Genomic DNA, 55,165 nt, shown 5'->3' with positions numbered 1-55,165 from the left:
GCCCTACCTCACCGGCTACCGCCTCGGGGACCTCGGCCTGTCCTGACCGGCCACCGCGAGAACGGGGGACAAAGGTCCGCTGCCGGCCTTGATGCGGGCCTGACCTGGCCTTTCCCTGCGGCCCGGGATGTTTCACGTGAAACATCCCGGGCCGTTCGCCCACCACGTGAGACCGGCGGGCTGGACCCTTGCGCGGAGTCTGGAAAGATAGGCGCGACGATGACGTCGCCCCCAGGTCAGGGCCCGCAATAAGCACACTCCCCGCACATCCAAGGAGCGGACAGATGCCCATCGCAACCCCCGAGGTCTACAACGAGATGCTCGACCGGGCGAAGGCAGGCAAGTTCGCCTACCCGGCCATCAACGTGACCTCGTCCCAGACCCTGCACGCCGCGCTGCGGGGCTTCGCGGAGGCCGAGAGCGACGGCATCATCCAGATCTCCACCGGTGGTGCGGAGTTCCTGGGTGGCCAGCACAACAAGGACATGGTCACGGGCGCCGTCGCCCTGGCCGAGTTCGCGCACATCGTCGCCGCCAAGTACGACATCACCGTCGCCCTGCACACGGACCACTGCCCCAAGGACAAGCTGGACGGCTACGTACGTCCGCTCCTGGACATCTCCGCCGAGCGCGTCGCCCGCGGTCTGAACCCGCTCTTCCAGTCGCACATGTGGGACGGCTCCGCCGAGACCCTGGCCGACAACCTGGCGATCGGCCAGGAGCTGCTCGCCAAGGCCGTCGCGGCGAAGATCATCCTTGAGGTCGAGATCACCCCGACCGGCGGCGAGGAGGACGGTGTCAGCCACGAGATCAACGACGAGCTGTACACCACCGTCGAGGACGCGATCCGTACCGCCGAGGCCCTGGGCCTGGGCGAGAAGGGCCGCTACCTGCTCGCCGCCTCCTTCGGCAACGTCCACGGTGTCTACAAGCCGGGCAACGTCGTGCTGCGCCCCGAGCTCCTCAAGGACCTCCAGGCCGGTGTCGCCGAGAAGTTCGGCAAGGCCTCGCCGTTCGACTTCGTCTTCCACGGCGGTTCGGGCTCCACGGCCGAGGAGATCGCCACCGCCCTGGAGAACGGCGTCGTGAAGATGAACCTCGACACCGACACCCAGTACGCCTTCACCCGCCCGGTCGTGGACCACATGTTCACCAACTACGCCGGGGTCCTGAAGGTTGACGGCGAGGTCGGCACCAAGTCGAAGTACGACCCGCGCACCTGGGGCAAGGCCGCCGAGGCGGGCATGGCCGCGCGTGTCGCCGAGGCGTGCGCGAACCTGCGCTCCAGCGGTACCAAGCTGAAGTAGCCGGCTGCGGCCGCCGCCGCTGCAGCAGTCGTACAGCAGGGCCCGGCCCCGTCCCAGGACGGAGGCCGGGCCCTCCTGCATGCGCGGGCAGGGACCGTGGTGTTCGAGGACGGGTCGGGGTACCGCCCCCCCGCCCCCACGAACCGACCCAACGGCCCGCAGGGCTGCGGCTCCCGCACCCGGCGGTGCAAGGGGGCGTGAGCCCGCGTACCCCGCACCCGGCGGTGACGCCAAGGGGACGTGAGCCCGCGTACCCCGCATCCGCGGGGCGGTGGTGCCGAGGGGGCGTGAGCCCGCGTACCCCGCATCCGGCGGGGCGGTGGTGCCGAGGGGACGGCGGGTTTTGCGGATCACCGCAACCGGCAGACTGGGGGCATGTCCATTCACCAGAACCTGCTCGGGGGCCCCGCCCCCACCCACCTCCCCGACGAGCCCGGCCGTGAGGCCATCGCCGCCGGCACCCCGGCCGTCGAGGTGGCCGCCGCGCACCCCACCTCCTCCCTCGCCTGGGCGGTCCTCGCCGACGAGGCCTTCGCCGCCGGCAACACGGTGGAGTCGTACGCCTACGCCCGTACGGGCTACCACCGCGGCCTCGACGCGCTGCGCCGCGCCGGGTGGAAGGGCCACGGCCCGGTCCCGTGGGAGCACGAGCCGAACCGCGGCTTCCTGCGCGCCCTGCACGCCCTGGCCCGCGCGGCCGGAGCGATCGGCGAGAAGGAGGAGTACGAGCGCTGCACGACCTTCCTGCGCGACTCGTCACCGACGGCCGCGGACACGCTGAGCGCCTGAGGCCGTACAGCGGGGAGTGGCGCGCGGGCATATTGTGTGGTCTGCATCACTCCCCGCTGGAGCGTCGGCGCGACGGCGTCCTATGATGCGGGCAGGGGACCGGGGCTCCACTCACCTCACGGAAGGAGCGGACCGCTACCCGGAAGCACGTGTCGAGGAGACAGCGATGTCGAACACCCTTGATGCCTCCGGAGTCGGCGGGGACACCCCGAACCTCGACTTCGACGGCACGACCCCCTACGAGGACTACGTCCAGGCGGACGTCCTCACCCACCTCCAGCACCTCCGCTCGGACGACCCGGGCGAGATGGTCTTCCTGGTCACGACCCAGGTCATGGAGCTGTGGTTCACGGTCATCGTCCACGAGTGGGAAACCGCCGCGAAGGCTCTGCGCGAGGACCGCATCCCGGTCGCGATGGACGCGCTGAAACGTTCCCTTCGTGAGCTGGAGGCCCTCAACGCCTCCTGGCGCCCGCTCGCCCAGCTCACCCCGGCGCAGTTCAACGCCTACCGCGGCGCCCTCGGTGAGGGTTCCGGTTTCCAGTCGGCGATGTACCGCCGGATGGAGTTCCTGCTCGGCGACAAGTCCGCCTCCATGCTCGTCCCGCACCGGGGCGCACCGCGCGTCCACGCGGAGCTGGAGAAGGCCCTCCAGGAGCCCAGCCTCTACGACGAGGTGCTGCGCCTCCTGGCCCGCCGCGGCCTGCCGGTCCCCGAAGCCGTCCTGAACCGCGACCTGTCGCTGCGCTACGAGGCCTCCCCCGAGGTCGAGGCCGTCTGGACCGGCCTGTACGCCGCCCCGGACGAGAACCTGGACCTCCACCGCCTCGGCGAGGTCCTCACCGATGTCGCCGAGCTCGTCTGGCGCTGGCGCAACGACCACCTGGTCGCCACCCGCCGCGCGATGGGCGCCAAGACCGGCACGGGCGGCTCCGCCGGCGTGGCCTGGCTGGAGAAGCGCGCGACGAAGAACGTCTTCCCGGAGCTCTGGACGGCGCGCAGCCATGTCTGAGGCCCCCACGGACCGCGCCACCGAACTGCGCGACCGCGCGGCCGCCCTGGACGCCGCCGACGAGCTCGGGAAGCTGCGCGAGCGCTTCACCCTGCCCGACGGCGTCGTCTACCTGGACGGCAACTCCCTCGGCGCCCTCCCGGCCGGTGTCGCCGCGACCACCGCGGACGTCGTCGCCCGGCAGTGGGGCGAGCTCCTCATCCGCTCGTGGGACGAGAGCGGCTGGTGGACCGCGCCCGAGCGGATAGGCGACAGGATCGCCCCGCTGATCGGCGCCGCCGCCGGCCAGGTGGTCGTCGGCGACTCCACCAGCGTCAACCTCTTCAAGGCCCTGGTCGGCGCCGCCCGCCTCGCGGCCCCCGGCCGGACCAGGATGCTGGTCGACTCCGCCACCTTCCCCACCGACGGCTACATCGCCCGGTCGGCGGCCCGGCTGACGGGGCTGAACGTCGTCCCGGTCGACCCCTCCCGGGCGGCGGAGGCGATGGACGCGGACACCGCCGTGGTGCTCCTCAACCACGTCGACTACCGCAGCGGCCGGCTCCACGACCTGCCGGCCCTCACGGCGGCGGCCCGCGCCGCCGGGGCGGTCGTGGTGTGGGACCTCTGCCACTCCGCGGGCGCCCTGCCCGTGGGGCTCGACGCGCACGACGTCGACCTGGCGGTCGGCTGCACGTACAAGTACCTCAACGGAGGCCCCGGCGCCCCCGCGTACCTGTACATAGCCGCCCGGCACCAGGACGCCTTCGACTCCCCCCTCCCCGGCTGGAACGGGCACGCGGACCCCTTCGCGATGACTCCGGCCTACGAGGCGGCGCCGGGCGCGACCCGCGGCCGCGTCGGCACCCCGGACATCCTGTCCATGCTGGCGCTGGAGGCGGCGCTCGACGCCTGGGACGGAGTCTCCGTCGAGGCGGTGCGCGCCAAGTCCCTCGCGCTGACCGACTTCTTCCTCGAATGCGTGGCGGCGTACGTCCCGCAGGGCCTGGTCGAATCGGTCACCCCGGCCGAGCACGAGCGCCGCGGCAGCCAGGTCTCGTTGCGCACCGAGAACGCCCGTGAGGTCATGGGGGAGCTCATCTCCCGGGGCGTCATCGGTGACTTCCGCGCACCCGACGTCCTGCGCTTCGGCTTCACCCCGCTCTACGTCGGATTCGCCGACGCGGAGCGCGCAGCGCGCACGCTGGGTCACATCTTCGGGTGACGCAGTAGCGAAACGTCACATCGCAGGGCGGGCGGGGCCACGGCTCCGTCCGCCCCTTCGTATTCCGGGCCCTGCACGGAACCACCTGTTCCAGACTGATACGGTCCCGCTCTGCCGGAACACCGGAACATCTGTCCCCGCTGTCCCACGCGTTACCGAGAGGTTGAGCCGATGACGGACCCCGCCGCCGTGGAACGGGACGCCGCCGAGGCCGCCTCGGCCTTCGCCCATCCGGCGGTCGCACCGGACGCGACGGCCGCGTACGGGCAACACCCCGACCACGTCGTCGACTTCTACGCCCCGCGCGGCGAGAGCGCGGGCCCGGTCCCGCTGGTGGTGGTCCTGCACGGCGGCGCGTGGCGGGCGCCCTACGACAGGCAGCACGTCACCCCCTTCGCGGCCTTCCTGGCCCGGCGCGGTTTCGCCGTCGCCAACGTCGAGTACCGGCGCGGCAGCTCGCTGCCCCACCAGAATTCCGACGGGCCGGTCGCCGGGCGCTGGCCGGAGACCTTCGACGACGTCGCGGCCGCGATGGACGCCCTTCCGGGCCTCGCCGCGACCACCCTGCCGCAGGCCGACGTCCGCCGCGTGGTCGTCACCGGCCACTCGGCGGGCGGCCACCTCGCGCTGTGGGCCGCGGCCCGGCACGTGCTGCCGTACGGATCCCCGTGGCGGCTGCCCGCCCCGCCGATGCTGCGGGGGGTGGTGGCGCTGGCGCCGATCGCGGACTTCGCGGTGGCGGAGGAGCTGGGCGTGTGCGGCGGGGCGAGCGCGCAGCTGCTGGGGGGCGCGGACCACTGGGACGAGCGGCTCCCGTCCGCCGACCCGGCGTCCCTGCTGCCGACGGGCATCGCCACGGCGGTCGTCCAGGGGCGGGACGACATCGTGGTCCCGCAGCAGGTGGCCGAGGCGTACGTGGCGGCAGCGGCGAAGGCGGGGGAGACGGTGGGGCTGACCCTGCTCGACGGGGTGGGGCACTTTCCGCTGATCGACCCGGGGGCGGACGCGTGCGCGGTGGTCGCGGAGGAGATCTCCCAGCTGGCCTGGTAGCGGACGCCGGACCTCCGCACACATCCCCGTGACCAGGGCGAAAACCCATGGCGGCGAGGGCCGGCACGCTGGGTACTCTGATCAAGATCTGATCAGGTCGCTTTGAAGACCGAACAAAATGGGGGGCCGGTGCGCAATCGCCGACTCGTAATGACCGCTGCCCTCGTGGCGGCGGGTCTCGGGCTCATCCCGAGCACGGCCTCGGCCACCGAGGGGCCGGCCAAGCCCGCCCAGCAGGGCCCGGGCGCCGCGCAGGCCGCGCAGGCCGTGAAGGGCACGCAGGGCATGCAGGCCACGAAGGCCTCGGGCGAGAAGTTCCACAGCCCCGCCGACCGGACGGTGCGCACGACGCTGCCGGGCGGGGGCAACAAGGCCGCCGAGGACCACCCGGGGCTGGCCGCGGAGATCACGGGTGAAAGCTACTCCGCTCACCGGCTGGAGCTCATCACCAAGATCACGGGGCCGGACGTCACGCTCGACGTGGTCGTCGACTGGGGTGACGGCAAGACGGAGAAGACGACCGCCAAGGGCACCGGCGAGGTCTACCACAGCCACGTCTACGCCGAGGTCGGCGAGTACGTGGTGAAGGTGACGGTCACCGACGTCGCCAACGGCATCCAGGCCGCCAACCAGATCGCCTTCGCGACCGCGGGCGCCGAGTTCACCCCGCACGCCCCGACCCGGCTGCTGGACACGCGCGACGGTACGGGCGCGAAGGCGGGCAAGGTCGTGGGGCGCGGCACGACCCGTGTACGGGTGGCGGGCAACTCCGGGATTCCCGCCGGAGCCACGGCGGTCGTCCTCAACGTCACCGTCACGAACACCACCGCCGACGGGCACGTCACGGCGTACGCGGGCGGAGGATCCCGGCCGGACACGTCGAACCTGAACCACACCGCCGGTCAGTCCGTCCCGAACCTGGTCATCGTGCCGGTGGGCGAGGACGGTCACGTGGAGTTCTTCAACGGCGGCTGGAGCCCGGTGGACCTGGTCGCCGACGTCACGGGCTACTTCACCCGTTCCGCGGCCGGCGGTTACACGGCGATGACCCCGGCCCGGTTCGTCGACACCCGTGAGGGCCTCGGCACCGCCAAGGGCCGGCTCGCCGGGCGCGGTACCTTCACCACCCAGATCGACGGCCTCAAGGGCGTGCCCAAGGGCATCACCGCCGTCGCCCTGAACGTCACGGTGACCAACCCCGGGGAGGCCGGTCACCTGTCGGTCTTCCCGGGCGGGGGCCAGACCCCCACGGCGTCCAACCTGAACTTCACGGCCGGCCAGACGGTCGCCAACTCGGTGATCGTACCCGTGAGCGCCGACGGCAGGATCAGCGTCTTCAACGGCTCATGGGCGGGCACCGACGTCGTCGTGGACGTCGTCGGCCACTACAGCAAGGACAGCAGGGCGGCGTACCGGGCGATCGACCCGTGGCGCGCGATCGACACCCGCGACACCGTGGCGTGGCCCGGGAGGCTGCCGGCCCGCGGGTACTTCTCGCAGTGGTTCGCGCCCGAGCCGGAGGGCGTCGAGGCCTTCACCTTCAACACGACGGTCACCAACACCACGGACTCCGGGTTCCTCTCGGTGGCACCCAGCCCGCTCCCGTGGGAGGAGAACACCGACCCCAACGCGCCGAAGCCGCCGCGTCCCGGCTCCTCCACCCTGAACTGGGCGAAGGGCGCCACCGTCCCGAACCTGGTGCAGACGGGCGTCGGCGAGTACGGGATCATCAACTTCTGGAACCAGGGCTGGCAGGACGCCGACCTGATCGTCGACGTCTTCGGCATCTACGAGACGAACTGATCCGCAGCTCCGCGCACAACGGCGAGGGTCCCGCCCGATCTCACGACCGGGCGGGCCCTCGCTCGTTCTCATCCCTTCCGTCGGGTCCGTCCCGACGGACATTGGGATCAGTTCGGGACAGAAATGCGCCAACTCCACGCGGCCGCACCGGTATTGGCGATTTCGTTGGCGAGGATCTATGTACTCTGAAGCCCAGACCTGAGCACGTTCAAAAATGGGGGGACCGGTGCGCAGTCGCCGTCTCGTAGTTTCCGTCGCCGTCATCGCGGCAACCGTCGGTCTCGCGCCGGGCATCGCCCAGGCCGCGGAGCCGGTCACGCCGGGGGTGAGCGCGCCCGCCGTGGACCTGGCCAAGGCCGCGGCACCGAACCTGAACACCTTCAAGAGCCCCGCCGAGCGTTCCGTCCGCAAGGCCCTGCCGGGCGCCAAGGGCGGGGTCTCCGCCCAGCAGGCCTCCGGCAACCCCGACCTGGCCCTCGTCCTGAACGCCGCGGCCACCACGGCCCACGCGTTCGACCTGGAGACCACCGTCATCAGTGCCGACTCCGCGCTGAAGGTCACCGTCGACTGGGGCGACGGCAGCAGTCCGGACGGCGTAGACGCGTACGGCTCGACCGTCCTGAAGAACAGCCACACGTACGCGAAGCTCGGCCAGTACACCGTCAAGGTCACCGTGGCGGACCCGGCCAACCAGGCCGAGGTCGTCAACGAGTTCGAGGTGATGACCGCCGGCTCGGACTTCGTCGCGCACACCCCGACCCGACTGCTGGACACCCGCGACGGGACCGGCGCGGCCCAGGGCAAGGTCCCCGCGTACGGCTCGACCCGCGTGAAGGTCGGCGGCAACGGCGCGATACCGGAGGGGGTCACCGCCGTCGCCCTCAACGTGACCGTCACCAACACCACCAGCGGCGGGCACATCACGGCCTTCGCCGAGGGCACCGAGCGGCCGACGACCTCGAACGTGAACTTCGAGGCCGGCCGGTCCGTCCCCAACCTGGTCATCGTGCCCGTCGGCAAGAACGGCTACGTCGAGCTTGCCAACCGCGGCTCGGAGTCCGTCGACCTGATCGCGGACGTGACCGGCTACTTCACGCGCACCGACGCCGCCGGCTACACGCCGATGACGCCCGTCCGGTTCGTCGACACCCGTGAGGGCCTGGGCACCACCCGGGGCCAGCTGGCCGGGCAGAAGACCTTCGGTACGCGGATCAGCGGCCTGCGCGGAGTGCCGGAAGGCGTCACGGCCGTGGCGCTGAACGTGACGGCGACCAACCCGAAGGAGGCCGGCCACCTGTCCGTCTTCCCGAGCGGCGGCAGCGTCCCGATCACGTCCAACGTGAACTTCACCGCGGGCCAGACCATCGCCAATGCGGTGATCGTGCCCGTCGGCCCCGACGGCAGCATCAACGTCCGCAACGGCGCCTGGGCCGGCACGGACGTGATCGTCGACGTCGTCGGCTTCTACAGCCGCGACAGCAAGGCCGCCTACATGCCGATCACGTCGGTCCGGCTGATCGACACCCGCGACCCGCGCTGGCCGCACGGTCCGATGCAGGGCCGCGGCTACATCTGGCACCCGCTGTCGGTGGGCGAGCCCGGCATCGCCGGGTTCGTGCTGAACACCACGGTCACGAACACCGTCGGCGCGGGCTTCCTGTCAGTCGCTCCGGATTCGAACACGCGGGAGCAGTACCGGGACGGCAAGCAGGTGTTCCCGGAGCGTCCCACCGCCTCGACCCTGAACTGGACGGCCGGCAAGACCGTTCCGAACCTGGTCCAGGCGGGCTCCGGGAAGAACGGCATCGTCGACTACTGGAACCAGGGCTGGGACAACACCGACCTCGTCGTCGACATCTTCGGCTACTACGAGACCAACTGACCCACCGCCGAGCGCCCCGGGGACGGCCTCCCCGGGGCGCTCAGTGCTCCGGGGGCCCCGGTCTGCCGCCCGGAGCCAGGTGCTCCACCAGGTCGGCCAGGTCCTCGCAGACCTGCTCGATCCTCAGCCGTACGTTGTTCTGCTCGGTCACGAGCGCGGACAGCAGCAGCCCGGTGAGGGCGGCCGCGCCGTTGAGGGCCTGGAGGTTGACCATGAGCTCCAGGAGGCTGTACCCGACGAACGGCCCGACGTGATCGTGCGCCGCCGAGATCGCCAGGACCGAGATCAGCAGGGTGCACGGCGCGCTCGCGGCGAACTGGAAGCGTACGGCCGCCCAGATCAGCAGCGGGAAGACGAGGAAGAGCACGGACAGGTGGCTGCGGGTGGCCACGAGGGTGACGATCACGGACGTGACCGCCAGGGCCGACACCTCGGCCAGCCGGTAGTCGTCCCGTGGCAGCCGGGCCCGGCGCAGGACCAGCAGCAGCGGGGTCAGTACGAGCACCCCCATGGCGTCCCCCACCCACCAGGCCGCCCACACCGGCCAGAATCCGCCCCGGGGCAGATCGCCGGTGAGTACGAGGGTCCAGGTCCCGGCCGTCGCGCTGATCAGCATCGGCAGCAGACCGCCCAGGAAGACGAGCGCCAGCGCGTCCCTCAGCCGGTCCATCTGCGTGCGGAAGTCCACCCGGCGCAGCATCAGGTACGCGCACACCGGCGCGATGGTGTTCCCCGCGAGGATGCCGAGGTCGCTGAGGTCGAACTCGCTGATCCGTTCGATGGCGAAGTAGGTGCCGAGCGGGATCCCCGGCCAGACCCGCGGGCCCAGCCAGAGCAGGGCGGCCAGCGCGATGCCGGTGGGCAGCCACAGCGGGGTGACCTGGGCGCCGTCGACGGTCACGCTCTGGCGCAGGCCGATCCGCCCGCTGATGTAGTACGCGACGGCGACGGCGAGGATCAGTAGGAGCAGTTCGGCCGGACGTCGCCATCCCTCGGTGCGCACCACATCATCAGACAACAGCCCGCGGGCCGGGTGGGGCGTGACACGCGCTACGCCGTCCCACGGGGTTGCGGGTCGCGGTCCTCGCCCGAGCCCGCTTGCGAGTCGGCTCCTGCCGCGTCGTGGCTGAGGACGAGCACCGCGGCGTCGTCCGCGTGGCCCGTCGAATCGGCCACCTTCATCACCTCGGCGGCCAGCTCGGCGGGGTCGGTGCCCGCCGCCTCCCGGACCACCCTGAGCACGCGTTCCAGCCCCACCTCCAGCGGGAACCGCGGTCCCTCGACCACGCCGTCGGTGAGCAGGACGATCGATCCCGCCTGTGTGAGGCGCCGCCGGGTCACCGCGTACGCCGCCCCGGGCACCAGGTTCAGCGGCAGCCCTCCGTTGTCCTCGGCTATGCCGTACCGGCCGTCGACCGTGGCCCACACCGCGGGGACGTGACCGGCCCGGGCGCTCTCCAGCTCCCAGGTGTCCGGGTCGAAGCGGAGCAGGCTGCACGTCGCGAAGAGGTCGCGGTTCATCGAGAGCAGCACCTCATTGGCCCGGCTCAGCACCTCGCCGGGATCGACGACCACGGCCGCCACGGCCCGCAGGCAGATCCTGACCTGCCCCATGAAGGCGGCCGCGTCGACGTCGTGCCCCTGCACGTCGCCGATGCAGAGGGCAAGGGCGCCCTCCGGCAGCCGGAAGCCGTCGTACCAGTCGCCGCCGATGTCCAGGCCGTGCCGGGCGGGCGAGTACCGGGCCGCCGTACGCAGCCCCGGCAGGCTGGGCAGCGTGGTGGGCAGCATCTCGCGCTGCAGGGCCTCGGCCAGTTCCACGCGGGCCTGCTGGAGCTCCACGCCCTGCCGCGCCTGCGCGGTCAGCCGGCCGAGCATGCTCAGCAGGTCGGCGCTGGCCACCCGAGGGGGACGGCGCCGGCTCATCGAAGGCTCCGACGATCGTGCATCCGTCCCTGCTTCCGCCGTGGAAAGGACCTGCCCATCATATTTCCGCCGACCCGGACCCCGCCCCCCGAGCCCCGTCTCGGCGAGTCCGCGGGGAGGGCTTGCTGGGAACACCGGTGTCCGCATGATCTTGCAACCGGATCGGGCTCGTACTCGTGTTCCAGGAAGACCATGGTGTGACCACTGATGGAAAAGAGGGGGATCGGTGCGCAATCGCCGACTCGTGACTTCCGCCGCCCTGGTGGCGGCGGGTATGGGCCTCGTGCCCGGGATCGCCCAGGCGGCGCCCGGGGCGGGGCCGGACGCGACGCTGGGGACGGGGGGCACGACGTACAGCAGCCCCGCCGAGCGTACGGTCGTCACCAAGGGCGCTCAGGGCGCTCAGGGCGCCGCTCCGGGTGCCAAGGGGGCTCAGGGCACGCAGGGGAAGCAGGGTGCGCAGGATTCGTCCACGTCGATCTACCTGACCGCGCACACCGACGGTGCGCGCTCGGTCGAGCTGCGGACCCACGTCATCGACTTCGACGCGCCCGCCCTCGACGTCACCGTCTCCTGGGGCGACGGCACGACGGACACCTACTCCCTGCCCGCCGGCGGCGCGTCCGACGCGCGGGACCTCAAGCACAAGTACGCCGTGCTCGGCACGTACGACGTCAGGGTCACGGCGAAGAACGCCGCCGACGGCACCGAGGCCGTGAACGAGCTGAAGTTCACCACCCGGGGCGCCGAGTTCACCGCGCACGAGCCCACCCGGCTGCTCGACACCCGCACGGGCACCGGCGCCGCGAAGGCCCAGGTCGGCCCGCGCAGCTCGGTGGCGCTGAAGGTCGCGGGCGCGGCGCAGGTCCCCGCCGGGGCCACCGCGGTCGCCCTCAACGTCACCGTCACCAACGCCACGGGCGCGGGCCACGTCTCGGTGCAGTCAACGAAGGACCGCGCCGAGGGCGCAGAGACGTCGAACGTGAACTTCGCCGCGGGCCAGACCGTCCCGAACCTGGTGATCGAGGCGATCGGCGAGGACGGGTACATCCACCTGTTCAACGGCGGCTGGGAGGCGGTCGACATCATCGCCGATGTCACCGGCTACTTCGCCCCGGCGCACGCCAACGGCTGGGGCGCGCTGAACCCGACCCGCGTCGTCGACACCCGCGAGGGCCTCGGCGCGGCCAAGGGCCAGGTCCCCGGCCAGGGCGCCGTCGGCGTGGAGATCGCCGGGCGCGCGGGCGTGCCGAAGGGCGCCACCGCGGTGGCGGTCAACCTCACCGCCACCAACCCGCGGTCGGCCGGCCACCTGACCGCCTACCCCAGCGGGAAGGCCGCCCCGGCGACCTCGAACGTGAACTTCACCGCCGGGCAGACGGTCGCCAACTCGGCCGTCGTGCCGATCGGCCCCGACGGAAAGATCAACGTGCGCAACGGCGGCTGGGACCCGGCCGACGTGGTGGTCGACGTCGTCGGCTACTACACCCCCGAGAGCCGGTCCGCCCTGGTGGCCCACGGGATCCCGTACCGGCTGCTGGACACCCGCAAGGACAGCTGGGGCGGCTGGAAGGCCGGCCCGCTGAAAGCCCGTACGCACTTCCCCATGCGGCTGGAGGGCGACACGACGACCCCGGACGTCGACGGCTGGGTGCTGAACACCACCGTCACCGACACCCGCGGGAACGGCTTCCTGTCCGTGACACCGGACCCGAACTTCTGGTCCGACTACGCGAACGGCACGGCGGTGACGCCGCAGCGGCCCGTCTCCTCGGTCCTGAACTGGACGAAGGGCGCGACCGTCGCGAACGTCGCGCAGACGCCCGGCGGCAAGGGCGGCATGATCGACCTGTGGAACCAGGGCTGGGAGGACACCCACCTGCTCGTCGACCTGCTCGCCTACTACCAGACGGACTGACCCGGCGGCCTGTAGACCGAAGGGGCGGTGCGCCGTACGGCGCACCGCCCCTTCGTGCCGCTGCGGCCAGGGTCGTGCCGTCAAAGTCCCGCCTGGCTGGCGGGGCCGGCCTGGTCGACACTCCCTAGAGGAACGAGTTGATCTCGATCGTCTCGGTGCGGCCGGGGCCGACGCCGATCGCGGAGATCGGGGCGCCCGACATCTCCTCCAGGGCCTTGACGTAGTCCTGCGCGTTCTTCGGCAGGTCGTCGAAGGTCTTGGCCTTGGTGATGTCCTCGGACCAGCCGGGGAGGTATTCGTAGATCGGCTTCGCGTGGTGGAAGTCGGTCTGCGAGTAGGGGAGCTCCTCGACGCGCTTGCCGTCGATCTCGTACGCGACGCAGACCGGGATCTGCTCCCAGCCGGTCAGCACGTCCAGCTTGGTGAGGAAGAAGTCGGTGAGGCCGTTCACGCGGGTGGCGTAACGTGCGATCGGCGCGTCGAACCAGCCGCAGCGACGGTCACGGCCGGTGGTCACACCGCGCTCGCCGCCGATGCGGCGCAGGTCCTCGCCGTCCTGGTCGAACAGCTCGGTCGGGAACGGGCCCGCGCCGACGCGGGTCGTGTAGGCCTTGAGGATGCCGATGACACGGCTGATCTTCGTCGGGCCCACGCCGGTACCGGTGCAGGCGCCGCCCGCGGTCGGGTTCGACGAGGTGACGAAGGGGTAGGTGCCGTGGTCGACGTCGAGCAGGGTGCCCTGGCCGCCCTCGAAGAGCACGACCTTGTCCTCGTCCAGCGCGTTGTTGAGGATCAGGGTGGTGTCGGCGACGTACGGCTTGATCTGCTCCGCGTACTGGAGCATCTCCTCGACGATCTGGCCGGCCTCGATCGCGCGGCGGTTGTAGAGCTTCGCGAGGAGCTGGTTCTTGCCCTCCAGCGCCGCCTCGACCTTCTGGGTGAGGATCGACTCGTCGTAGAGGTCCTGGACCCGGATGCCGATGCGGTTGATCTTGTCCGCGTACGTCGGGCCGATGCCGCGACCGGTGGTGCCGATCTTGCGCTTGCCGAGGAAGCGCTCGCCGACCTTGTCGAGGGTGACGTTGTACGGCGTGATCAGGTGCGCGTTGCCGCTGATGAGCAGCTTGGAGGTGTCGATGCCGCGCTCGTTCAGGCCGCGCAGCTCGGAGAGCAGGACGGCCGGGTCGACGACGACGCCGTTACCGATGACCGGGGTGCATCCGGGGGAGAGGATGCCGGAAGGGAGAAGGTGCAGCGCGTACTTCTGGTCGCCGACGACGACCGTGTGGCCGGCGTTGTTGCCGCCCTGGTAGCGCACTACATAGTCAACGGATCCACCGAGCAGGTCGGTGGCCTTTCCCTTGCCCTCGTCACCCCACTGAGCTCCGAGCAGCACAAGAGCGGGCACAGGCGTACACCTCTTCCGGATGGGGCATGTCCAAGGTCAGGGGGCGTACGACGATGTACGCGGGCTGAGCCGTCGGACGGGTTGCCCCGGAATAGACGAAGGCCCTGGCGCAATAGCGCAAGGGCCTCTTGCACAAAGATGCTACCCGAGGAAGGACCGAGGTGTCGGCTCCAGAGCCCACCATGAGCGAAGCGGGCGCGCCGGTAGGCGGTCTGCTGGTGCTCGTCGACCCGGTCGCCCGCCGTCTTGACGGCGAGTCCGTGCGGATCGCGAAAGATGTGTTGTCAGCGGGCGCGGCAGCGAAGATCTGCCTCCCGGACTCGCAGGAGGAATTCGCGCGGGCCCTCGCCCGCCGGGGTCATCGACAGCCGGTGATCGTGGGCGACGACCGGGCCCTGGTGCGGGCCGTGGGACTGCTGCACCGGGAGCGGGGGCTGGGCGAGGGCGCGCTGGCGCTGGTTCCGGTGGGGCCGGCGGGGTCCCTGGCGCTGGCGAGGTCCCTGGGTGTGCCCGAGTCCGCCGTCGCGGCGGCGCGGGCGGTGCTGGACGGTTCGGTGCGGATGTGCGACCTGCTGGTCGACGACAGTGACGGGGTGGTGCTGGGCGCGCTGCGGATCCCGCCGCTGCGCGGGCCGGAGCGGGGGGTGCCCAGGCCGGCCGGGCCGTCGGTGTGGAGCGCGTACCGCTCGCTGGTGCGGACGCTGGTCCGCCCGGTCGCGGCGGCGGGCGGGGCGGGCGGCGGGCACCACCGGCTGCGGGTGGAGGCCGACGGGGTGCTGCTGGCCGATGTGGACCAGCCCGTGGCGGACGTCTCGGTGCGCACGCGGGGCGACGGAGAACCGGCGGAGGTCGCGGTGCGCACGGGTGGTGGGTTCGGCGGCTCGACGGTGACGGCTCGGGCGAAGAAGGTCACGGTGTCGGGCGCGGACTTCCGCTACCGCGCCGACGGCGCGATGGCCGGCCCGGTCCGCCGTCGTACGTGGACGCTGCGCCCGGGGGCATGGACGCTCACCGTGCCCCGCTGACGGCGGGGGAGGCGACCCCGCCTGCGGTGACGTCGCGGGAGGGCACGGGAGGCGCTGGGTGACTGGCGGCGGGACGCGCTGCTGCTCTGCCTGGTGCCGGTGTTCTGCTGGCCTGCGCCGGTCGCGGCGGTGCTCACGCGCCCTGGTGGTGCTGGTGGGGTGCTGCTGGGCCCGGTGTGTGCTCGAAATGCGCGAGCTGCGCGCCGTCCGCCAGGGTGCGGCGCCTGCTGCGGGACCCGGCGGCGCTGGGTGCCGTACGACGCCGAGGTGGTGCGCATGCCGTGGCGGCCGCCGGTGCTGGCCCAGACCGCCCTGGCGGCGGCCGCCCCGCCGCCCTGCCCCGCCGCCCTGCGCCGCCGCGACCTGACGGCCTCACCGGCAGACGCCCCTAGAACTCCACGAGCAGGCGTTCCAGCCCGCGGATGACGTACCCGTCCCGCCACCGCGGCTCCTCCACGAGCCGCAAGGGCGGGATCCCCTCCGCCAGCAGCGCCCCGAACGAGGCCTCCAGCTCCCGCCGCGCCAGCGGCGCCCCCAGGCAGTAGTGGATCCCGGCCCCGAAGGTCAGGTGGGGGTTGTCCGCCCGTACGACGTCCAGCGTGTCGGGGTCGTCGAAGCGCGCGGGATCCCGGTTCGCAGAACCGAACAACAGTGCGACCTCGGCTCCGCGGGGGATCTCGTTGTCACCCACGCGGATGTCGTCGAGCACCCAGCGTTCGAACATCTGCAGAGGAGTGTCGTACCGCATGAGTTCATCCACAGCTGTGGACAACTTTTCGGGATCGTGGCCGTCGCGGAGCGCGGCGAGCTGATCGGGGTTGCGGAACAGCGCCCACCACCCGTTGACCGTGGTGTTGACGGTGGCCTCGTGCCCGGCGTTCAGCAGGAGGACGCAAGTGGAGATCATCTCCTGCTCGCTGAGCCGCCCCTCCTCATCGTGGGCGGCGATCAGTCCGGAGATCAAATCCTCCCCGGGGCGGGTACGCCGCTCGGCGATCAGCTCCCGCAGGTACGCGCTGAAGTCGATGCTGGCCCGCACCGCCCGCCGCGCCGTCTCCTCGTCCGGCCGGAGTTCGAACATCCCGCAGATGTCCGCCGACCAGGGCCGCAGCAGCCCCCGGTCCGCCTCCGGCACGCCCAGCAGCTCCGCGATCACGGCCACCGGCAGCGGCTCGGCGACGGTGGTGAGCAGGTCACCGCCCCCGTCCGCGAGCAACCGCCCCACCAGTTCCCCGGCCACCCGCTGCACGGCGGGCACGAGCCGCTCCACCGTCCGCGGGGTGAAGGCCTTCGCCACCAGCCTGCGCACCCGCGCGTGCGCGGGATCCTCCAGGTCCAGCAGCCCGTTGCCGTTGAGGACATGGAAGGGCTCGTGCTCCGGCGGCGGCGCCTCCCGCCCGAACTCCTCGTGCGAGAACCGGTGGAGGTAGGTCCGCCCCAGCCGCCGGTCCCTCAGCAGCGCACTGACATCGGCGTAGTGCGGCACCAGCCACTGCCCGGTGGCCTCCCACCAGATGGCCCGCCCCTGCTCCCGCAACTCCCGGTACGCCGGGTACGGATCGGCGACGAACGCGGCATCCCACGGATCAAAGCCCATCCCCGCAGACTAGGGGGTGTCCTGTCGACCAGGCCGGGCCCGCGGCGCGATCGGCGAGCCACCTCCTGGGGCTCTCCCCGGCTCTCCCCCCGGGTCAGGCCGGCGTGACCAGGCGGGTCTCGTAGGCGAACACCGCCGCCTGCGTCCGGTCCCGCAGGCCCAGCTTGACCAGGATCCGGCTGACATGGGTCTTGATCGTGGACTCCGCGACGATCAGCCGGTCGGCTATCTCCGCGTTGGACAAGCCCTGCGCGATCAGGATCAGCACCTCTGTCTCACGCTCCGTCAGCTCACCCACCCCGGCCGGATCCGCCAGCCTGCGCGCCTCGGAGATCTTCGAGAACTCCGCTATCAGCCGCTTGGTCACCGAAGGCGCCAGCAGGGCCTCACCGGCCGCCACCACCCTCACCCCGTCCGCCAGCTGGCGGGCTGAAGCGTCCTTCAGCAGGAACCCGGAAGCCCCCGCCCGCAGCGCCTGGTACACGTACTCGTCGAGGTCGAAGGTCGTCAGGACCAGCACCTTCGCGTCCGTGTCCGCGGCCACGATCTCCCGTGTCGCCTCCAGGCCGTTCATCTGCGGCATCCGTATGTCCATCAGCACCACGTCCGGCCGCAGCGCCGCCACCTGCGCGACGGCCTCCCGGCCGTCGACCGCCTCGCCCACCACCTCGATGCCGTCCATGGCGTTCAGCAGAACGGAGAACCCCTCGCGGACCATCATCTGGTCGTCGACGATCAGCACCTTGATCGTCATGCCGGTCCTTCCTGCGACTCCGGCACCGGCTCGGCCCGGTTGCGCACCGGAATGAACACCGCGACCTCGTACCCGCCCGATGCCGTCCGCGCGGCCGTCATCTGCCCCTCCAGCATGGCGACCCGCTCCCGCATCCCGGTGATCCCGTGGCCGGCCCCCGCCGAGGGCCGAACATCCCCGGTCGGCGCCTCGTTGACGACCCGTATCCCCAGACCGCCCAGCACGTACGACACCTCCACCCCGGCCGCCGCGCCCGGCGCGTGTCGCAGGGTGTTGCTCAGGGCCTCCTGGATGATCCGGTACGCCGACAGCTCCACGCCCTGCGGCAGCTCCCGTACCGCACCCGTGACCGTCTTCTCCACGCTGAGCCCCGCCTCGCGCACATTCGCCAACAGCCCGTCCAGCGAGGCCAGCGTCGGCTGCGGGGCGTCCGGAGCCTCGTAGTCCGCGGAGCGCACCACACCCAGCACCCGCCGCAGCTCCGTCAGGGCCGCCACCGCGTTCTCCCGGATGGTGACGAACGCCGCCTCCAGCTCCGGCGGCGGATTCTTCACCCGGTACGGGGCGGCCTCCGCCTGGATCGCCACCACCGACATGTGGTGCGCCACCACGTCGTGCAACTCCCGCGCAATCGTGGTCCGCTCCTCCAGCAGCGTCCGCTTGTCCCGCTCGACGGCCGTGACCTCCTGCTGCGCGCTCACCTCCGCTTTGGCGTGCCTGCGTATCTGGATGCTGCCGGCGATCACCAGAGCGAACGCCGAGGTCACCGCCATCTCCGGCATGTTCGAGCCCCACTGGCCGTTGAACACCACGGAGAACGCGGTGCCCAGCGCGAGGGTGAGCGCCCACATCCAGGCCGCCACCCGCGGGCCGGTTCGCAGCGTGACGAGGACCATGACCGCGATGTAGGAGAAGAAGGCGCCCGGGGTCCAGGGCCAGTTGGCGCCGCCGCCGAGGGCGGCCAGCACCACCGTCATCGCGACGGCCGCCCACCACGCGCCCACCGGCCGTACAAGCGTCATCAGGACCGGAGCCGCGGCTATCAGCCCCATGACGAGCTGACCCAGATCGCCCAAGTAGCTCGACTGCCCTTCCGTCGTGAACAGCACGGCGAAGAACGCCAGCACGCCCACCGCCGCATGCCGCCGCCACGGCGCATACCGTCGTATCCCCTCGGGGAGCCGCCGCGAGAAGCGTCCCGGTGCCCCCGCCAGGGGCAGCGGCCGGTAGGCGAAGGCATCGGTGACGAGGTCCTGGCGCAGGGTCGCGATCACCTCCGATGCCAGTCGGAATTCAGGCGTCCGGGCTGTCCCCCCGGTGGTCGTCTCGGTCATGCACACAACCGTAGGTCTGTACCGCCTTCGTCCGCGTCGCCGCTGATGGGGATTTCCCCGGGTCCCTCTCAAGTACTACACGGGTCCGTCAGTAGCCCGTCGGACGGATCAGACCGCTCTCGTACGCGAACACCGCCGCCTGCGTCCGGTCCCGCAGCCCCAACTTCACCAGGATCCGACTCACGTGGGTCTTCACCGTCTGCTCGGCCAGGACCAGGTGCTCGGAGATCTCCGCGTTCGACAGGCCTTGGGCGATCAGCGACAGCACCTCGGTCTCCCGCTCGGTCAGCACGTCGATCCGGGCCCGCGACGGCGCGCGGGGAGCGCCCAGCCGGGAGAACTCCGTGATCAGCCGCTTCGTGATGTTCGGCGAGAGCAGCGCCTCACCGGCCGCCACCACCCGTACCGCCTCCGCGAGCTGATCGGCCGAGGCGTCCTTCAGCAGGAACCCGGAAGCCCCGGCCCGCAGCGCCTCGTACACGTACTCGTCGAGGTCGAAGGTGGTCAGCACGAGAACCTTCACCGCGGCGTCGGGAACACGGGTGATCACGGACGTGGCCTCGATACCGCCCATGCCGGGCATGCGGATGTCCATCAGCACCACGTCCGGGGCCAGCTCGGCGACTTTCGCGACGGCGTCCGCCCCGTCCACCGCCTGCCCCACGACCTCTATGTCGGGCTGGGCGTTGAGAAGCACGGTGAAGCCCTGCCGCACCATCATCTGGTCGTCGGCGATCATCACCTTGATCGGGGTGCTCATGGGGCCTTCTTCGTCTCGGGGCCGGTACCGGGGCCGGCGGGCGGGTCCTGGGCGTCCATCGGGAGCACGGCGCTGACCTCGTACCCGCCGTCGGGGCGTGGTCCCGCGACCAGTTCGCCCCCCAGCATGCCCGCCCGCTCCCGCATCCCCAGCAGCCCGTGCCCCGCTCCCTGCGAGGGCGCGGCCGGCCGGGTCGGCGCACTGTTGGCGACGCACAGGTGCAGCTCGCGAGGCCCGTACGCGACGCCGACCTCCACCTGTGAACCGGGCGCGTGGCGCAGGCAGTTGCTCAAGGCCTCCTGCACGATCCGGTACGCGGTGAGTTCCACGCCCGGCGTCAGCGGCCGGCGGATGCCCGCGACCGCGGTGGTGACGTCCAGCCCCGCACCCCTTACGTTGTCCACGAGGCCGTCCAACTCGGCCAGGGTCGGCTGCGGATGCTGCGGGGCAGCGGGATCCCCGGGCTGTTCGGAGCGCAGCACTCCCAGTACCCGCCGCAACTCCGTGAGGGCCTCCAGCGCGTTCTCCCGGATGCCGGTCAGGTTCTCCTTGAGTTCCTCGGACGGGTTGTCCACGAGGTGTGGGGCGACCTGCGCCTGGATGGAGATCACCGACATGTGGTGCGCGACGACGTCGTGCAGTTCACGGGCGATGCGGCTGCGCTCCTCCAGCACGGTGCGCCGTGCGCGCTCCTCCGCGGTGAGGGTCTCCTGCTCGACCAGTTCGCCACGGGCCAGCCGCAGGGCGCGCAGCGCGTACCCGAGGAGCCCGACGAAGCCGAAGAGGACGGTCGCCGCCATGGAGGAGAACTGGCTCCCGTCCGGACGGAGCGTCAGCTCGGCCGCCCCGGTGAGGGCGATGGAGATGCCGACGACCCATATGGTCACCCGAGGCGGCACCCGGAGGGCGACCAGCAGCAGCACGGGGGCGAACGCGAACATCCCGCCGGGCGTCCAGGGCCAGGTCTGGCCCTGCCCGACGTTGTCGTGGATCATCCAGGCGATCCAGCCCGCGGCGAGCAGAGCGAGCCACCAGGCGGCGACAGGGCGGAACATCGCCAGCCAGATGGACAGCGCGGTCAGCAGCGCGACGGCCAGCGGCGGGCCGCCCTTGACGTGGTAGTGGTCCATGAGCTGCTCGGTGGTGAGGAACCCGAAGAACACCGCGGCATAGGCGACGAATACGTGCGGCAGCCGGGCGAGCCACCGCGGCCCGCCCATCCTGGGGAGCGGATCACTTCGCAGCGTGAACAGGTCCAGGGCCAACGACAGACGGGGCCCGGCTCCCGCGGCGGCTTCTGAGGTTCTCGGCCCGGGCGGGGGCACGCGCTGATCGTTCACATCGGCCAGCCTAGGCATGGGTGGTCTCCTTGGCGGAAGGGCTCGGGACGCGGCAGGCGGCGGTGACCGTGGCCGGGCGGGGGCGCCCCGCCTGTTCGTGGACGCGGAACGCCGCCCAACAAAGCCCCAGCACGGCAGCGAACACCGGCAGCCACAACACCCGGGCCGCTATCCAGCCGACCGAGTCGGGCGCGGTGTGCAGGCCGGGCAGGTCGGCCGAGACCAACAGCCCGAGGGCGGTGACGGCCATCATGGCGGTCTGGTGCCACAGGAAGATCGTCATGGCGGACAGGTTCACCAGCGTCACCTTCGCCCAGGCCGCCGGCCGCCGCATGAGCCGGGCCAGCCGGTCGCGGACCAGCAGGGCCAGCCCGCACTGGGCCAGTCCGAAGGCGACCGCGGCGAGGGTCGGCGGGTTCAGGTTCGAGATCGCCGCTCCCGGCACGCCCACCATGGACGCCGGGTATCCGCCCCACAGGATCAGCGCGGCGGTGGCCGCGGCGCCGGCGCCGGCCAGGAGCCGGAGCCGAGCCCGCCGGGCGAGGGCTCCGCGTGCCCACGCGGCGCCCAGCGTGAAGGGCACGAGCCAGCCCGCGGCCACATTGACCCAGCCGATCCACTCGGGCCCGCCCGGCCCGAAACGCCACAGGTCGACACCGGCCACCACGGCGGCAGGCCAGAGCGGGCTGAGCCGTGCCACGAGTGGGGTCGCGGCGGTGAGCGCGGCGAACACCAGCAGGAACCACAGCGGCGACAGGACCAGCTTGACCAGCGTCCGTACGGTGTCGAGCTCCGCGCCGCCGATGAGCAGCCCGCCCGCCACGACCGTCCACAGGACGAGCACCGCGGCGACCGGCCGGAACAGCCGGCCCAGCCGCTGCCCGATCCAAGCCCCGTACGAGACTCCCCGCTCGCGCGCCGAGGCGTACCCAACAGCGGCGACATGGCCGCCGACCAGGAAGAAGACGGCCAGCGTCTGGAACACCCAGGACACCGGCGCCAGCCAGGGCAGGCGGGCCAGCGGGCTGGTGCCGTGCAGACCGCCGTCGGCCGCGGTCAGGGAGGTGACCAGCCAGTGGCCGAGCACCACTCCGAGGATCGCCAGGGCCCGGAGCGCGTCCACGGCCCGGTCCCGGCCGGCCGGCGTGGCCGCGTCGATGCCCGCCGCCAGAGCGGACCAGCGGCCGCGGAGTTCATGCACGGGAGGCCTCCTGCGCGGGAGCGGTACCGAGGACGATGGCGGCCAGGGCGTCGAGGGAACGGGTGCCCGGCTTGAGGTAGTCGCTGTGGCCCCCGGCGCCGGCGTCGAAGGCCCGCGCCCCGAAGGCGGGGTCGACCGGGTCGGTGCCGAAGCCGATCCCGCCGAGCCGGACGTGCGGCACACCGGCTATCCAGTCGGCGCCGCCCCGCCCGGCCCAGACCCGGGCGGAGGTCTGCAGCTCCCGGACGGAAGCGGCCCCGGTCCCCGGGCTGCCGAAGAACACCATGTCGCCGACCGCCGGCCCCGTCGGGGTCCGGGCGCAGACGACGGAGCCGTAGGAGTGGCAGAGCAGCGACAGCCGTGAGCCGGGCGCGGCCATGTCCCGCAACCGGTCCAGAAACGGCCCCAGTTCGGCCGCCGCATCCTCGGCCCGGCCGGCGGTCAGCACGGTCGTACTGACCGTGCCCGGGGTGTCGTACCCGAGCCAGGCGACCACGGCGGAACGGGGACCGCCCGCCTGCAGGCGCTGCTGGAGGGCCACCGCCCCGGACCGGAACCTCTCGTACGTATCGAGGGTGGTGTCGGAGCCGGGCACCAGGACGGCGATCCGTTCGGCGGTCTCCAGCTCGCCGAACACCTCGACGGCCCGGCCCCGTCCGCTGCCGTCGAAGGCGAGGAACTGCGCCGTGCCGCCCGCCGCCATGGCCCGAAGTCGGCCGGCCCGGCCGGAGCGGTCGGCGTCCTGGGCCATCCGGACCGCATCGGCGAGATTGTCACGGTTGGCGGCATAACGGCTTTGGGGCGAGGCGTCCTCGGCGAACACGACGGGTGCCGGGGCGGGGGCCTTGGCGGAGGCGGCGGCCGACACGGGGACGACGACGGCCGTCGCGACCAGCGAGGCCAGCAGCGTGCGGCGCAGCCGCCCACCACGCACCCTCGCCCTCCCGGTGCTGAACACCGCCCCGCCCGCGCCGACCCCGCCAGCGCTGACCCCGCCCGTGCCGACCCCGTCCGCCGCCCCCGCGGCCCCTGCCGTGCCCGTCGCCATGATGTGCTTCCTTCGGTCGCCCGGAAGGGCCGTCAGCGCCCCCCTGTCCCACCGAAGTTAGAAACCGGGACCCCTCGTCGGCGTCCCGCCGCAGAGCCGTGTTCGCACGTAGCTCCCGGGTATGACGGGGGATACTTCAGAGGCACAGCGCGCGCCTCACCGTGCGCCACACCATCGCCCAACACCACGGTGACATGAGCCACTTGGAGTTCACCAATGAGCGACGACGACTGGCGCAGCGACCGCATCGGCAGCGCGCACCGCGGCGTGAACCCCACCGTCCTGCGCCGCCTCACCGCCGGCTTCGCGGTCATCGGGGACCGGCAGTTCCTCCCCGGCTACTCGGTACTCCTGACCGACGACCCGGCCGCGACCCGGCTCTCGGACCTGCCCCGGCGCCGCAGGGGCGCGTACCTCGCGGACACCGAGCGGCTGGCCGAGGCCGTCGAGCGGGCCTGCGTACGGCTCGACCCGGCCTTCCGCAGGGTCAACATCGAGATCCTCGGCAACACCGACCCCTACCTCCACGCCCATGTCTGGCCCCGCTACGACTGGGAACCCGAGGACCGCGTCAGGCGGCCCGTGTGGCTCTACGAGGAGGAGTGCTGGCGCGGCGAGCGGCACGCGCTGGGTCCGCGCCACGACGCCCTGAGGGCCGCGATCGGCGAGGAGCTGGACCGGCTCGGAGCGGCGGGGCCCACGGCCTGAACGGCTACTGGCGGGCCGTCACGTCGTCGCGACCCGCACGCCGAAGCGGATCAGGACGCCCCCCGTCGCCCGTCGCCCCGCCGTCACCCGCCCCGGGCATGCGCCCCGTCGGCGGCGCCGCGAGCCCGGCCTGATCGGCGGGACACCGCCTGCGACCCGGTCGCGCCGAGGAGGGCGCAGAGCACGCGGCTCAGTCCGCCACCAGGGGTTCGACGTATCCCGCCCGCCAGCTGGGGGCGGGGTCCTGGCCGGGGCTGGTCCAGTACTCCCGCGCTTCCACGATCTCCCCCTCGTGCACGGTCCACAGGGAGACGGCCCGGTAGACGACGTGGTCCTGGGGCATCTCCACCTCGGTGACCACGTGGTTCCCGTCGGCCAGGATGCGCAGCACTCGCACGGGCTTCTCGTCCGAGTAGCCGTCGTCGCTGTTCACGGCGATGAAGTTGGCGCGCCCGACGATGCGCTCACCGCTCACGGGCCATTCGATGACGGCGTCCTCGGCGATGAGCCCGGCCACGCCGTCCCAGTCGCGTGCCTCGATCCGCTCCCACAGTCGTGCCACTACCCTCAACGGCTCCATGTGCCGCAGTGTCCGGCAGCCGGGTCACAGCCAACAAGCTTTGCCTGCAGGCTTATTGACCTCGACACAAACGGCGCCGGTCACTGCCTGCGGTAGTCGAGCGGGGGACTGCCCATGCCCGCGAGCTCTCTGCGCAGGGCGCCGTCGGGCAGCAGCCGGAGCCGGCTCCGCCCGCCCGACGTGCAGGTCGGAGGCGTGCCCGAGGTGACGGTGGAGGCATCCAGGTCCACGGGATCGGGCGCGCTGCGCAGGGGTGCGGTCCAGGCGCAGGCGAATCCGGGGTCCTGGACGGCCAGGGACATCACCTGTTCCCCGACGCCGCCGGGCGCGAGGGTGAGCCGCCAGGTCTGGCTGCCGCGGACGGCCTGCCAGGTGCCGACGTAGGCCTCGGGCAGGCTGCCGGCCGCCGGGGACGGCGCCGACCCCATGGCCGAGGCGGAAGCAGAAGCAGAAGTCGAAGCAGAAGCAGAAGTCGAAGTGGAACCCGAAGCGGAGGCCGGGCCCGGGCCGGTCGTCGCCGGCGTACGGGGGCTCGTGACGGGCGGTCGCGGGTCCTCGGCCCCGCTCATGACGGCGTACACGGTGCCGGCCGACAGGGCCGCGACGACCGCGGCGACCGCGAGGAGCAGGGCGGTGGACGCCGTCCAGGGCCGGGGCGGAGGTTCCGGTTCCAGCGGCGGGTACGCGGAGTAGGAGGGCGGCAGCGGAGGCGGCGCCGGCTCCGCACGGTCCGGCCCGGCGTCCTCACGGTCCAGCAGCTGTACGGCGTGCCGCCCGAGCCGGGCCACCAGCGGGGCCGGCAGCCAGGGCTCCAGGGCCCTCCCGTCGGCCACGGTGTCGCCGGCGCCGACCCGGGCCAGCACCTCGGCGGGCCCGGGCCGCGCGCCGGGATCCCGGTGCAGGCAGTCCCGTACGAGGCCGAGCAGCTCGGCCGGTACGCCGGACAGGTCAGGTTCCGCCTCGGTGCTGCGCAGCAGGAGTGCCGGAAGGCCGCCGGGCTGCTCCGCGTCCCCGAAGGGCAGCCGCCCGGTAGCCGCGTACGCGAGGACCGCGCCGAGGCAGAACACGTCGCACGCGGCGGTCACCGGCTCGCCGCGGATCTGCTCGGGGGCCATGAAGCCGGGGGAGCCGATGATTTCGCCGGCCCGCGTCAGGCCGGCGTCGTACCCGGTGGGGGCGCGGGCGATGCCGAAGTCGATGACGCGGGGCCCGTCGAGGGTGATCAGCACGTTCGAGGGCTTCAGGTCGCGGTGGACGATGCCGGCGCGGTGGATGTCCAGGAGTGCGTGCGCGAGGCCGGCGGCCAGGATCCGCAGCGATCGGTCCGGCAGCGGCCCGAAGTCGTGGGCCACGACCCGGCGCAGGCTCGGCCCCGCGACGTAGCCGGTGGCGAACCAGGGGGTCGGCGCCTCGGTGTCGGCGTCGAGGACCGGGGCGGTCCACTCGCCGCCGACCCGGCGGGCAGCCGAGACCTCTTGGCGGAACCGGATGCGGAACTCCTCGCGGGCGGCGAGCCCGTGGTGGACGAGCTTGACGGCGACGGTGCGGCCGCGGTCGGAGCGGGCGAGGTAGACCTGGCCCATCCCTCCGGCGCTGAGCCGTGAGAGCAGGCGGTAGGGGCCGATGCGGTGCGGGTCGTGCGGATGCAGTTGTTCCATGGCCGGGTGGTCCTCCCCCTGCTGGCCGAACAGCCTCCGCTGGGAAGGACGGCCGCGGGCGCCCGCCGGTTGCCTCCCCGCGGCCCCCGCCGGCGGCCCGAACCCCGGAAAGGCTCAGACCCCGCAAGCTCCGGCCCCTGAAGCTCGGCCCCTGAAGGCTCGGGCCGGGCAGGATCCGAAAAGCCGTGCCCCAGGCCGGATCGGCCCGACCCTACGGATCGGCGGGATCGGCGGGATCGGCGGGATCGGCGGGATCTGCCGGATCGGCCGGATTCGACGAATCGCGCGGTGCGGGCAGGGTGTCCAGCGCCGCGGCGAGGCGCTCCAGGACCCGGACCGTCTCCGCGAAGGCGGTGTCACCCAGCTCCGCCGCGAGGCGGGCGGCCATCGCCGAGTGGCCCGGGCCGATCCGGTCCACCGCCGCGCGGCCCTCCTCCGTCGGACGCAGCAGCTTCGCCCGCCGGTGCGCGGGGTTCGGCGCGTACTGCGCGAGGCCCTTGGCGACGAGCAGGTCCGCGATGCGCTGCACGCTCTGCCGGGTGATCCCCATGCTCCGGGCGATGCCCGCGACGGGCAGCGGCTCCCGCAGCACCGCTCCCAGCACCTGCCACCAGGCGGCGGTCAGCCCGGCGGGCCGTGCCAGCTCCTCGGAGAGGGAGAGGAACTGGCCGTTCAGCCGGAACACCCCGAGCGCGGTGCGGCTCAGCAGGTCCTGCCGGGTCCGGGTCGACCCGGGCGGCGACAGGGGCTCAAGCATCGCCCGCCGCCGATGCCGCCATGAGGACCGGGTAGGCGCTCGCGTCCGAGTCGTGGAAGAGCCCGTACCAGGCGTCCAGGACGTCAGGCTTGTAGACGTCCAGGCGGGCGAAGACCTCGCGGGCGAAGGCGACCGGCTCGGTCGGGCCCGCCGTGATGAGGTCCCCGTCGGTCACCGCGTCGGCCTCGACGTAGTTCTCGGCGCCGCCGTAGCCCGGCTGTTCCGCCAGGTAGAAGGAGACCCCGCTGGTGTGGGCGCGGTCGTCCAGCAGCCCCTCGCGGGCGAGGCCGGCGGTGGCCCCGCAGATCGCCGCGACCGGTACCCCGGCAGCCAGGAACTCCCGGGCCTTCGCCGCGAAGGGCGCCAGTTCGTCGCCCGTGTCCCACAAGGAGGCGCCGGTGAGGATCAGCAGCGAGGAGTCCTCCGGTCGCAGATCGGCGAGCCCCAGGTCAGGCTGGATGCGGATGCCGCCCATGGTGGTGACGGGCGCTCCGGCGGTGAAGCCGACCGTCCGCACCACGTGGCCGCGCTGGGTGAGGTGTGCGGTGGTGTGGCCGGTCTCCCAGTCCGCGTACGTGTCGTAGACCGCGAGGTGGACGGGCTTGCGTGCTGCGGTCTCGCTCATGGTGTGTCGCCTCCAGCGTCGGTGGTGCCAGGTGCCTGCGGCGCTCGCGGTGGGCCCGGCGCGGGCCCGGGCGGGGCCCAAACGGTCGGCGGCGGCCGAGTGGCCGCGGGTGCTCGCGGTGCGTGGCGCGAGACCGTCCGTACCGGCCCTTCCACGAAAAGCGCCTATGACAAGAGACTGTCATGTCGACAGGATGCTGTCAATACTGGGAGCGGGTCCTCCAGAGGTGCAGACAGACTGCCGAGACCGGCCCGCCACCCCCATACAGTCCGCCGATATCCCTCCCCACCTGCGCACTTCTAGCGTGTCGCCATGACCCCTCATGTCACCCCGCACACCCTTGCCGCCGTGAAGGACGCAGACCGGAAGCACGTCTTCCATTCCTGGTCCGCCCAGGCCCTGATCGACCCGCTCGCCGTCGCGGGGGCCGAGGGCTCCTACTTCTGGGACTACGAGGGCAAGCGCTACCTGGACTTCTCCTCCCAGCTGGTGAACACCAACATCGGTCACCAGCACCCCAAGGTCGTCGCCGCGATCCAGGAGCAGGCCGCCCGGCTCTGCACCCTCGCGCCCGGCTTCGCCGTCGACGTCCGCTCCGAGGCCGCGCGCCTCATCGCCGAGCGGACCCCCGGAGACCTGGACAAGGTCTTCTTCACCAACGGCGGCGCCGAGGCCGTGGAGAACGCCGTCCGCATGGCCCGTCTGCACACGGGCCGCGCCAAGGTGCTCTCCACCTACCGCTCGTACCACGGCGCCACCGCCGCCGCGATCAACCTGACCGGCGACCCGCGCCGCTGGCCGTCCGACACGGCCGCCGCCGGCGTCGTGCACTTCTGGGGCCCGTACCTCTACCGCTCCGCCTTCCACGCGACCACCGAGGCCGAGGAGTGCGAGCGCGCCCTCGCCCACCTCGCCGACACCATCGCCTTCGAGGGCCCGCAGTCGATCGCGGCGATCATCCTGGAGACCGTCCCCGGGACCGCCGGCATCATGGTCCCGCCCGCCGGCTACCTCGCGGGCGTCCGCGAGCTCTGCGACCGCCACGGCATCGTCTTCGTCCTCGACGAGGTCATGGCCGGCTTCGGCCGGACCGGCAAGTGGTTCGCGGCCGACCACTGGGACGTCACCCCCGACCTGATCACCTTCGCCAAGGGCGTCAACAGCGGCTACGTGCCGCTCGGCGGCGTCGCCATCTCGGCCGCCATCGCCGAGACCTTCGCCACCCGCCCCTACCCCGGCGGACTGACGTACTCCGGCCACCCCCTGGCCTGCGCCGCCGCGGTCGCGACGATCACCGCGATGGAGGAGGACGGCGTCGTCGCGCACGCCGCACACCTCGGCGAGAACGTGATCGGCCCGGCGCTCGCCGAGCTCGCCGAGCGCCATCCCTCGGTCGGCGAGGTCCGCGGCCTCGGTGCCTTCTGGGCGCTGGAGCTCGTACGGGACAAGGAGACGCGCGAGCCGCTCGTCCCGTACAACGCGGCCGGTGCGGACAACGCCCCGATGGCCGAGTTCGCGGCGGCCTGCAAGGCGTCCGGCCTGTGGCCCTTCGTCAACATGAACCGCACTCACGTGGTCCCCCCCTGCACCGTCACGGAGGCGGAGGCGAAGGAGGGCCTGGCCCTGCTGGACGAGGCGCTGACGGTCGCCGACCGCCACACCACCGCGTAACCGGAGGGCGGTGGTGTGGCGGTGGCCGGTTCGCGCCGGTGTGATTCTCGTCTTCACAGCGGGTCGGATCCACACATAACCACCACCAACCGCCCGGTTTCGGCCTCGCTGTCTGGCCTATGGTGTCCGGAGCTCTACGACAGGAGACGGACCCCTATGCCAGGCAGCGGCGCTGTCACCCGCAACACACTTCGCCAGCAGATCGCGGACGCGCTGCGTGACGAGGTGCTCGCGGGACGCCTGCCTCCGGGGACCGAGTTCACCGTCAAGCAGATAGCCGAGCAGTACGAGGTCTCCGCCACCCCGGTGCGCGAGGCGCTCGTGGACCTCTCCGCCCAGGGGCTCCTCGAACTGGTCCAGCACCGGGGCTTCCGTGTGCGGATCCTCACGGTCGACGACTTCCGCGGAATGATCGAGGCCCGTGCACTGGTCGTGGACGGCATCTTCCGCCGGCTCGCGGAGCGGGGCACCGCCCCCGGCTCCGGCGAGATGCTGGTGTCGGTGCGCCGCCGGGGCGAGGAGGCGCGCAGGGCGGCCGAGAGCGGCTCCCTGGAAGTGCTGATCGGCTACGACCTGCGCTTCTGGCGGGAACTGAGCGGGCTGGTGGCCAACCCCTACATCACCGAGTTCCTGCACCGCATCCGCGTGCAGTGCTGGGTCTTCGCCGTCCCCCACCTCCAGCGCGAGGAGCAGCTGCGGGAAGCGCTCTGGGACGGGCACAGCGCTCTGGTGGACGCCGTGACGCTGGCGGACGCCGACGCGGTACGCCGCATCGTGCAGGGCTACAACGAGCACGCGCTGGCCTGGGCCGCCCGGCTCTGAACCCGGCGGGGGTCCGGCCTCCCGTAGTTCTGCGCACCCCTTCGCGGAGGGTGTCCGGCACACTACGCTGGCCGCATCGGCGACAACGACTGATCGGAGGCCGAGTGGCCTGTGACCTGTGGCTGGTCCCCCTTGTCGACGTGCTGTGCCACAGCCCCGACAACCCCTTCGCGGAAGAGATCGCCTCGTACGACAGGGCACTGGGTGAGGCCGGACTCCCGTCCGTGCCCGTGTTCGCGTACATGCCGGGTCTGAGCGGGGACGTCGCCCCGGTCGCCGGTTTCGACTACGACGCCCTGCATTTCCTGAGACGGGCCTACCTGCTCCAGCTCTGCGGCCTGCCGGTGACCCCGGTGGACGAGCTGGGCGGGGACTACGAACAGCTGCTGGAGATGTTCGAACCCACCGCGCAGCAGTCGCACCTGGTGTGGCACTACGACCACGCGGGCGCGTACGTGCCGGTCGACTTCGCGGCGCCGCTGGCGAACGAGGAGCTGCTGGCCGGAGGCGGGCCGCTGGGGTCCGCGCAGGGGCTGCTGCGGGAGCTGCTGTTCGTCGCCCCCGCCATCGGGATAGACCCGGGGAACCCGCCCGCGCCGCCGGGGCGGCCGACGTCACTGGAGGAGCCGGCGGGACCGATCCCGTACGACGGCAGCCCCTTCGCCCGTGAGCGGCACGTCTGGCTGGGACTGCACGCGGCGGCGACGCGCAGTCTCGGACAGGGCTCGATGATCATCTTCAGCTGACCGGTGGTCGGGGCGGTCCGGCCCGCCCCCTCGGCGGTACCGGCCCCGCCCCCTCGGCGGTACCGGCCCCGCCCCCTCGGCGGGTCCGGCCCCGCCCCCTCGGCGGTACCGGTCCGGCCCCCTCGGCGGGATCAGCGCGGCTGCTCGGGCGGCCGCTGGCGCGGCATGTTCGGGCGGGTGCCCGGCGGCAGCGGGAAGCGGGCCGGCGGGACGTACGCGTCCGCGCGGGCCCCGGAGGCCCCCAGCGACTGCATCACCAGCGGCGCAGGCCCGGACCGGAACTCCACCATCCAGTCCGCCGTCTCCGACCGCACCAGCTCCGTGATGTCCTCGGAGAAGCGGCGCAGCACGGTCAGGCACCGCTCGGCGGCCTCGCTGGCGGTGCCCTCGGTGGGGCCGAGGACCTCGCGGACGTTCTCCGACGCCCAGTCGAACTGGAGGGTCTGGAGCCTGCGCTGCACCGCCTGGGCGGTGGCCACGTCCCGCATCCACCCGGACGTCAGCCCGAAGAACCGGTCGCAGGCCAGCGCGGCCGCGCCCAGCAGCAGCGCCAGGTACCCGTACGTCGACCCGCCCGGCGCCGAGCCCGTCAGCTCCAGCACCGGCATCGCGGCGCCGGTGACGGCCCCCAGGGCCGCCCCGACGCGCAGGACGCGCGCCCCGCGGCGCTTCCACGCCCGGTCCGACAGGTACCACTCGGCGGTGCGCAGCGCGTCGGCCTCGACCCGCCGGTAGAGCTCGTCGAGCCGCTCGGCGGGCTCCCCCCAGTCCCCGAGAGGGAAGGGCCGACCGGTCAGATCGCCCGCCGCCATCGGTCCGCCGCCTTCCTCCCGGGGATCCCGGGGTGGCCCCTCGGGCTGCATCTCCGGCTGGCTCACCCGGCACTCCCTCTGCCTGCGCTGACGTGTGGTGGTGCGCGTGTGCGCAATGATGCGCATGCTCTTCCTACCTTCGAATGACGGGCGATGGACAACGAATCCCGCGATTTCCGCTCGCAAGGAGGTCTCCATCAGGTACGCGTACGCCCCGACTCTCACTCGAAAGAGTTGGTCCTCACGGCGTAGGGCGCGCCGCGCGGGGAGCACGTAGGCTCGGATTGACCAAGCGTTCCGAAGGTCTCGGAGCCGCGAAGGTCCCGACGGTACCGACGTACGGAAGTGAGTGCCCTGTGATTCCCGGTGGTGGCCAGCCCAACATGCAGCAGCTGCTCCAGCAGGCCCAGAAGATGCAACAGGACCTCGCCGCGGCCCAGGAGGAACTGGCGCGGACCGAGGTCGAGGGCCAGGCCGGCGGCGGCCTGGTCAAGGCGACCGTCACGGGCTCCGGTGAGCTGCGCGCGCTGGTGATCGACCCGAAGGCCGTGGACCCGCAGGACACGGAAACGCTCGCCGACCTCGTGGTCGCGGCGGTCCAGGCCGCCAACGAGAACGCCCAGGCGCTCCAGCAGCAGAAGCTGGGCCCCCTCGCGCAGGGGCTGGGCGGTGGCAGCGGCATTCCCGGGCTGCCGTTCTAGCAGTACCCTCCTGCGTTCCCGTTCCTCTCCATCCGATCCCATCCGACGAAAGAAGGCAGTCCGTTGTACGAAGGCGTGGTCCAGGACCTGATCGACGAACTGGGCAGGCTGCCCGGCGTCGGGCCCAAGAGCGCGCAGCGGATCGCCTTCCACATCCTGCAGGCCGAGCCCACCGACGTCCGCCGCCTCGCGCACGCGCTGCTGGAGGTCAAGGACAAGGTCCGCTTCTGCGCCGTGTGCGGGAACGTGGCCCAGGAGGAGCGGTGCGGCATCTGCCGCGACCCGCGCCGGGACCCGACGGTCATCTGTGTCGTCGAGGAGCCGAAGGACGTGGTCGCGATCGAGCGGACCCGCGAGTTCCGCGGGAAGTACCACGTCCTCGGCGGCGCGATCAGCCCGATCGAGGGCGTCGGTCCGGACGACCTGCGCATCCGCGAGCTGCTGGCGCGCCTGGCGGACGGCGAGGTGACCGAGCTGATCCTGGCCACCGACCCGAACCTGGAGGGCGAGGCGACCGCCACCTACCTCGCCCGCATGATCAAGCCCATGGGCCTGAAGGTCACCCGCCTGGCCAGCGGGCTCCCCGTCGGGGGAGACCTGGAGTACGCGGACGAGGTCACGCTGGGGCGGGCCTTTGAAGGAAGGCGACTTCTCGATGTCTGACGCAACGCTGCACGCACTCGGCCAGGACCCGGACGACTTCGCCGCCTCGATCGCCGACCAGATCGAGTCGTTCATCGTCGCGGTCACCGAGGTGGCCAAGGGTGAGGACCCGGACAGCGCGGTGCCCTTCCTCCTCCTGGAGGTGTCGCAGCTGCTGCTCGCGGGCGGCCGGCTGGGCGCGTACCAGGACGTGCTGCCCGACGAGCGCTACGAGCCCGACCTGGGCCCGGAGCCGGACGTCGACGAGCTGCGCGAACGGTTCGCGTACATGCTGGAGCCGGTCGACGTGTACTCGGAGGTCTTCGACCCCTACGAGCCGCGCAAGGCCCCGGTCGCGCACCGGATCTCCGACGACCTGGCGGACGTCGTCGCCGACCTGCGGCACGGCCTCATCCACCACCAGGCCGGCCGGATCACCGAGGCGCTGTGGTGGTGGCAGTTCTCCTACTTCACCAACTGGGGCCCAACGGCCTCGGCGACCCTGCGCGCCCTCCAGTCGCTGATCGCGCACGTGCGGCTGGACCAGCCGCTGGCCGCCCTGGACGGCCTGGACACGGACGAGGACATCACCGAGGACGACCTGGCGGAGCAGGCCGGACAGGTGATGGCGGAGGAGCTCGGCGGCCTGGGCCGTGCATGACCCGCTGGCCCGCCGGCGCCGATGCCGGCGGCACGGGAACCGGGATTTTGATCTTTTCGTCTCATGATGCGGTACGAGGCGGTCGGATCCCGGGCGCTCGTTAGACTGCACCAGCAATGAGACGGACTGAGCGAGGAGCGCACGTGGGCCTTGTCGTGCAGAAGTACGGAGGCTCCTCCGTAGCCGATGCCGAGGGCATCAAGCGCGTCGCCAAGCGGATCGTGGACGCCAAGAAGAACGGCCACCAAGTGGTCGTCGTGGTGTCCGCGATGGGCGACACGACGGACGAGCTGATCGATCTCGCCGAGCAGGTTTCACCGATGCCTGCCGGGCGCGAATTCGACATGCTGCTGACCGCCGGAGAGCGGATCTCCATGGCCCTGCTGGCCATGGCGATCAAAAACCTGGGCCACGAGGCCCAGTCGTTCACCGGTAGCCAGGCAGGCGTCATCACCGACTCGGTCCACAACAAAGCGCGCATCATCGATGTCACGCCGGGCCGTATCCGCACCGCGCTGGACGAGGGCAACATCGCCATCGTCGCCGGTTTCCAGGGCGTGTCCGCGGACTCCAAGGACATCACCACCCTGGGCCGCGGCGGTTCGGACACCACCGCCGTGGCGCTCGCCGCGGCGCTGGACGCCGAGGTCTGCGAGATCTACACCGACGTCGACGGCGTCTTCACCGCGGACCCCCGCGTCGTGAAGAAGGCGAAGAAGATCGACTGGATCTCCTCCGAGGACATGCTGGAGCTCGCCGCCTCCGGTTCCAAGGTGCTGCTGCACCGCTGTGTCGAGTACGCACGCCGATACAACATCCCGATCCACGTCCGCTCGTCCTTCTCAGGACTGCCGGGCACCTGGGTCAGCAACGAGAATCCGCAAGGGGACGAGCAGGTGGAGCACGCCATCATCTCCGGAGTCGCCCACGACGTCTCCGAAGCCAAGATCACGGTCGTAGGCGTCCCGGACAAGCCGGGTGAGGCCGCGGCGATCTTCCGCGCCATCGCGGACGCCGAGATCAACATCGACATGATCGTGCAGAACGTCTCCGCGGCCTCGACCGGCCTCACCGACATCTCCTTCACGCTCCCCAAGACCGAGGGCCACAAGGCCATCGACGCCCTGGAGAAGGCGAAGGGCGCGATCGGCTTCGACTCCCTGCGCTACGACGACCAGATCGGCAAGATCTCCCTGGTCGGCGCCGGCATGAAGACGAACCCGGGCGTCACCGCCTCGTTCTTCCAGGCGCTGTCCGACGCGGGCGTCAACATCGAGCTGATCTCCACCTCGGAGATCCGCATCTCGGTCGTGACCCGCCAGGACGACGTCAACGAGGCCGTCCGCGCCGTGCACACGGCCTTCGGCCTCGACTCCGACAGCGACGAGGCCGTCGTCTACGGAGGCACCGGACGATGACGGCACCCCGGTCGACCCCGGCTCCGGCACTCGCCGTCGTCGGGGCGACCGGAGCAGTCGGTTCAGTCCTGCTCCGGATGCTGTCCCAGCGGGCGGACGTCTGGGGCGACATACGCCTGATCGCCTCCGTGCGCTCGGCCGGCCGCCTGCTGACCGTCCGCGGACAGCAGTGCGAGGTGCTCGCCCTCACCGAGGACGCCTTCGACGGCCTCGGGGCGGGCGACGTCGCGGTCTTCCTGACCCCGGCCGAAGTCTCGGCCCGCTGGGCCCCCGTCGTCACCGCGCGCGGCGCGGTCGTCGTCGACCAGTCCGCCGCCTTCCGGGACGATCCCGCGGTGCCCCTCGTGGTGCCCGAGATCAACGCCCACGCGGCACGGATCCGGCCGCGCGGGATCGTCGCCGCCCCGGACACCGTCACCGCCGCGATGATCGCCTCCCTGGGCGCGCTGCACGCCGAGTACGGCCTGACCGAGCTGGCCGTCTCCACGTACCAGGCGGCGAGCGCCGCAGGCCGGGCCGGCTCCGAGGCGCTGCGCCGCCAGCTGTCGTTGGTCGCCGGGACTCCCCTGGGCGAGCAGCCCGGCGATGTGCGCCGTGCTGTGGGCGAGGACACGGGCCCCTTCGCGGCCCCCCTGGCCCTCAACGTCGTGCCGTGGTGCGGCGAGCTGAACGAGGACGGTTGGTCCTCGCACGAGCTGGCCGTACGGGCGCAGACCCGCCGGATCCTCCAGCTGGAGGCGCTCCCGGTGTCGGTGACCTGCGTCCGGGTGCCGGTGCTGACCGGGGACTCGCTGACGGTGCGGGCCGGTTTCCAGAACGAGGTGAAGGCCGCCCGCGCCCGCGAGATCCTCGAAGCCGCGCCTGGCGTGGTGCTCGTGGACGACCCCGCGGCGGGCGAGTTTCCCACTCCCGTGGACGCCGCCGGGACGGATCCTGCCTGGGTGGGGCGGGTGAGGGCCTCGCTCGACGACCCCTACGCCCTGGAGTTCTTCGTGTGCGCCGACAATCTCCGCCAGGGGGCGGCGCTGAACGCCACGCAGATCGCGGAACTGATCGCAGGTGAATTTGCGTAATTCGCTTTGTAGGATCGGTGCCGATCCCTTGATCAAGGTGATGGCCCGACTGCCGTTTCGCTGGACGGGGCAATCGGGAAGAGCGGGTACGCATGAGCGCAATAGGGATTTCTCCGGTGAGGCTTCCACGCGCGTACAACCCTGACGGGGGGACGCGTGTCCTACAGGCGTGGCAGAGGCACTGCTCGAACTGGCCGTCCCACCGGCACGCACGGGGATCCTCCCGCCGCGCCGGGATTTCCGCACCCCCGGCGGCGGTCTCCCCGTGATCGTTCCCGTCCCGCCGACGGGGACCCCCGAGGCCCCCGCCCGGCCCGCCGCATCCCTCCCGGGCGGACTCGTGCCCGCACAGCGCGACAGCGCTGAGGCGGACGGGAGCGGCAAGGACGGGACGGCCGAGGCCGTGGCCGAAGCGGTCGTGGCCGAAGCGGTCGTGAGCGAGGTGGTGGCCGGCACCACCGTCGACCACCTCACGGCGACGTACCAGGCGCACTACCGCTCCCTCCTCGGCCTCGCCGCGCTGCTCCTCGACGACACCGCCTCCTGCGAGGACGTGGTGCAGGAGGCGTTCATCCGGGTGCACTCGGCCCGCAACCGGGTCCGCGACCGCGAGAAGACCCTGGCGTACCTGCGCCAGACCGTCGTGAACCTCTCGCGTTCCGCCCTGCGCCGGCGCATCCTCGGCCTCAAGCTGCTGTCGAAGCCCATGCCGGACATGGCGAGCGCCGAGGAGGGCGCCTACGACCAGCTGGAACGGGACGACCTGATCAAGGCGATGCGGGGGCTGCAGCGCCGCCAGCGCGAGGTGCTGGTGCTGCGCTACTTCGCGGACATGACGGAGTCCCAGGTCGCAGAGACCCTCGGGATATCGCTCGGCTCGGTCAAGGCATACGGATCGCGGGGCATTGCCGCGCTGCGGGTGGCGATGGAGGCTGCGCAGTCATGATGGACGACCACACGGCGCCGGACGGCGCCGGCGGCGAAGAGGAGCTGCGGATCCTCCTGCGCGGCGCCGTCGAGGGCCTCCAGCCCTCCGAGGACGCGCTGGAGCGGCTGCGGTACGCCGTCCCCGCACGCCGGGCCCGCAGGCGCCGGGCCGTCGTGGGCGCGGCAGCGGCCGCGCTGCTCGCGGGGACCGCGATCCCGGCCGCCCTGCACCTGAGCGGTGACGGGGGCACGTCCACGGACCGCCAGGCCATGGCCGGCCACGAGGCGCACTCCGGCGACAAGAAGGGCGGCGCGTCCGACCCGCACCAGAACGGATACGGGTCCTACCCCAAGGCCGGCGGCTCCCCCGGCGGAACCCCGGACGCGGGCGGCGCCACCGGGCAGCCGGACTCCGCGCAGGGCGGCGCCCCGGCGGGCGGCTTGACGTCCGGCCCGGCCGGCACCGGCACCTCGGGCGGACCGGCCGGTTCCGTGGCCGGCTCGGGGACGGGCACGGGCCCGCTGCCGCCGGGGGCCGCGCCGGGCGTGCCCGGTTGCGGTGCCGAGCAGCTGGGCGTCGTCGGCTTCGTGCGCAATCCGGAGGGAGACGGCCGGGTGGCCGGCGGCTTCCGGATCACCAACGTCTCGCCCCAGGGCTGCGCGGTCACCGGCCGGGACACCGTGACCGCGGCCTCCACGCCCGTCGCGACGCTCGGCCCGGGCTCCGGGGTCGCCGTGGTCGGCCACACGGCGGGCGACCCGGGCAGCGGGCTGCTGCCCGCCCCGTCGGCGGAGGCGTCGGTGGTGGTGCTCCCGCCGAACAAGTCCTACGAGGTCCGCTTCGCGTGGGTGCCGCCGGGCGAGCCCTGTACGGCGAGCGGCTCGGACGGGTCCGGCAAGCCGCCGCAGACCGGCTCGGCCGGGACCTCGGGCGATCCGGGCAGCGGGGCGGCGTCGGAGCCCCAGACGGGCACGCCCCAGGCTCCGAGCGTCGTCGAGGTGTCCCACACCCCGCCGACGAGCGGCGCACCGACGACGCGGACGTCGATCCCCGACGCCTGCGGCGGCACGGTCTACCGGACGGGTGCGGTCCCGGTGGACGACTGATCCTCCGAGGCGGTCGTGGCCGCTGTTGCGGTCGTGGCGCCGGCCGCGGCCGGCGCGGACGGGTCGAGCAGGCCCGCCTCCGCGTCGCGGAGCGTCTCCACCTCGCGGCGGTAGAGCCGGAACCACATGAAGAGCACGAAGGCGACGAAGACGAACCACTCGCCGGTGTAGCCGAGGTTCTGGAAGGCCTTCAGGTCGAGCCCGGTGTTGGTCGGAGCCTGCGCGGGCACCGGAGTCATCCCGTCCACCGGGGTCTGCACGGTCAGCCAGGCGTCGTACAGGTCGTGCGGGACGAGGTTGACCAGGGTGGCCGCCGCGATCACACCGAGCTGCCCGGCGGGCAGACCGCCCTGGGCGTGGACCCCCTTCGTGCCCGCGTTCTCCGAGGCCTGGAGGGCGCCGGTCACCTCGACCCGGCCCGTCGGCGCGGCCGGCGCCTTCGCGGGGTCCGCCACGCCCGGCAGCCAGCCCCGGACCACGGGGACGGCCTTGCCGGAGTCGGTCTTCAGCAGGGTCAGGACGTAGAAACCGGACGCGCCGTCGAGCCGCCGCTCGGGCACCAGCATCTGCTCGCCGTACTCACCGGACGCGGAAGCGAGCCGTCCGGAGGTCTGCGTGTCGACCGGGAGCAGCGAGTCCAGAGGGGCGGCCGCCCGGTCGACGGGCCGCTCGGCGGTCGCTTCCCGGTGGCTGTCGACGCGGGCCTCGAACCGGCCGAGCTGCCAGGACCCCATGAACAGGCAGAAGGGGACCGCGAGCGCGACGAAGACGTTGATCCCCCACCAACGCGGGGTCAGGAGAAACCGGTGCACCCCACCACGGTACGGGGGCTGCACCGGCCACCGGTCCTCAGGGTCGGGCGGGCAGGTGCTTCAGCGCGAACTCCAGCTCCATCCGGACCTGCTTGATCCGCTCCTCCACGACCAGCGAACCGTGCCCCGCGTCGTACCGGTACACCTCGTGCACCGCCCCGCGCGCCGCGAGGCGGTGCACGTAGTTGTCGATCTGCCGGATCGGGCAGCGCGGATCGTTGACGCCGGCCGCGATGTACACGGGCGCCGTCACCCGGTCCACGTACGTCAGCGGCGAGGACGCCTCGAACCGGTCCGGGACCTCTTCCGGGGTGCCGCCGAAGAGCGTGCGGTCCAGGGCCTTCAGCGCCTCCATCTCGTCGTGGTAGGCCGTCACGTAGTCCGCGACCGGTACGGCGGCCAGGCCCACGGCCCACGCCCCGGGCTGCGTGCCGAGGCCCAGCAGTGTCAGGTACCCGCCCCAGGAGCCGCCCGACAGGACCAGGCGCGCCGGGTCGGCGAGGCCGGACGCGACCGCCCACGCGCGGACCGCCTCGATGTCCTCCAGCTCGATCAGCCCGACCCGGTACTTGAGGGCGTCCGTCCACGCGCGGCCGTAGCCCGTCGAGCCCCGGTAGTTGACCCGGACCACCGCGAAGCCGTGGTCCAGCCAGGCCGCCGGGGCGGCGGCGAAGGCGTCGCTGTCGTGCCAGGTCGGCCCGCCGTGGATCTCGAAGACGGTCGGGAAGGGACCGTCGCCGTGGCCCGCCGGACGCTGCACGAGCGCGTGGATCCGCCCGCCCGGACCCTCCACCCAGGCGTCCTCCACCGGCACGGAGCCCGGCGGCCGGAAACCCGGCGGGTCCAGGACGACGCCGCCCGCGGAGGACCGTACCGCCGAGGGCTCGGCGGCCGAGGACCACAGGTACTCCACCGTCCCGTCGGGCCGCGCGGCGGCGTCCGTCACCGACCCCGGCGGCGTGTCCACCCGTACGAGCTCCGCCGCGGCCAGGTCGTAGCGCCACAGCTCGCTGCGCGCCTCGAAGCTGTGCGCGATCAGCAGCGCGGAGCCGTCCGGGTACCACTCGGCGCTGACGTCGCCCGGCAGGTCGATCGCGAGATCCTGCTCGGTGCCGGTCGCCACGTCCCACACCAGCGGCTCCCAGCGGCCGCGCCGCTGGTGGCCGACGAGCAGCCGCGTGTCGCCGGCGACGGGCGCGAAGCCGAGCACCTCCAGGCCGAGCTCCCGCGTCCCGCCCCGGGAGTCGTCCAGCTCCGCGACGGTGGTTCCGTCGAGGGTGAGGACGCGCAGGGCCGAGTGCATCGCGTCGCCGTGCTCGGTGTGCTCGACGGCCACGAGGGTCCCGTCGCGCGACAGGTCGCCGACGCCGGCGGACTCCCGGTGCCGGTAGATCACCGTAGGCGCGGACCCGTCCGGGCGGACCACGTGGATGGTCGAGCCGTCCTCGTCCGTGGAGCGCCCGACGACCGTGGTGCCGTCACGCCCGATGGCCAGCCCCGCCGGGTACGAGGGCTCCAGGCCGGGGGTGGCCGACTCGTCCGGGCCGCCCGCGAAGGGCTGGCGCACCCAGGTGCCGAACTCGTCGCCGTCGGTGTCGGAGAACCACCAGATCCACTCGCCGTCGGGGGAGAGGGCGCCGTCGGTGGTGCCGTTGGGGCGGTCGGTGGCCTGCCGCTGGAGGCCGGTGGCGCGGTCCCAGGCGTAGATCTCGAACGTGCCGGTCGCGTTGGAGACGAAGATCGAACGGTCCGGGGCGTCCTCGGCCCAGTCGGGGAGCCCGACGCGCGGCGCCCGGAACCGCTTCTCCCAGTCGGGCATCTCGGGGGTGATCTCGCTGTCGCTGGTCATGCGCCCATTGTTGCCGCAGAGCCGTCCGGGATGCCGACTGCTCCGAACGGGCGCACAGTGGAACCCGTACTCCAAGGAGGAACGATCATGGCCAAGAAGGCCCGCACCGGCCACCACATGCACCAGGACTCCGAACGGGCGCTGGCGAAGAACACGGCAGCGGAGGCCCGTGCGAAGGCAGCGTTCAGGGACGCGCACTCCACGGCTGCGAAGACGCGCGGCATGCAGCAGAAGGCCCAGGCCAAGCGCGGCTGAGCGCCCTCGTCCGTACGCTGGCGCCATGCGGATGATCGTCCGGGGCGCCCGGCTGCTCCACACACCAGGCCTGTCCGACGTCGAGGTCGGGGAGGACGGCCTCATCGCGCGGGTGCTCCCCCATGACGACCAGAAGGAACCGCCGGCCACCGGACTCCTCGTCGAGGCGCACGGCGGCCTGCTCACCGCACCCTTCGTCGAACCGCACATCCACCTCGACACGGCGCTGACCGCCGGCGAGCCGCGGCCCAACGCCTCGGGCACCCTGTGGGAGGGCATCGCCTGCTGGAGCGAGCGCAAGCGCACCCTCACCCGTGAGGACGTCGTCGCGCGGGCCACCGAGGTGCTGCGCTGGCAGGCGGCCAACGGCGTGCTGCACGTCCGTACGCACTGCGACGTCACCGACCCGTCCCTCACCGCGCTCGACGCGCTGCTGGAGGTCCGCGACCGGGTACGGGACGTGATGACCCTGCAGATCGTCGCCTTCCCCCAGGAGGGCATCGTCTCCTTCCCCGACGGCGAGGCCCTGCTCCGCGAGGCCGTCGCGCGCGGGGCGGACGTCGTCGGTGCGATCCCGCACTTCGAGGACACACGCGAGGACGGCGTCGCCTCGCTGCACACCGCGTTCGCCGTGGCCGAGGGCCACGGGCTGCGCGTGGACGCCCACTGCGACGAGATCGACGACGAGCAGTCCCGTTTCGTGGAGGTACTGGCCACCCTCGCCCTGCGCTCGGGCCTGCGCGAGCGCGCCACCGCCTCCCACACCACGGCCATGGGCTCCTACAACGGCGCCTACAGCTTCAAACTCCAGCGGCTGCTGTCCCGTTCGGGAATCAACCTGGTCGCCAACCCCTTCGCCAACCTCAACCTCCAGGGCCGCTTCGACGCCTACCCCAAGCGGCGCGGCCTCACCCAGGTCCGGGAGATGCTGGCGGCCGGGGTCAACGTGGCGTTCGGGCACGACGACGTGATGGACCCGTGGAACGCCCTCGGCACCGCCAATCCGCTCCAGACGGCCCTCGTCGGCCTGTACGCCGCCCAGCTCACCGGCGCCGACGACATCCCGGTGGCCTTCTCGATGGTGACGGACCGTGCGGCGCGTGTCCTCGGCCTCGGCGCGGACGAGTACGGCATCACCGAGGGCGCCCCCGCCTCCTTCGTGCTGCTGCCCGCCCCCTCGCCCGAGGAGGCGCTCCGCCGCCAGCTGCGCCCCCGGTACGTGGTCTCGCGCGGCTCCGTCCTCGCCGAGACCCCGCCCGCCCCGACCCGGCTGTCCTGGCCGGGGGAGCCCCCGTCGGACGTCGACTTCAGCCGCCGCCTACGCTGACGTGCCATGACGTGGACGCTTGACACCCAATCAGCCCGAGCCGCCCTGGAGATCGCGTCGGAGTACGCGGACACGGCGCTCCTGAACCACTCCGTGCGCTCCTACGCCTTCGGGGCGCGCTACGCCGCCGACCACGGCCTGGATTACGACGAGGAGCTCTTCTACGTCGCGGCCCTCCTGCACGACCTGGGCCTGACCGCGCCGTTCGACAGCCACACCCTGCCCTTCGAGGAGGCGGGCGGCCATGTGGCGCGCGTCCTGACGGCGGGCCTGGGCTGGCCGGCGGACCGCAGGGCCCGCGCCGAGGAGATCATCGTCCTGCACATGCGGGACGACGTGGGCGCGGACGAGGACGTGGAGAGCCACCTCCTGCAAGTGGGCACGAGCGCGGACGTCTCCGGCCTGCGCGTGGCCGAGTTCGACCCGTCGTTCAGGGCCCGCCTCCTCGACGCCCACCCGCGGGCCGGCTTCGGCCCGGTCTTCACCGCCCTCGTCGAGGACCAGGCCCGGCGCAAGCCCGACTGTGCGGCCGCCGCCTACGTCGCGGGCGGCGCGGCCGCCCGTATCGCGGCCAACCCCCTGGACGCGTGACGGGGCTGCGGCGGCTGCGGCGTCGGCGCAGGGTCACGTGGATCCGTCACCGCTTCGGATAGCGTGCCCGCATGTCGTGGGACGAGGACGGAACACCGCACCCGCTCGCACAGCGCCGTACCGGCCGCAGCGAACTGGACCCGGACCGGCTGCCCGAGATGCGGGAGCTGGAGGTGCTGGGCTGGGAACCGGCCCCCGAGGACCTGCGCTGGGTCTTCCTCCCGTACGTTTGGCCGCCGGCGGCCCGCACCTGGATCCCCGACCGCTCCACCCACTGGGCGGTGGACACCGAACTCGACGGGCACGGCCACATCACCCGTGTGGAGTGCGCCCCGCTGCCCGAGCCGGACCTGCGCGACCTCGACCGGGAGGCCGACGAGGCGCTCGCCGCCCTCGGCCTCCCGCCACGGCCCAGGGGCCGCATCTGGCTGCTCCGCCCCGTCGGCCCCTTCACCACCGTCGCAGCGGTCCTCGGCCACCTCGACGCCGCCCTGGCCGCGGCGGGCCCCTCCCCGGACGTGCCGGCCCTGGCCCGGACGGAACTGGCCGCCCTCGACGCCACCACATAGGCGCACCGGCGCCCCCCTGACTACCCTGGACGGCGGGGGCAGCGGCGGGAGGCGGTCTCATGAGGCGGCGGCATCACTTCCACATCGACCACGCGGGGCACTCGGTCAGCGCCACGGTCCAGACCGGCCGCACCGCGGTCGTCGAGGTCCTGGTCGACGGCAAGGAGACGGGCCACGCGACGACGCACCACGACCACCCCGTGACCGTCCGCGTCGAGCTGCCGACGGACCCCCCGACGAAGGTCTCCGTCCGCGCCACCCCGGGCCCGGGCATCCCCCGCTGCGTCTTCGAGGCCCCGGCCGTCGAGCCGCACATCATGTCGCCCCGCCCCTACTGACGCCCCGAAACGCAGGAAGGGCCTGATCCGATTTCTCGGATCAGGCCCTTGACCTGGTCTTACTCTGTCGGGGTGGCGGGATTTGAACCCACGACCTCTTCGTCCCGAACGAAGCGCGCTGCCAAGCTGCGCTACACCCCGATCGTCGCCCTGAAGTGTTGCTGTCCTGGCGACATCGATTACTTTAGCGGACCTCCCGCCGGAGACGAAATCCGGTTTTCGTGCAGTGGGCGCGGGGGCGCTACTCCTTCGGGGTCAGCGTCAGGAGCGTCGCCTCCGGCGGGCACGCGAAGCGGACCGGGGTGAAGCGGTTGGTGCCGCAGCCCGCCGAGACGTGCAGGTAGGAGCGATGGCCCGCCGCCTCGTGCGTGGACAGCCCCTTCACCCGGTCGGTGTCGAGGTCGCAGTTGGTGACCAGCGCCCCGTAGAAGGGGATGCACAGCTGCCCGCCGTGGGTGTGGCCCGCGAGGATCAGCGGGTACCGGTCGGCGGTGAAGGACTCCAGGACGCGCAGGTACGGGGCGTGCACCACGGCCAGCGAGAAGTCCGCGTCCGGCTCCGGGCCGCCGGCGACGCTCTCGTAGCGGTCCCGCTTGATGTGCGGGTCGTCGAGCCCGGTGAAGGCCAGCTCCAGGCCTTCGAGCTTCATCCGTGCCCGGGTGTTGGTGAGGTTCAGCCAGCCGGCCGCGTCGAAGGCGTCCCGCATCTCCTCCCACGGGTTGTGCACGGCCCCGACGACCGGCTTGTTGCCGTTCAGGCCGTGCCGGCCCTGGACCTTCTCGACCAGGTAGCGCCCGGGGTTGCGCAGCCGCGGCCCGTAGTAGTCGTTCGACCCGAAGACGTACACGCCGGGGAAGGACATCAACGGGCCCAGCGCGTCGAGGACCTCGGGGACGCCCTCGGTGTCGGAGAGGTTGTCGCCGGTGTTCACGACGAAGTCGGGGCGCAGGCCGGCCAGCGACTGCAGCCAGGCGCGCTTCTTGCGCTGTCCGCCGACCATGTGGATGTCGGAGACCTGGAGTACGCGCAGCGGGCGCATCCCCCGGGGAAGCACCGGCACCGTGATCCGGCGCAGTCGGAAGGACCGCGCCTCGAAACCGGCGGCATAGGCCACACCCGCGGCCCCCACCGCAGCGATTCCGGCAGCCGCTTTCAGGGGTACTCCGTAACGCGCACGCATGGACCCATCGTCGCAGACCCGAAAACAGGTGGGCGCCATCGTCCCCGCACCTGGCACACTCACCTGCATGACCACGCTCAAGGCCAAGCTCCAGGAAGACCTCACGACCGCCATCCGGGCGCGCGACGAGCTGCACTCGTCCACGCTCCGCCTGACCCTCGCCGCCATCACCAAGGAGGAGGTCGCGGGCAAGGAGGCCCGTGTGCTCTCCGACGAGGAAGTCCTCAAGGTGATCGCCAAGGAGGCGAAGAAGCGCCGCGAGGCCGCGGACGCCTTCGCCCAGGGCGGTCGTCCCGAGCAGGCCGCGCGCGAGACCGCCGAGGGCGAGTTCCTGGACACCTACCTGCCCAAGCAGCTTTCCGACGAGGAGCTCGCCGGGATCGTGGCGGAGGCCGTCGAGGAGGCCCGGTCGGCGGGTGCCGAGGGGCCGCGTGCCATGGGCGCCGTCATGAAGATCGTGACCCCGAAGGTCGCCGGGCTCGCGGAGGGCGGGCGTGTCGCCGCCGCCGTGAAGAAGGCGCTCTCGTAGGACGCGGACAGCCATGGGGGAGGGCCCCAGCCGGATCCGGCTGGGGCCCTCCCCCATGCTGTCGCCGCGCGGGGCCCGCTACTGGGCGTCGCGGCCGCCGATCACGGTGCCCGGGTCGATCGTGATCCCGGGGAAGGGGTTGTCCGGTTCGCCGGCGCCGCCGCCCGGGCCGCCGGTCTGGCCCGCGGTCTGACCGCCGGGCCGCCCGCCGGGCTTGCCGTCACCGCCGGGCTTGCCCGGGCGGCTCGGGTTGGTGGACGGCTTGTTGCCGCGGGAGCCGCCGGAGGGGACGCTCGGTTCGGCGATGTGGACCGTGGCGAAGCGCAGGGCCTCGCGGCCGGCCAGGGCCCCCGTGATCGCGTCCTTCCAGATCGGGCCGGGCAGGCCGCCGCCGAAGACCTTCTCGAAGGGCTTGCCGCCGATCACGATGTTCTCCATCGTGATCTTCTTCGCGCCGCCCGAGCCGACCCACACCGCGCCGGAGACGTTCGGGGTGTATCCCACGAACCAGGCGTTGTAGCGGGAGTCCGTCGTACCGGTCTTGCCCGCGCTGTCGCGGTCGGTCAGGCCGGCGCGCTCACCGGTACCGGAGTCGACCACACCGCTCAGCAGGGTGTTGATGGTGTCGGCGGTGTTCTGCGACATCGCCCGCTCGCACTTGCTCTTGGGCACCGCGAGCGCCTTGCCGTGGGCGTCGGTGATCGACTCGATGGCTACCGGAGTGCAGTAGACGCCCCGGTTGGCGAAGGCCGCGTAGGCGTTGGCCATGGTCAGCGGGGACATCTCCTCCGAGCCGAGCGCGATGGCGGGGCCGTCGGCCAGCTTCGCGCCGCTCGCCGGGACCACGCCGAGCTTCTGCGCCATCTCCGACACCGGGCACAGGCCGATCTCGGAGATCATCTCGACGAAGTAGGTGTTGATCGACTTCTCCATCGCCGTACGCAGCGCGTACGGGCCGACCTCGTCCTCGGTCTCGTTCTCCGCGGATTCCTTCTGGGTGTTGACGTACTGCGAGCCGTCGCAGCGGGAGATCGGGCTCGGGTAGTCCATCTTGTTCGGGGCCCCGTAGACCTTTGTCGGCGGCATGCCCCGTTCCAGGGCGGCGGCGGCGATGAACGGCTTGAAGGTCGAGCCGACCTGGAAGCCGAAGTTCGAGCCGCCCATCCGCTTGTCCACGGAGTAGTTGATCTGCGTCTCGTTCTTGCCGAAGCCGTACGGCTTGGACTGACCCATCGCCAGCACCCGTCCGGTGCCAGGCTGGACCATGGTCACAGCCGTCGCGATGGAGTCCTCCTGGTAGACGTGGTCCTTGATCGACTCGTTGGCGGCGTCCTGCGACTGCGGGTCCAGGGTCGTGCGTACGGTCAGGCCGCCCTTGTTCCAGAGCTTCGCCCGCTCCTCCCGCGTCTTGCCGAAGACCGGGTCGGTCAGGAAGGAGTTGCGCACGTAGTCGCAGAAGAAGCCCGAGCCCTTGACCGCCGTGATGCAGCCGTTCTTGGGCTTGGTGACCTTCAGGGTGACCGGCTTGGCCTTCGCGGCGTCGGCCTCCGCCTGGGAGACGTCCTTGGTGTCGGCCATCCGCTGGAGGACGACGTTGCGGCGCTTGGTCGCCTCCTGGTTGTCGTTCACCGGGTCGTAGCGGCTCGGCGACTGCACGACGCCCGCCAGCAGCGCGGACTCGTCCAGGGTGAGGTCCTTGGCCGGCTTGCTGAAGTAGCGCTGGGCCGCGGACTCGATGCCGTAGGCCTGCTGGCCGAAGTAGGTGATGTTGAGGTAGTTCTCGAGGATCTTCTTCTTCCCGAGCTCCTCCTCGACCTGGATCGAGTACTTCAGCTCGCGGATCTTGCGGCCGAGGCTCTTCTCCTGGGCCTCGCGCACCTTGGTCTCGTCGTCGCCGGCCTCTTCGACGAACACGTTCTTGACGTACTGCTGGGTGAGCGTGGACGCGCCCTGCGCCGCGCCGCCCTCCTGCGCGTTGCGGTTGACCGCCCGCAGGATGCCCTTGAGGTCGACCGCGCCGTGCTCGTAGAAACGCGAATCCTCGATCGCGACGATCGCCTTCTGCATGTACGGGGAGATCGACGTGAGCGGGACCACCTGCCGGTCGCGCGAATAGACGGTGGCGATCAAGCCACCCTCGGCGTCCAGAATCGTGGTCCGCTGGCTCAGCGGTGGAGTCTTGAGATTGGCCGGGATCTCGTCGAATCCCTCGACCGTGCCCTTGGCGGCCAGTCCCAGGGCGCCTGCAGCCGGAATCGCCATGCCCGCCAGCACGACTCCGGAGAGAACCGACACCCCGAGGAACTTGGCGGCCTGCTGGCTCCCGGTGAGCCCGCCGCCCGAGCGCTTCTTTCCCATGGAGGGCAGCCTACGTTCTGATTCGCCGGACACACGCGAATGCCTTGGCCTAAGCTGTCCCCAACTGTCACAGCAGTCCGGTGCGACATCAACCCCTCGGCTTGATTTTCACCCTTCCCGAATGGGGTGGACTGATGTCCGAATCCCGCTGCCCCGGTGAACTGGATCCGCCGATTGCACCCGAATCGTCGGAATGGTCGGGCATGTCGCCGGATCACTCCGTCGGGTGATCTGCCGCTTACCCATAGTCCGTTCGGACCATTCAAGATTGGGCCCGTCGGGGGTGTTGCACTGTGCCCGCCTTCCGTAACGTCCTCAACTGGCAGCGGTGAATATGCCGCTACCGCCGTGGGGGAGCCTCGATTCGGGAGAGGACGGCGCCGGGATGGGCTGGGTTACCGACTGGAGTGCGCAGGCAGCCTGCCGCACTACCGATCCGGATGAACTGTTCGTTCAAGGAGCGGCACAGAACAGGGCCAAGGCGGTGTGCACCGGATGTCCGGTGCGGACCGAGTGCCTGGCCGACGCGCTCGACAATCGCGTCGAGTTCGGCGTGTGGGGCGGAATGACCGAGCGGGAACGACGTGCGCTGCTGCGCCGGCGTCCCACCGTCACCTCGTGGCGACGGCTGCTCGAAACCGCCCGCACGGAGTACGAGCGCAGCACCGGCATCCTGACCATGGATGCAGACGCGGAGATCGACGTTCCGTACGAGACGTACGCGGCAGCCGGGTAGACCACGCGGCCGCCACCCTCGTACGAACGCCTACGCTCCGGCCGGCACCCCGGCCGCGAGTCGTTCTCCGATGGCCCGCAGCCCGGCGAGGTCGTGCACATCGCCGGGCAGGGCGGCCACTTCGGCCACCGCCACCTCGGGGTGAAGCGAGGTGAAGCGATCACGCGTGCGCTGCTCACGCGCGATCACCTGCATCCGTTCGGCGTGCAGGCGCAGCAGTCCTGCCGTGATCCGGTCGACGGCCGTGGTGTCGTCATCGGCGCCGGGGGGTTCGGCGGCCGTGTCACGAAGTCCAGCTTTCCCGGACTCCTGATCGACAATGCCGCCTTCTTCAAGATTCTCTGCGGCGGCCAACGCCCTTTCGGCGGACAGCTGGTCGGCGCCGCTGCCGTGCACCCGGTTGAGCACCAGACCGGCCAGCGGCATGCGCTCAGCGGCCAGCCGCTCCACGAAGTACGCCGCCTCGCGCAGGGCGTCCGGTTCGGGCGCGGCGACCACCAGGAAGGCCGTGCCGGGTGCCTGGAGCAGCTGGAAGGTCGCGTCGGCGCGCGTGCGGAAGCCGCCGAACATCGTGTCCATCGCCGCCACGAAGGTCTGTACGTCCTTCAGCAGCGAAGCGCCCATCAGCTTGCTGAGGGTGCCGGTCATCATCGACATGCCGACGTTCAGGAACTTCATCCCGGCCCGGCCGCCGACCTTCGCCGGAGCCATCAGCACCCGGATGAACTTCCCGTCCAGGAAGGACCCGAGGCGCTTCGGCGCGTCCAGGAAGTCCAGCGCCGACCGGCTCGGCGGGGTGTCAACGATGATCAGGTCCCAGTCGTCCCGGGCCCGCAGCTGCCCGAGCTTCTCCATCGCCATGTACTCCTGCGTGCCCGCGAAGCCGGCCGACAGCGACTGGTAGAAGGGGTTCGCGAGGATGGCCCGGGCGCGCTCGGAGTCCGCGTGCGCTTCGACGATCTCGTCGAAGGTGCGCTTCATGTCCAGCATCATGGCGTGCAGTTCGCCGCCTTCCCCGCCGGCGGTCGCGACCTTGCGCGGGGTGTTGTCCAGCGAGTCGATGCCCATCGACTGCGCGAGCCGCCGCGCCGGGTCGATGGTCAGCACGACCGCCTTCCGCCCGCGCGCGGCCGCCCGTACGCCCAGCGCCGCGGCCGTGGTGGTCTTGCCGACGCCGCCCGCACCGCAGCACACGATGATGCGGGTCTCGCGGTCGTCCAGCAGTCGGTCGACCGCCAGCCGGGGCGGAGTGTCCAGGCCCACCGTGTCCACTCCCTCGCGTCCCTCGCTCATTCGGCCACCGACTGCTTCCGGAGTTCCTTGGCCAGCGCGTACAGCCCTGCCAGGTCCATCCCCGCCCCCAGCAGAGGCAGTTCGTACGTCGGCAGGTCCAGGCCCGCCAGTACGGCGCGCTGCGCGCGCTCCAGCTCCACCCGGCCCGCGTGCTCGGCGGCCTGCGCGAGCAGCGGCTCGACCAGCCGCTCGGCCAGTCCGCCGCGGCGCGCGCCGCCCAGGCCCGCCCGGGACAGCGCCTTCGCGACGCCGGCGCGGTGGTCCTCGGCCGCGGTGCGCAGGGTGTCCTCGTCGAGGTGGTGCGGGCGGACCATGTTGACGACGACGCGGCCGACGGGCAGCCCCGCCTCGCGCAGTTCCTCGATGCCGTCCGCGGTCTCCTGGACGGGCATCTCCTCCAGGAGGGTGACCAGGTGCACCGCCGTCTCGGGGGACTTGAGCACCTTCATGACGGCCTGCGCCTGGTTGTGGATCGGGCCGAACCGGGCCAGGCCCGCCACCTCGTCGTTGACGTTCAGGAACCGGGTGATCCGACCGGTCGGCGGCGCGTCCATGATCACGTGGTCGTAGACGTACCGGCCGGCCTTGTCCTTGCGGCGCACCGCCTCGCACGCCTTGCCGGTCAGCAGCACGTCGCGCAGCCCCGGGGCGATGGTCGTCGCGAAGTCGATGGCGCCGAGCTTCTTGAGCGCGCGTCCGGCCGAGCCGAGCTTGTAGAACATCTGGAGGTAGTCCAGCAGCGCCCGTTCGGCGTCGATGGCGAGCGCGAAGACCTCGCCCCCGCCGGGTGCCACCGCGATCTTCCGCTCCTCGTAGGGGAGCGCCTCGGCGCCGAAGAGCTGCGCGAGCCCCTGTCTGCCCTCGACCTCCACCAGAAGAGTCCGTCTGCCCTCGCGCGCGAGGGCAAGCGCGAGTGCCGCGGCGACCGTGGTCTTGCCGGTGCCGCCCTTGCCGCTGACCACCTGGAGCCTGCTCACATCGCCCGAGCCTAACCACTCGTCTCCCGGGGCGCGCATGAGCCCCGCATCTCAGGCACTACCCTCGCTCCCATGACCAAGAAGTTCGAATACGCGACGGTCCCGCTGCTGGTCCACGCCACCAAGCAGATCCTGGACACCTGGGGCGAGGACGGCTGGGAGCTCGTCCAGGTCGTGCCCGGCCCGAACAACCCCGAGCAGCTCGTGGCCTACCTCAAGCGGGAGAAGGCATGAGCGGCGTCGTCGACGCGAAGCTGGCCGAGCTCGGCCTGACCCTGCCCGAGGTCGTCCCGCCGCTGGCCACGTACCAGCCGGCCGTGCGGTCGGGCGCCTACGTCTACACCGCGGGCCAGCTCCCGATGGTCAAGGGCAGCATGCCGGTCACCGGCAAGGTCGGTGCCGAGGTCTCGCCGGAGCAGGCCAAGGAACTGGCCGCCACCTGCGCGCTGAACGCCCTGGCCGCCGTCAAGTCGGTCGTCGGTGACCTCGACAAGATCGCGCGCGTCGTGAAGGTCGTCGGCTTCGTCGCCTCGGCCCCCGACTTCACCAGCCAGCCCGGCGTGCTGAACGGCGCGAGCGAGCTGCTGGGCGCCGTCCTCGGTGAGAAGGGCGTGCACGCCCGCAGCGCGGTCGGCGTGGCGGTCCTGCCGCTCGACGCGCCCGTCGAGATCGAGATCCAGGTCGAGCTGGTTCCCGGAGCCTGACTCCTGCGCGGTGGCCCGATCGGGGCGCGGCGCCGCTTCCCGCGGCTGCCGTACCCGACCGGGGGCCGACCGGGGCGCCCATCGGGTGCCGGAGCACCCGTAGGGCAGTCCGGGCACGTCCGGCGGTCCTCCTGCGTCCGCGGCGCGGGCCCGGTGCGGCGTCCGGCCCGTCCGGCCCGTCCGGCCCGTCCGGCCCGTCCGGCCCGTCCGGCCCGTCCGGCCCGCCGTGCGGCCGCCCGGCGCGCGGCGGGTGCCGGCAGGGGGCCCTCGAACATCGGGCCGGATGGCCGTAGCATCCGGCCATGCCGAATGGTCAGCAGCAGCCCCCCGCCGGGGGCCAGTGGTACCCGCCCGAATGGCCCGACCGCATCCGCGCGCTCGCGGACGGCTCGCTCACCCCGGTGCCACCGCGACTCGCCGCCACCGTGATGCTCCTGCGCGACACCCCGGACGGCGGCCCCGTCGTCCACATGCTGCGCAGACGCGCCTCCATGGCCTTCGCCGGCGGCGCGTACGCCTATCCGGGCGGCGGGGTCGACCCCCGCGACGAGGAGCACCACGTCGGCTGGGCGGGGCCCTCCCTGGCGGACTGGGCGGCCCGGCTCGGGACCGATCCCCGCACCGCCCAGGCCATCGTGTGCGGCGCCGTACGGGAGACCTTCGAGGAGGCGGGCGTCCTGCTCGCCGGCCCGGCCCCGGACACGGTCGTCGGCGACACCACCGGCGACGACTGGGAGGCGGACCGGCAGGCCCTCGTGGCGCGGGAGCTGTCCTTCGCGGACCTCCTCGACCGCCGCGGCCTGTGGCTGCGCTCCGACCTGCTCGGGGCGTGGGCGCGCTGGATCACCCCCGAGTTCGAGCCGCGCCGCTACGACACCTGGTTCTTCGTCGCCGCCCTCCCCGAAGGCCAGCGCACCCGCAACGCCTCCACCGAGGCCGACCGGACCGTCTGGATCCGCCCGGCCGACGCGGCCGACGGGTACGACAAGGGCGAGCTGCTGATGATGCCGCCCACCATCTCCACCCTGCGCTCCCTGGAGCCGTACGGGAGCGCCGCGGACGCGCTCACCGCGGCCGCCGCCCAGGACCTCGCTCCGGTGCTGGCCCGGGCCGCGCTGGAGGGCGGCGAGGTGGTGCTCAGCTGGCCGGGCCACGACGAGTTCACCAAGCGCGTCCGCCTCGGCCGTCCCGGAGGCCCCGCATGAGCGACGCCGTCGCACTGCCGGGACAGCCCCGCGGATTCGTCACCTCCGGGCCGGCGACCGCCCGCGCGGTGAACGTCCTGGCCCCCAACGCCTCCGCGATGACCCTGGACGGCACCAACACCTGGCTGGTGTCCGAGCCCGGCTCGGACCTCGCCGTCGTCATCGACCCCGGCCCGCTGGACGAGGCCCACCTGCGGGCGGTCGTCGCCACCGCCGAGGAGGCGGGAAAGCGGGTCGCGCTCACCCTGCTCACCCATGGCCACCCCGACCACGCGGAGGGCGCCGGCCGCTTCGCCGAGCTCACCGGTGCCAAGGTCCGCGCGCTGGACCCGGCCCTCCGGCTCGGCGACGAGGGCCTCGCGGCCGGGGACGTGATCCGGACCGGCGGGCTGGAGCTGCGCGTCGTCCCGACCCCCGGACACACCAGCGACTCGCTCTGCTTCCACCTGCCGGCCGACCGGGCGGTGCTGACCGGCGACACCATCCTCGGCCGCGGCACCACCGTGGTCGCGCACCCCGACGGCCGCCTCGGCGACTACCTGGACTCGCTGCGCCGCCTGCGCTCGCTCACCGTGGACGACGGGGTGCACACGGTCCTGCCGGGGCACGGGCCGGTCCTGGAGGACGCACAGGGCGCCGTCGAGTACTACCTCGCCCACCGGGCGCACCGGCTGGCGCAGGTCGAGACGGCCGTCGAGAACGGATTCACCACCGTCGAGGCGGTCGTCGCCCAGGTGTACGCGGACGTGGACCGCTCCCTGTGGCCGGCGGCGCAATGGTCCGTACGGGCTCAGCTCGAGTATCTTCAAGATCACGGACTGATTCCCGGAGGGCCCGAATGAACACTGTGTTCCTGCTCGTGATGCTGTTGGGCACGGCCGGGTGGATCACTTCGACGGTGTCGCTGCGCGTGAAGAGCCTCCAGTTGCAGGCGGACCGGGCGGAGCGCCGCCTGGCGCTGCTGCTGGACCACCTGGGCATCGAGGAGCCGGAGCCGGCGGGCATGGACGAGGTGAGGGCGCTGATCCGGGAGGACCGGCTGATCTCGGCGATCAAGAGCTACCGCCGCATCACCGGCGCGGGCCTGGCGGAGGCCAAGCTGGCCGTCGAGGCCCTCGCCGTCACCGGGAAGAAGGACTAGGAGGCGTCCTGCGGCGCGTCTTCCTGCCGTGGCGCGCGGTGTACTCGTCCGCCAGCCACGGCCCGAGGTCCTCGACGTAAGCGCGCGGCACGGCCGGGTCCTCGACCGGATCCAGGGCCACCGCGGCAGCGGCCCGCATCTGGGCGGCGCGCTCGGGGTAGTAGGTGCCGAAGACCTCCGCCGACTCGGTCAGATCGCTGGTCCAGCCGCCCCACCGCGGCATGACCAGGGTGAATCCGGTGCGCACCAGGCGCCGGGCGAAGAGGCGGCTCAGCCGCCGGTACTCCTCCGGGGCCGAGGCCTCCCGCAGCCTCGTGCGCCACGTGGGCAGGAGCGCGGCGAGGTCGCCGTTGGTCTCACGGGCGAGCAGGCTGTCGGGGCGGTAGCGCGGCAGGTGCTCGGCCAGGTCCGCGCCGAGCAGCGGTGTGCACAGGCAGGCGAGGAACCAGCCCAGGTCGAATCGTTCCTCCTCGCTCAGCACGGTGTCCTTGTCGTGGAGCAGGACGCCGACCCCGTCGATCTGCTCGAAGTCCTCGTCGACGCCTCGCGCGAGGACCTCGGCGGTGTCGCGGTCCTCGTCCGAGGGCGCGTGGTGCAGGACGAGCAGCAGGTCGAGGTCGGAGTGCCCGGGCAGGGCCGTCCCGCGCGGCACGGACCCGTACAGGTACGCGCTGTGCAGCCGTCGCCCGTACGCCTCGGCCGTGCGCTCGCGCGCGGCGGCCACGACCTCGCGGAACTCGCTCTGGACCTGCCCGAGGGAGCCCTCCCGCTCGAAGTACCCGTACGCGTCCAGACCCCTGTGCCCCATGCTTCCACTGTGCACAGGTCGGCCCCGTCGCCGTACGAGGCGCGGGGGCCCGGGGGACGCGGCCCCGCCTACGGAGCCTCGGCGGGCACGCAGAAGGGCCCTGCCCGGTGCGGACAGGACCCTTCTGACGGGTGCTGATGGTGTCAGCGGGAGCGCTTCGCGAGACGCTCCACGTCCAGCAGGATCACGGCACGCGCCTCCAGGCGGAGCCAGCCGCGGCCCGCGAA

56 protein-coding genes and 1 tRNA gene (2 of these 57 running past the window's edge) are annotated in these 55,165 nt (G+C 72.2%); 33 read left to right on the top strand and 24 right to left on the bottom strand.

The features are described 5' to 3' along the window. The 8 genes from pyrE to ACZ3X1_RS08495 form a co-directional block, all read left to right on the top strand. A protein-coding gene (gene pyrE / locus ACZ3X1_RS08530; protein ID WP_467277931.1) for an orotate phosphoribosyltransferase crosses the window boundary here: on the top strand, positions 1–46 show its final stretch. It extends 494 nt beyond the left edge of the window; only the last 46 of its 540 coding nucleotides appear in the window; its start codon lies beyond the left edge, outside the window; its stop codon occupies positions 44–46. 238 nt (positions 47–284) lie between these two features. Beyond that, a complete protein-coding gene (fbaA, locus tag ACZ3X1_RS08525; protein WP_030031672.1) occupies positions 285–1,307 on the top strand; it encodes a class II fructose-bisphosphate aldolase in 1,023 nt (340 codons plus the stop codon). Positions 1,308–1,682: 375 nt separating this feature from the next. Beyond that, positions 1,683–2,096 (top strand): DUF3151 domain-containing protein, encoded by a 414-nt coding sequence (locus tag ACZ3X1_RS08520; RefSeq protein WP_356811611.1) that lies wholly within the window; start codon positions 1,683–1,685, stop codon positions 2,094–2,096. 166 nt (positions 2,097–2,262) lie between these two features. After that, a complete protein-coding gene (locus ACZ3X1_RS08515) occupies positions 2,263–3,108 on the top strand; it encodes a tryptophan 2,3-dioxygenase family protein (protein ID WP_356811612.1) in 846 nt (281 codons plus the stop codon). Continuing rightward, a complete protein-coding gene (gene kynU, locus ACZ3X1_RS08510; RefSeq protein WP_467277924.1) occupies positions 3,101–4,312 on the top strand; it encodes a kynureninase in 1,212 nt (403 codons plus the stop codon). The genes ACZ3X1_RS08515 and kynU overlap by 8 nt, the downstream gene beginning before the upstream one ends. Positions 4,313–4,483: 171 nt before the next feature. Further along, complete coding sequence (locus ACZ3X1_RS08505) at positions 4,484–5,362, top strand: alpha/beta hydrolase (protein ID WP_467277921.1); 879 nt, start codon at positions 4,484–4,486, stop codon at positions 5,360–5,362. A gap of 150 nt (positions 5,363–5,512) precedes the next feature. Then, positions 5,513–7,165 (top strand): hypothetical protein, encoded by a 1,653-nt coding sequence (locus tag ACZ3X1_RS08500; RefSeq protein WP_467277919.1) that lies wholly within the window; start codon positions 5,513–5,515, stop codon positions 7,163–7,165. A gap of 226 nt (positions 7,166–7,391) precedes the next feature. Next, a complete protein-coding gene (locus tag ACZ3X1_RS08495) occupies positions 7,392–9,047 on the top strand; it encodes a PKD domain-containing protein (protein ID WP_362627063.1) in 1,656 nt (551 codons plus the stop codon). A gap of 40 nt (positions 9,048–9,087) precedes the next feature. On the opposite strand, the gene ACZ3X1_RS08490 is transcribed toward ACZ3X1_RS08495, so the two are convergent. Further along, entirely contained in the window at positions 9,088–10,053 is a 966-nt protein-coding gene (locus ACZ3X1_RS08490) for an MASE1 domain-containing protein (RefSeq protein WP_467277915.1), read from the bottom strand. A 44-nt stretch (positions 10,054–10,097) separates the two neighbouring features. Next, positions 10,098–10,973, bottom strand: a complete 876-nt coding sequence (locus ACZ3X1_RS08485) for a PP2C family protein-serine/threonine phosphatase (RefSeq protein ID WP_362627057.1) — start codon at positions 10,971–10,973, stop codon at positions 10,098–10,100. 244 nt (positions 10,974–11,217) lie between these two features. Between ACZ3X1_RS08485 and ACZ3X1_RS08480 the strand changes: the two genes are divergently transcribed. Further along, positions 11,218–12,891, top strand: coding sequence for a hypothetical protein (locus ACZ3X1_RS08480; RefSeq protein ID WP_467277911.1), 1,674 nt, complete (start codon positions 11,218–11,220; stop codon positions 12,889–12,891). A gap of 124 nt (positions 12,892–13,015) precedes the next feature. Here the strand turns inward: ACZ3X1_RS08480 and ACZ3X1_RS08475 are convergent, their stop codons facing one another. Then, on the bottom strand, positions 13,016–14,299 hold the full coding sequence (locus tag ACZ3X1_RS08475) for an adenylosuccinate synthase (RefSeq protein ID WP_356811620.1): 1,284 nt from the start codon (positions 14,297–14,299) through the stop codon (positions 13,016–13,018). 182 nt (positions 14,300–14,481) lie between these two features. Here ACZ3X1_RS08475 and ACZ3X1_RS08470 point away from each other — a divergent pair, with 182 nt between their 5' ends. Beyond that, on the top strand, positions 14,482–15,324 hold the full coding sequence (locus ACZ3X1_RS08470; RefSeq protein ID WP_362627152.1) for a diacylglycerol kinase family protein: 843 nt from the start codon (positions 14,482–14,484) through the stop codon (positions 15,322–15,324). Between the two features lie 388 nt (positions 15,325–15,712). Here the strand turns inward: ACZ3X1_RS08470 and ACZ3X1_RS08465 are convergent, their stop codons facing one another. From ACZ3X1_RS08465 to ACZ3X1_RS08435, 7 genes are all read right to left on the bottom strand, one after another. Then, on the bottom strand, positions 15,713–16,921 hold the full coding sequence (locus ACZ3X1_RS08465) for a cytochrome P450 (protein ID WP_467277908.1): 1,209 nt from the start codon (positions 16,919–16,921) through the stop codon (positions 15,713–15,715). Between the two features lie 94 nt (positions 16,922–17,015). Further along, positions 17,016–17,675: a response regulator transcription factor gene (locus tag ACZ3X1_RS08460; protein WP_356811622.1), complete on the bottom strand. Its 660-nt coding sequence runs from the start codon at positions 17,673–17,675 to the stop codon at positions 17,016–17,018. After that, positions 17,672–19,009: a sensor histidine kinase gene (locus ACZ3X1_RS08455; protein ID WP_467277904.1), complete on the bottom strand. Its 1,338-nt coding sequence runs from the start codon at positions 19,007–19,009 to the stop codon at positions 17,672–17,674. Before ACZ3X1_RS08455 ends, ACZ3X1_RS08460 begins: the two co-directional genes overlap by 4 nt. A gap of 88 nt (positions 19,010–19,097) precedes the next feature. Next, positions 19,098–19,769 carry a response regulator gene (locus ACZ3X1_RS08450; RefSeq protein WP_030817459.1) on the bottom strand — a complete coding sequence of 224 codons (672 nt, stop codon included), beginning with the start codon at positions 19,767–19,769 and terminating at the stop codon, positions 19,098–19,100. Further along, on the bottom strand, positions 19,766–20,989 hold the full coding sequence (locus tag ACZ3X1_RS08445; protein WP_467277900.1) for a sensor histidine kinase: 1,224 nt from the start codon (positions 20,987–20,989) through the stop codon (positions 19,766–19,768). The genes ACZ3X1_RS08450 and ACZ3X1_RS08445 overlap by 4 nt, the downstream gene beginning before the upstream one ends. Before the next feature lie 130 nt (positions 20,990–21,119). Continuing rightward, complete coding sequence (locus ACZ3X1_RS08440; protein ID WP_467277898.1) at positions 21,120–22,310, bottom strand: acyltransferase family protein; 1,191 nt, start codon at positions 22,308–22,310, stop codon at positions 21,120–21,122. Beyond that, positions 22,303–23,358: an alpha/beta hydrolase gene (locus ACZ3X1_RS08435; RefSeq protein ID WP_467277896.1), complete on the bottom strand. Its 1,056-nt coding sequence runs from the start codon at positions 23,356–23,358 to the stop codon at positions 22,303–22,305. Before ACZ3X1_RS08435 ends, ACZ3X1_RS08440 begins: the two co-directional genes overlap by 8 nt. A gap of 216 nt (positions 23,359–23,574) precedes the next feature. On the opposite strand from ACZ3X1_RS08435, the gene ACZ3X1_RS08430 reads away from it, so the two are divergent. After that, positions 23,575–24,066: an HIT family protein gene (locus ACZ3X1_RS08430; RefSeq protein WP_356811627.1), complete on the top strand. Its 492-nt coding sequence runs from the start codon at positions 23,575–23,577 to the stop codon at positions 24,064–24,066. Between the two features lie 190 nt (positions 24,067–24,256). Here the strand turns inward: ACZ3X1_RS08430 and ACZ3X1_RS08425 are convergent, their stop codons facing one another. The 4 genes from ACZ3X1_RS08425 to ACZ3X1_RS08410 all read right to left on the bottom strand — a co-directional run bounded on the left by ACZ3X1_RS08425 (position 24,257) and on the right by ACZ3X1_RS08410 (position 27,686). After that, entirely contained in the window at positions 24,257–24,628 is a 372-nt protein-coding gene (locus ACZ3X1_RS08425) for a nuclear transport factor 2 family protein (protein ID WP_362627032.1), read from the bottom strand. Between the two features lie 98 nt (positions 24,629–24,726). Then, a complete protein-coding gene (locus ACZ3X1_RS08420; protein ID WP_467277892.1) occupies positions 24,727–26,304 on the bottom strand; it encodes a serine/threonine-protein kinase in 1,578 nt (525 codons plus the stop codon). A gap of 211 nt (positions 26,305–26,515) precedes the next feature. Continuing rightward, entirely contained in the window at positions 26,516–27,061 is a 546-nt protein-coding gene (locus tag ACZ3X1_RS08415; protein ID WP_467277889.1) for a MarR family winged helix-turn-helix transcriptional regulator, read from the bottom strand. Further along, positions 27,054–27,686: a DJ-1/PfpI family protein gene (locus ACZ3X1_RS08410; RefSeq protein WP_356811631.1), complete on the bottom strand. Its 633-nt coding sequence runs from the start codon at positions 27,684–27,686 to the stop codon at positions 27,054–27,056. The genes ACZ3X1_RS08415 and ACZ3X1_RS08410 overlap by 8 nt, the downstream gene beginning before the upstream one ends. 312 nt (positions 27,687–27,998) lie before the next feature. Between ACZ3X1_RS08410 and ACZ3X1_RS08405 the strand changes: the two genes are divergently transcribed. From ACZ3X1_RS08405 to ACZ3X1_RS08395, 3 genes are all read left to right on the top strand, one after another. Beyond that, a complete protein-coding gene (locus ACZ3X1_RS08405) occupies positions 27,999–29,357 on the top strand; it encodes an aminotransferase class III-fold pyridoxal phosphate-dependent enzyme (RefSeq protein ID WP_467277886.1) in 1,359 nt (452 codons plus the stop codon). 156 nt (positions 29,358–29,513) lie between these two features. Next, on the top strand, positions 29,514–30,179 hold the full coding sequence (locus tag ACZ3X1_RS08400) for a GntR family transcriptional regulator (protein WP_356811633.1): 666 nt from the start codon (positions 29,514–29,516) through the stop codon (positions 30,177–30,179). A gap of 104 nt (positions 30,180–30,283) precedes the next feature. Then, the gene (locus tag ACZ3X1_RS08395; protein ID WP_467277882.1) at positions 30,284–30,925 is read left to right on the top strand and encodes a hypothetical protein; all 642 of its coding nucleotides are present in this window, start codon (positions 30,284–30,286) and stop codon (positions 30,923–30,925) included. A gap of 131 nt (positions 30,926–31,056) precedes the next feature. Here ACZ3X1_RS08395 and ACZ3X1_RS08390 read toward each other — a convergent pair whose 3' ends face one another. Further along, a complete protein-coding gene (locus ACZ3X1_RS08390) occupies positions 31,057–31,803 on the bottom strand; it encodes an SLATT domain-containing protein (RefSeq protein WP_030817469.1) in 747 nt (248 codons plus the stop codon). Positions 31,804–32,093: 290 nt separating this feature from the next. On the opposite strand from ACZ3X1_RS08390, the gene ACZ3X1_RS08385 reads away from it, so the two are divergent. The 7 genes from ACZ3X1_RS08385 (at position 32,094) to ACZ3X1_RS08355 (ending at position 38,266) form a co-directional block, all read left to right on the top strand. Continuing rightward, the gene (locus ACZ3X1_RS08385) at positions 32,094–32,438 is read left to right on the top strand and encodes a YbaB/EbfC family nucleoid-associated protein (protein WP_078628190.1); all 345 of its coding nucleotides are present in this window, start codon (positions 32,094–32,096) and stop codon (positions 32,436–32,438) included. Between the two features lie 63 nt (positions 32,439–32,501). Further along, a complete protein-coding gene (recR, locus tag ACZ3X1_RS08380) occupies positions 32,502–33,101 on the top strand; it encodes a recombination mediator RecR (protein WP_352335362.1) in 600 nt (199 codons plus the stop codon). Continuing rightward, positions 33,094–33,741, top strand: a complete 648-nt coding sequence (locus ACZ3X1_RS08375) for a DUF5063 domain-containing protein (protein WP_356811636.1) — start codon at positions 33,094–33,096, stop codon at positions 33,739–33,741. Before recR ends, ACZ3X1_RS08375 begins: the two co-directional genes overlap by 8 nt. A 143-nt stretch (positions 33,742–33,884) precedes the next feature. Then, positions 33,885–35,159 (top strand): aspartate kinase, encoded by a 1,275-nt coding sequence (locus ACZ3X1_RS08370; RefSeq protein WP_319722162.1) that lies wholly within the window; start codon positions 33,885–33,887, stop codon positions 35,157–35,159. Next, positions 35,156–36,232, top strand: coding sequence for an aspartate-semialdehyde dehydrogenase (locus tag ACZ3X1_RS08365; protein WP_356811637.1), 1,077 nt, complete (start codon positions 35,156–35,158; stop codon positions 36,230–36,232). The genes ACZ3X1_RS08370 and ACZ3X1_RS08365 overlap by 4 nt, the downstream gene beginning before the upstream one ends. Positions 36,233–36,401: 169 nt before the next feature. Further along, a complete protein-coding gene (locus ACZ3X1_RS08360) occupies positions 36,402–37,178 on the top strand; it encodes a SigE family RNA polymerase sigma factor (protein ID WP_390075515.1) in 777 nt (258 codons plus the stop codon). Beyond that, positions 37,175–38,266, top strand: a complete 1,092-nt coding sequence (locus ACZ3X1_RS08355; protein ID WP_467277869.1) for a hypothetical protein — start codon at positions 37,175–37,177, stop codon at positions 38,264–38,266. The genes ACZ3X1_RS08360 and ACZ3X1_RS08355 overlap by 4 nt, the downstream gene beginning before the upstream one ends. Here the strand turns inward: ACZ3X1_RS08355 and ACZ3X1_RS08350 are convergent. Both ACZ3X1_RS08350 and ACZ3X1_RS08345 read right to left on the bottom strand, forming a co-directional pair. Further along, positions 38,233–39,078: an SURF1 family protein gene (locus ACZ3X1_RS08350; protein WP_467277867.1), complete on the bottom strand. Its 846-nt coding sequence runs from the start codon at positions 39,076–39,078 to the stop codon at positions 38,233–38,235. The genes ACZ3X1_RS08355 and ACZ3X1_RS08350 overlap by 34 nt on opposite strands. A 37-nt stretch (positions 39,079–39,115) precedes the next feature. Continuing rightward, positions 39,116–40,927, bottom strand: a complete 1,812-nt coding sequence (locus ACZ3X1_RS08345; RefSeq protein ID WP_467277865.1) for a S9 family peptidase — start codon at positions 40,925–40,927, stop codon at positions 39,116–39,118. A gap of 87 nt (positions 40,928–41,014) precedes the next feature. Here ACZ3X1_RS08345 and ACZ3X1_RS08340 point away from each other — a divergent pair, with 87 nt between their 5' ends. From ACZ3X1_RS08340 to ACZ3X1_RS08320, 5 genes are all read left to right on the top strand, one after another. Next, on the top strand, positions 41,015–41,182 hold the full coding sequence (locus tag ACZ3X1_RS08340) for a hypothetical protein (protein WP_157854753.1): 168 nt from the start codon (positions 41,015–41,017) through the stop codon (positions 41,180–41,182). A gap of 25 nt (positions 41,183–41,207) precedes the next feature. Beyond that, a complete protein-coding gene (gene codA / locus ACZ3X1_RS08335; RefSeq protein WP_467277861.1) occupies positions 41,208–42,509 on the top strand; it encodes a cytosine deaminase in 1,302 nt (433 codons plus the stop codon). Positions 42,510–42,515: 6 nt separating this feature from the next. Next, positions 42,516–43,100, top strand: a complete 585-nt coding sequence (locus ACZ3X1_RS08330; RefSeq protein ID WP_356811642.1) for an HD domain-containing protein — start codon at positions 42,516–42,518, stop codon at positions 43,098–43,100. Positions 43,101–43,171: 71 nt separating this feature from the next. After that, positions 43,172–43,669 carry a DUF5956 family protein gene (locus ACZ3X1_RS08325; protein WP_467277858.1) on the top strand — a complete coding sequence of 166 codons (498 nt, stop codon included), beginning with the start codon at positions 43,172–43,174 and terminating at the stop codon, positions 43,667–43,669. 59 nt (positions 43,670–43,728) lie between these two features. Further along, positions 43,729–44,007 carry a hypothetical protein gene (locus ACZ3X1_RS08320; protein WP_356811644.1) on the top strand — a complete coding sequence of 93 codons (279 nt, stop codon included), beginning with the start codon at positions 43,729–43,731 and terminating at the stop codon, positions 44,005–44,007. Positions 44,008–44,074: 67 nt separating this feature from the next. Here the strand turns inward: ACZ3X1_RS08320 and ACZ3X1_RS08315 are convergent. Next, a tRNA-Pro gene (locus tag ACZ3X1_RS08315) sits at positions 44,075–44,148 on the bottom strand. Positions 44,149–44,248: 100 nt separating this feature from the next. Continuing rightward, positions 44,249–45,187: a metallophosphoesterase gene (locus ACZ3X1_RS08310; RefSeq protein WP_356811645.1), complete on the bottom strand. Its 939-nt coding sequence runs from the start codon at positions 45,185–45,187 to the stop codon at positions 44,249–44,251. Positions 45,188–45,254: 67 nt separating this feature from the next. On the opposite strand from ACZ3X1_RS08310, the gene ACZ3X1_RS08305 reads away from it, so the two are divergent. Beyond that, a complete protein-coding gene (locus tag ACZ3X1_RS08305; RefSeq protein WP_030648096.1) occupies positions 45,255–45,716 on the top strand; it encodes a GatB/YqeY domain-containing protein in 462 nt (153 codons plus the stop codon). 78 nt (positions 45,717–45,794) lie between these two features. Here ACZ3X1_RS08305 and ACZ3X1_RS08300 read toward each other — a convergent pair whose 3' ends face one another. Next, entirely contained in the window at positions 45,795–48,074 is a 2,280-nt protein-coding gene (locus ACZ3X1_RS08300) for a transglycosylase domain-containing protein (protein WP_362626988.1), read from the bottom strand. Positions 48,075–48,459: 385 nt separating this feature from the next. On the opposite strand from ACZ3X1_RS08300, the gene ACZ3X1_RS08295 reads away from it, so the two are divergent. Next, a complete protein-coding gene (locus tag ACZ3X1_RS08295) occupies positions 48,460–48,810 on the top strand; it encodes a WhiB family transcriptional regulator (protein ID WP_030648100.1) in 351 nt (116 codons plus the stop codon). Between the two features lie 30 nt (positions 48,811–48,840). Here the strand turns inward: ACZ3X1_RS08295 and bagB are convergent, their stop codons facing one another. Continuing rightward, complete coding sequence (gene bagB, locus ACZ3X1_RS08290; protein ID WP_362626984.1) at positions 48,841–50,103, bottom strand: ATPase BagB; 1,263 nt, start codon at positions 50,101–50,103, stop codon at positions 48,841–48,843. After that, a complete protein-coding gene (gene bagA / locus ACZ3X1_RS08285; protein WP_356810266.1) occupies positions 50,100–51,080 on the bottom strand; it encodes an ATPase BagA in 981 nt (326 codons plus the stop codon). Before bagA ends, bagB begins: the two co-directional genes overlap by 4 nt. A gap of 72 nt (positions 51,081–51,152) precedes the next feature. Between bagA and ACZ3X1_RS08280 the strand changes: the two genes are divergently transcribed. The 5 genes from ACZ3X1_RS08280 (at position 51,153) to ACZ3X1_RS08260 (ending at position 54,130) form a co-directional block, all read left to right on the top strand. Next, positions 51,153–51,314 (top strand): DUF4177 domain-containing protein, encoded by a 162-nt coding sequence (locus ACZ3X1_RS08280; protein ID WP_007264966.1) that lies wholly within the window; start codon positions 51,153–51,155, stop codon positions 51,312–51,314. Beyond that, the gene (locus tag ACZ3X1_RS08275) at positions 51,311–51,784 is read left to right on the top strand and encodes a RidA family protein (protein WP_356810265.1); all 474 of its coding nucleotides are present in this window, start codon (positions 51,311–51,313) and stop codon (positions 51,782–51,784) included. Before ACZ3X1_RS08280 ends, ACZ3X1_RS08275 begins: the two co-directional genes overlap by 4 nt. A 302-nt stretch (positions 51,785–52,086) precedes the next feature. After that, positions 52,087–52,989 (top strand): NUDIX hydrolase, encoded by a 903-nt coding sequence (locus tag ACZ3X1_RS08270; protein ID WP_356810264.1) that lies wholly within the window; start codon positions 52,087–52,089, stop codon positions 52,987–52,989. After that, positions 52,986–53,831, top strand: a complete 846-nt coding sequence (locus tag ACZ3X1_RS08265; protein ID WP_356810263.1) for an MBL fold metallo-hydrolase — start codon at positions 52,986–52,988, stop codon at positions 53,829–53,831. The genes ACZ3X1_RS08270 and ACZ3X1_RS08265 overlap by 4 nt, the downstream gene beginning before the upstream one ends. Next, entirely contained in the window at positions 53,828–54,130 is a 303-nt protein-coding gene (locus ACZ3X1_RS08260; protein WP_356810262.1) for a hypothetical protein, read from the top strand. Before ACZ3X1_RS08265 ends, ACZ3X1_RS08260 begins: the two co-directional genes overlap by 4 nt. Here ACZ3X1_RS08260 and ACZ3X1_RS08255 read toward each other — a convergent pair. Together ACZ3X1_RS08255 and ACZ3X1_RS08250 are read right to left on the bottom strand one after the other, a co-directional pair. Continuing rightward, on the bottom strand, positions 54,111–54,938 hold the full coding sequence (locus ACZ3X1_RS08255; RefSeq protein WP_467277843.1) for a nucleotidyltransferase domain-containing protein: 828 nt from the start codon (positions 54,936–54,938) through the stop codon (positions 54,111–54,113). The two genes, ACZ3X1_RS08260 and ACZ3X1_RS08255, sit on opposite strands and share 20 nt — an antisense overlap. Before the next feature lie 143 nt (positions 54,939–55,081). After that, positions 55,082–55,165 carry the final stretch of a Crp/Fnr family transcriptional regulator gene (locus ACZ3X1_RS08250; RefSeq protein WP_003981529.1) on the bottom strand. 591 nt of this gene lie beyond the right edge of the window, so the window shows 84 of its 675 coding nt (coding positions 592–675); the start codon falls outside the window, past its right edge; the stop codon is at positions 55,082–55,084.

This window comes from Streptomyces sp. NPDC023541, from assembly GCF_055559995.1.
The sequence above is the reverse complement of the archived record's forward strand: the minus strand, read 5'-3'. Positions and strand labels throughout refer to the sequence as shown.

Excerpts from the sequence above, each read along its gene's own strand:
- ACZ3X1_RS08330 (WP_356811642.1), top strand. The coding sequence starts at position 42,516 with ATGACGTGGACGCTTGACACCCAATCAGCCCGAGCCGCCCTGGAGATC.
- ACZ3X1_RS08310 (WP_356811645.1), bottom strand. The coding sequence starts at position 45,187 with ATGCGTGCGCGTTACGGAGTACCCCTGAAAGCGGCTGCCGGAATCGCT.
- ACZ3X1_RS08270 (WP_356810264.1), top strand. The coding sequence starts at position 52,087 with ATGCCGAATGGTCAGCAGCAGCCCCCCGCCGGGGGCCAGTGGTACCCG.
- ACZ3X1_RS08295 (WP_030648100.1), top strand. The coding sequence starts at position 48,460 with ATGGGCTGGGTTACCGACTGGAGTGCGCAGGCAGCCTGCCGCACTACC.
- ACZ3X1_RS08405 (WP_467277886.1), top strand. The coding sequence starts at position 27,999 with ATGACCCCTCATGTCACCCCGCACACCCTTGCCGCCGTGAAGGACGCA.
- ACZ3X1_RS08305 (WP_030648096.1), top strand. The coding sequence starts at position 45,255 with ATGACCACGCTCAAGGCCAAGCTCCAGGAAGACCTCACGACCGCCATC.
- ACZ3X1_RS08460 (WP_356811622.1), bottom strand. The coding sequence starts at position 17,675 with ATGACGATCAAGGTGCTGATCGTCGACGACCAGATGATGGTCCGCGAG.
- ACZ3X1_RS08355 (WP_467277869.1), top strand. The coding sequence starts at position 37,175 with ATGATGGACGACCACACGGCGCCGGACGGCGCCGGCGGCGAAGAGGAG.
- ACZ3X1_RS08415 (WP_467277889.1), bottom strand. The coding sequence starts at position 27,061 with ATGCTTGAGCCCCTGTCGCCGCCCGGGTCGACCCGGACCCGGCAGGAC.
- ACZ3X1_RS08325 (WP_467277858.1), top strand. The coding sequence starts at position 43,172 with ATGTCGTGGGACGAGGACGGAACACCGCACCCGCTCGCACAGCGCCGT.
- kynU (WP_467277924.1), top strand. The coding sequence starts at position 3,101 with ATGTCTGAGGCCCCCACGGACCGCGCCACCGAACTGCGCGACCGCGCG.
- ACZ3X1_RS08450 (WP_030817459.1), bottom strand. The coding sequence starts at position 19,769 with ATGAGCACCCCGATCAAGGTGATGATCGCCGACGACCAGATGATGGTG.
- ACZ3X1_RS08430 (WP_356811627.1), top strand. The coding sequence starts at position 23,575 with ATGAGCGACGACGACTGGCGCAGCGACCGCATCGGCAGCGCGCACCGC.
- ACZ3X1_RS08300 (WP_362626988.1), bottom strand. The coding sequence starts at position 48,074 with ATGGGAAAGAAGCGCTCGGGCGGCGGGCTCACCGGGAGCCAGCAGGCC.
- ACZ3X1_RS08340 (WP_157854753.1), top strand. The coding sequence starts at position 41,015 with ATGGCCAAGAAGGCCCGCACCGGCCACCACATGCACCAGGACTCCGAA.
- ACZ3X1_RS08515 (WP_356811612.1), top strand. The coding sequence starts at position 2,263 with ATGTCGAACACCCTTGATGCCTCCGGAGTCGGCGGGGACACCCCGAAC.
- ACZ3X1_RS08280 (WP_007264966.1), top strand. The coding sequence starts at position 51,153 with ATGACCAAGAAGTTCGAATACGCGACGGTCCCGCTGCTGGTCCACGCC.
- ACZ3X1_RS08320 (WP_356811644.1), top strand. The coding sequence starts at position 43,729 with ATGAGGCGGCGGCATCACTTCCACATCGACCACGCGGGGCACTCGGTC.
- ACZ3X1_RS08410 (WP_356811631.1), bottom strand. The coding sequence starts at position 27,686 with ATGAGCGAGACCGCAGCACGCAAGCCCGTCCACCTCGCGGTCTACGAC.
- ACZ3X1_RS08265 (WP_356810263.1), top strand. The coding sequence starts at position 52,986 with ATGAGCGACGCCGTCGCACTGCCGGGACAGCCCCGCGGATTCGTCACC.
- ACZ3X1_RS08500 (WP_467277919.1), top strand. The coding sequence starts at position 5,513 with ATGACCGCTGCCCTCGTGGCGGCGGGTCTCGGGCTCATCCCGAGCACG.
- ACZ3X1_RS08470 (WP_362627152.1), top strand. The coding sequence starts at position 14,482 with ATGAGCGAAGCGGGCGCGCCGGTAGGCGGTCTGCTGGTGCTCGTCGAC.
- ACZ3X1_RS08345 (WP_467277865.1), bottom strand. The coding sequence starts at position 40,927 with ATGACCAGCGACAGCGAGATCACCCCCGAGATGCCCGACTGGGAGAAG.
- ACZ3X1_RS08435 (WP_467277896.1), bottom strand. The coding sequence starts at position 23,358 with ATGGCGACGGGCACGGCAGGGGCCGCGGGGGCGGCGGACGGGGTCGGC.
- ACZ3X1_RS08260 (WP_356810262.1), top strand. The coding sequence starts at position 53,828 with ATGAACACTGTGTTCCTGCTCGTGATGCTGTTGGGCACGGCCGGGTGG.
- bagB (WP_362626984.1), bottom strand. The coding sequence starts at position 50,103 with ATGAGCGAGGGACGCGAGGGAGTGGACACGGTGGGCCTGGACACTCCG.
- ACZ3X1_RS08365 (WP_356811637.1), top strand. The coding sequence starts at position 35,156 with ATGACGGCACCCCGGTCGACCCCGGCTCCGGCACTCGCCGTCGTCGGG.
- ACZ3X1_RS08275 (WP_356810265.1), top strand. The coding sequence starts at position 51,311 with ATGAGCGGCGTCGTCGACGCGAAGCTGGCCGAGCTCGGCCTGACCCTG.
- ACZ3X1_RS08520 (WP_356811611.1), top strand. The coding sequence starts at position 1,683 with ATGTCCATTCACCAGAACCTGCTCGGGGGCCCCGCCCCCACCCACCTC.
- fbaA (WP_030031672.1), top strand. The coding sequence starts at position 285 with ATGCCCATCGCAACCCCCGAGGTCTACAACGAGATGCTCGACCGGGCG.
- ACZ3X1_RS08420 (WP_467277892.1), bottom strand. The coding sequence starts at position 26,304 with ATGGAACAACTGCATCCGCACGACCCGCACCGCATCGGCCCCTACCGC.
- ACZ3X1_RS08455 (WP_467277904.1), bottom strand. The coding sequence starts at position 19,009 with ATGACCGAGACGACCACCGGGGGGACAGCCCGGACGCCTGAATTCCGA.
- ACZ3X1_RS08400 (WP_356811633.1), top strand. The coding sequence starts at position 29,514 with ATGCCAGGCAGCGGCGCTGTCACCCGCAACACACTTCGCCAGCAGATC.
- ACZ3X1_RS08375 (WP_356811636.1), top strand. The coding sequence starts at position 33,094 with ATGTCTGACGCAACGCTGCACGCACTCGGCCAGGACCCGGACGACTTC.
- codA (WP_467277861.1), top strand. The coding sequence starts at position 41,208 with ATGCGGATGATCGTCCGGGGCGCCCGGCTGCTCCACACACCAGGCCTG.
- ACZ3X1_RS08505 (WP_467277921.1), top strand. The coding sequence starts at position 4,484 with ATGACGGACCCCGCCGCCGTGGAACGGGACGCCGCCGAGGCCGCCTCG.
- ACZ3X1_RS08485 (WP_362627057.1), bottom strand. The coding sequence starts at position 10,973 with ATGAGCCGGCGCCGTCCCCCTCGGGTGGCCAGCGCCGACCTGCTGAGC.
- ACZ3X1_RS08465 (WP_467277908.1), bottom strand. The coding sequence starts at position 16,921 with ATGGGCTTTGATCCGTGGGATGCCGCGTTCGTCGCCGATCCGTACCCG.
- ACZ3X1_RS08255 (WP_467277843.1), bottom strand. The coding sequence starts at position 54,938 with ATGGGGCACAGGGGTCTGGACGCGTACGGGTACTTCGAGCGGGAGGGC.
- ACZ3X1_RS08445 (WP_467277900.1), bottom strand. The coding sequence starts at position 20,989 with ATGGGCGGGCCGCGGTGGCTCGCCCGGCTGCCGCACGTATTCGTCGCC.